The 57,671-nt window shown below is 48.5% G+C and carries 56 protein-coding genes (2 of these 56 cut by a window edge); 40 read left to right on the top strand and 16 right to left on the bottom strand.

What is annotated here, in order from left to right:
- The 7 genes from K6K13_RS16455 to K6K13_RS16425 all read right to left on the bottom strand — a co-directional run.
- Positions 1-163: the 5' portion of an acyl carrier protein gene (locus K6K13_RS16455; protein ID WP_222161142.1), read on the bottom strand. The gene continues 59 nt to the left of window position 1, outside the view; only the first 163 of its 222 coding nucleotides appear in the window; its start codon is at positions 161-163; its stop codon lies off the left edge, out of view.
- An 18-nt stretch (positions 164-181) separates the two neighbouring features.
- The gene (locus K6K13_RS16450; RefSeq protein WP_222157951.1) at positions 182-1,621 is read right to left on the bottom strand and encodes an AMP-binding protein; all 1,440 of its coding nucleotides are present in this window, start codon (positions 1,619-1,621) and stop codon (positions 182-184) included.
- The gene (locus K6K13_RS16445; protein WP_222161141.1) at positions 1,618-2,736 is read right to left on the bottom strand and encodes an MBOAT family O-acyltransferase; all 1,119 of its coding nucleotides are present in this window, start codon (positions 2,734-2,736) and stop codon (positions 1,618-1,620) included. Before K6K13_RS16445 ends, K6K13_RS16450 begins: the two co-directional genes overlap by 4 nt.
- A 126-nt stretch (positions 2,737-2,862) precedes the next feature.
- Entirely contained in the window at positions 2,863-4,002 is a 1,140-nt protein-coding gene (locus K6K13_RS16440) for a D-alanyl-lipoteichoic acid biosynthesis protein DltD (RefSeq protein WP_222157950.1), read from the bottom strand.
- Between the two features lie 278 nt (positions 4,003-4,280).
- Positions 4,281-4,991 carry an SAM-dependent methyltransferase gene (locus K6K13_RS16435; RefSeq protein ID WP_222157949.1) on the bottom strand — a complete coding sequence of 237 codons (711 nt, stop codon included), beginning with the start codon at positions 4,989-4,991 and terminating at the stop codon, positions 4,281-4,283.
- Between the two features lie 10 nt (positions 4,992-5,001).
- On the bottom strand, positions 5,002-5,259 hold the full coding sequence (locus tag K6K13_RS16430; protein WP_222157948.1) for a YjhX family toxin: 258 nt from the start codon (positions 5,257-5,259) through the stop codon (positions 5,002-5,004).
- A 288-nt stretch (positions 5,260-5,547) separates the two neighbouring features.
- A complete protein-coding gene (locus K6K13_RS16425; protein WP_222157947.1) occupies positions 5,548-6,456 on the bottom strand; it encodes a LysR family transcriptional regulator in 909 nt (302 codons plus the stop codon).
- A 102-nt stretch (positions 6,457-6,558) separates the two neighbouring features.
- On the opposite strand from K6K13_RS16425, the gene K6K13_RS16420 reads away from it, so the two are divergent.
- On the top strand, positions 6,559-7,158 hold the full coding sequence (locus tag K6K13_RS16420) for an NAD(P)H oxidoreductase (RefSeq protein ID WP_222157946.1): 600 nt from the start codon (positions 6,559-6,561) through the stop codon (positions 7,156-7,158).
- A gap of 85 nt (positions 7,159-7,243) precedes the next feature.
- Entirely contained in the window at positions 7,244-7,732 is a 489-nt protein-coding gene (locus K6K13_RS16415) for an NUDIX hydrolase (RefSeq protein ID WP_222157945.1), read from the top strand.
- Between the two features lie 28 nt (positions 7,733-7,760).
- Here K6K13_RS16415 and K6K13_RS23820 read toward each other — a convergent pair whose 3' ends face one another.
- The 3 genes from K6K13_RS23820 to K6K13_RS23810 are packed head-to-tail and all read right to left on the bottom strand — an operon-like array spanning position 7,761 to position 10,499.
- Positions 7,761-8,570 carry a LuxR C-terminal-related transcriptional regulator gene (locus tag K6K13_RS23820; RefSeq protein ID WP_252120328.1) on the bottom strand — a complete coding sequence of 270 codons (810 nt, stop codon included), beginning with the start codon at positions 8,568-8,570 and terminating at the stop codon, positions 7,761-7,763.
- The gene (locus K6K13_RS23815; protein WP_252120327.1) at positions 8,546-9,637 is read right to left on the bottom strand and encodes a tetratricopeptide repeat protein; all 1,092 of its coding nucleotides are present in this window, start codon (positions 9,635-9,637) and stop codon (positions 8,546-8,548) included. Before K6K13_RS23815 ends, K6K13_RS23820 begins: the two co-directional genes overlap by 25 nt.
- Complete coding sequence (locus K6K13_RS23810; protein WP_252120326.1) at positions 9,618-10,499, bottom strand: AAA family ATPase; 882 nt, start codon at positions 10,497-10,499, stop codon at positions 9,618-9,620. The genes K6K13_RS23815 and K6K13_RS23810 overlap by 20 nt, the downstream gene beginning before the upstream one ends.
- A 204-nt stretch (positions 10,500-10,703) precedes the next feature.
- Between K6K13_RS23810 and K6K13_RS16405 the strand changes: the two genes are divergently transcribed.
- From K6K13_RS16405 to K6K13_RS16395, 3 genes are all read left to right on the top strand, one after another.
- Positions 10,704-11,483 (top strand): acetoin reductase, encoded by a 780-nt coding sequence (locus K6K13_RS16405; protein WP_222157944.1) that lies wholly within the window; start codon positions 10,704-10,706, stop codon positions 11,481-11,483.
- A gap of 188 nt (positions 11,484-11,671) precedes the next feature.
- Complete coding sequence (locus K6K13_RS16400) at positions 11,672-12,436, top strand: PDDEXK-like family protein (RefSeq protein ID WP_222157943.1); 765 nt, start codon at positions 11,672-11,674, stop codon at positions 12,434-12,436.
- A gap of 15 nt (positions 12,437-12,451) precedes the next feature.
- On the top strand, positions 12,452-13,093 hold the full coding sequence (locus K6K13_RS16395; RefSeq protein WP_222157942.1) for a hypothetical protein: 642 nt from the start codon (positions 12,452-12,454) through the stop codon (positions 13,091-13,093).
- A gap of 65 nt (positions 13,094-13,158) precedes the next feature.
- Here K6K13_RS16395 and K6K13_RS16390 read toward each other — a convergent pair whose 3' ends face one another.
- From K6K13_RS16390 to K6K13_RS16380, 3 genes are read right to left on the bottom strand one after another with little or no spacing between them, the layout of a single operon-like run.
- Entirely contained in the window at positions 13,159-13,845 is a 687-nt protein-coding gene (locus tag K6K13_RS16390; protein WP_222157941.1) for an ABC transporter ATP-binding protein, read from the bottom strand.
- Positions 13,838-15,589, bottom strand: coding sequence for an ABC transporter permease (locus tag K6K13_RS16385; RefSeq protein ID WP_434064582.1), 1,752 nt, complete (start codon positions 15,587-15,589; stop codon positions 13,838-13,840). The genes K6K13_RS16390 and K6K13_RS16385 overlap by 8 nt, the downstream gene beginning before the upstream one ends.
- Positions 15,573-16,619 carry a Fe(3+) ABC transporter substrate-binding protein gene (locus K6K13_RS16380; RefSeq protein WP_222157940.1) on the bottom strand — a complete coding sequence of 349 codons (1,047 nt, stop codon included), beginning with the start codon at positions 16,617-16,619 and terminating at the stop codon, positions 15,573-15,575. Before K6K13_RS16380 ends, K6K13_RS16385 begins: the two co-directional genes overlap by 17 nt.
- A 223-nt stretch (positions 16,620-16,842) precedes the next feature.
- On the opposite strand from K6K13_RS16380, the gene K6K13_RS16375 reads away from it, so the two are divergent.
- The 10 genes from K6K13_RS16375 (at position 16,843) to K6K13_RS16330 (ending at position 26,791) form a co-directional block, all read left to right on the top strand.
- Positions 16,843-17,964 (top strand): ribosomal protein uL16 3-hydroxylase, encoded by a 1,122-nt coding sequence (locus K6K13_RS16375; RefSeq protein ID WP_222157939.1) that lies wholly within the window; start codon positions 16,843-16,845, stop codon positions 17,962-17,964.
- A gap of 150 nt (positions 17,965-18,114) precedes the next feature.
- On the top strand, positions 18,115-18,813 hold the full coding sequence (locus K6K13_RS16370) for a glutamine amidotransferase (RefSeq protein WP_222157938.1): 699 nt from the start codon (positions 18,115-18,117) through the stop codon (positions 18,811-18,813).
- 266 nt (positions 18,814-19,079) lie between these two features.
- A complete protein-coding gene (gene nifH, locus K6K13_RS16365) occupies positions 19,080-19,907 on the top strand; it encodes a nitrogenase iron protein (RefSeq protein ID WP_222157937.1) in 828 nt (275 codons plus the stop codon).
- Positions 19,908-19,974: 67 nt separating this feature from the next.
- On the top strand, positions 19,975-21,546 hold the full coding sequence (gene anfD / locus K6K13_RS16360) for a nitrogenase iron-iron protein, alpha chain (RefSeq protein ID WP_222157936.1): 1,572 nt from the start codon (positions 19,975-19,977) through the stop codon (positions 21,544-21,546).
- Entirely contained in the window at positions 21,543-21,887 is a 345-nt protein-coding gene (gene anfG, locus K6K13_RS16355) for a Fe-only nitrogenase subunit delta (protein ID WP_222157935.1), read from the top strand. The genes anfD and anfG overlap by 4 nt, the downstream gene beginning before the upstream one ends.
- Positions 21,888-21,898: 11 nt before the next feature.
- The gene (anfK, locus tag K6K13_RS16350) at positions 21,899-23,287 is read left to right on the top strand and encodes a Fe-only nitrogenase subunit beta (RefSeq protein WP_222157934.1); all 1,389 of its coding nucleotides are present in this window, start codon (positions 21,899-21,901) and stop codon (positions 23,285-23,287) included.
- Positions 23,288-23,353: 66 nt separating this feature from the next.
- Positions 23,354-23,797, top strand: a complete 444-nt coding sequence (locus tag K6K13_RS16345) for a hypothetical protein (protein WP_252120325.1) — start codon at positions 23,354-23,356, stop codon at positions 23,795-23,797.
- The gene (locus K6K13_RS16340; RefSeq protein ID WP_252120324.1) at positions 23,794-24,300 is read left to right on the top strand and encodes a pyridoxamine 5'-phosphate oxidase family protein; all 507 of its coding nucleotides are present in this window, start codon (positions 23,794-23,796) and stop codon (positions 24,298-24,300) included. The genes K6K13_RS16345 and K6K13_RS16340 overlap by 4 nt, the downstream gene beginning before the upstream one ends.
- Positions 24,290-24,931 (top strand): Fe-only nitrogenase accessory AnfO family protein, encoded by a 642-nt coding sequence (locus K6K13_RS16335; RefSeq protein ID WP_222157933.1) that lies wholly within the window; start codon positions 24,290-24,292, stop codon positions 24,929-24,931. The genes K6K13_RS16340 and K6K13_RS16335 overlap by 11 nt, the downstream gene beginning before the upstream one ends.
- 255 nt (positions 24,932-25,186) lie before the next feature.
- Positions 25,187-26,791: a sigma-54 interaction domain-containing protein gene (locus K6K13_RS16330; RefSeq protein WP_252120323.1), complete on the top strand. Its 1,605-nt coding sequence runs from the start codon at positions 25,187-25,189 to the stop codon at positions 26,789-26,791.
- A 112-nt stretch (positions 26,792-26,903) separates the two neighbouring features.
- Here the strand turns inward: K6K13_RS16330 and K6K13_RS16325 are convergent, their stop codons facing one another.
- The 3 genes from K6K13_RS16325 to K6K13_RS16315 form a co-directional block, all read right to left on the bottom strand.
- The gene (locus K6K13_RS16325) at positions 26,904-29,735 is read right to left on the bottom strand and encodes an OspG family effector kinase (RefSeq protein WP_222157932.1); all 2,832 of its coding nucleotides are present in this window, start codon (positions 29,733-29,735) and stop codon (positions 26,904-26,906) included.
- A 304-nt stretch (positions 29,736-30,039) separates the two neighbouring features.
- Positions 30,040-30,369, bottom strand: a complete 330-nt coding sequence (locus K6K13_RS16320; protein ID WP_222157931.1) for a DHCW motif cupin fold protein — start codon at positions 30,367-30,369, stop codon at positions 30,040-30,042.
- Between the two features lie 106 nt (positions 30,370-30,475).
- Positions 30,476-31,828 carry a sensor domain-containing diguanylate cyclase gene (locus K6K13_RS16315; RefSeq protein ID WP_222157930.1) on the bottom strand — a complete coding sequence of 451 codons (1,353 nt, stop codon included), beginning with the start codon at positions 31,826-31,828 and terminating at the stop codon, positions 30,476-30,478.
- Positions 31,829-32,102: 274 nt separating this feature from the next.
- Between K6K13_RS16315 and K6K13_RS16310 the strand changes: the two genes are divergently transcribed.
- The 25 genes from K6K13_RS16310 to K6K13_RS16190 all read left to right on the top strand — a co-directional run.
- The gene (locus K6K13_RS16310) at positions 32,103-32,438 is read left to right on the top strand and encodes a gamma-glutamylcyclotransferase family protein (protein WP_222157929.1); all 336 of its coding nucleotides are present in this window, start codon (positions 32,103-32,105) and stop codon (positions 32,436-32,438) included.
- A 293-nt stretch (positions 32,439-32,731) separates the two neighbouring features.
- Positions 32,732-33,487, top strand: coding sequence for a helix-turn-helix domain-containing protein (locus K6K13_RS16305; protein ID WP_222157928.1), 756 nt, complete (start codon positions 32,732-32,734; stop codon positions 33,485-33,487).
- 135 nt (positions 33,488-33,622) lie between these two features.
- Entirely contained in the window at positions 33,623-35,176 is a 1,554-nt protein-coding gene (gene sctC, locus K6K13_RS16300; protein WP_252120322.1) for a type III secretion system outer membrane ring subunit SctC, read from the top strand.
- On the top strand, positions 35,167-36,297 hold the full coding sequence (gene sctW, locus K6K13_RS16295) for a type III secretion system gatekeeper subunit SctW (RefSeq protein WP_222157927.1): 1,131 nt from the start codon (positions 35,167-35,169) through the stop codon (positions 36,295-36,297). The genes sctC and sctW overlap by 10 nt, the downstream gene beginning before the upstream one ends.
- A gap of 36 nt (positions 36,298-36,333) precedes the next feature.
- Positions 36,334-38,382 carry an EscV/YscV/HrcV family type III secretion system export apparatus protein gene (locus K6K13_RS16290; RefSeq protein WP_222157926.1) on the top strand — a complete coding sequence of 683 codons (2,049 nt, stop codon included), beginning with the start codon at positions 36,334-36,336 and terminating at the stop codon, positions 38,380-38,382.
- Between the two features lie 16 nt (positions 38,383-38,398).
- Complete coding sequence (locus K6K13_RS16285; RefSeq protein WP_222157925.1) at positions 38,399-38,800, top strand: InvB/SpaK family type III secretion system chaperone; 402 nt, start codon at positions 38,399-38,401, stop codon at positions 38,798-38,800.
- The gene (gene sctN, locus K6K13_RS16280) at positions 38,800-40,092 is read left to right on the top strand and encodes a type III secretion system ATPase SctN (RefSeq protein ID WP_222157924.1); all 1,293 of its coding nucleotides are present in this window, start codon (positions 38,800-38,802) and stop codon (positions 40,090-40,092) included. Before K6K13_RS16285 ends, sctN begins: the two co-directional genes overlap by 1 nt.
- Positions 40,082-40,528, top strand: coding sequence for a SpaM family type III secretion system protein (locus K6K13_RS16275; protein WP_222157923.1), 447 nt, complete (start codon positions 40,082-40,084; stop codon positions 40,526-40,528). Before sctN ends, K6K13_RS16275 begins: the two co-directional genes overlap by 11 nt.
- On the top strand, positions 40,516-41,481 hold the full coding sequence (locus K6K13_RS16270; RefSeq protein WP_222157922.1) for a SpaN/EivJ family type III secretion system needle length determinant: 966 nt from the start codon (positions 40,516-40,518) through the stop codon (positions 41,479-41,481). Before K6K13_RS16275 ends, K6K13_RS16270 begins: the two co-directional genes overlap by 13 nt.
- Positions 41,478-42,425 (top strand): FliM/FliN family flagellar motor switch protein, encoded by a 948-nt coding sequence (locus tag K6K13_RS16265; protein ID WP_222157921.1) that lies wholly within the window; start codon positions 41,478-41,480, stop codon positions 42,423-42,425. Before K6K13_RS16270 ends, K6K13_RS16265 begins: the two co-directional genes overlap by 4 nt.
- Positions 42,409-43,074 carry an EscR/YscR/HrcR family type III secretion system export apparatus protein gene (locus K6K13_RS16260; RefSeq protein ID WP_222157920.1) on the top strand — a complete coding sequence of 222 codons (666 nt, stop codon included), beginning with the start codon at positions 42,409-42,411 and terminating at the stop codon, positions 43,072-43,074. The genes K6K13_RS16265 and K6K13_RS16260 overlap by 17 nt, the downstream gene beginning before the upstream one ends.
- A 15-nt stretch (positions 43,075-43,089) precedes the next feature.
- Positions 43,090-43,344: an EscS/YscS/HrcS family type III secretion system export apparatus protein gene (locus tag K6K13_RS16255; protein WP_222157919.1), complete on the top strand. Its 255-nt coding sequence runs from the start codon at positions 43,090-43,092 to the stop codon at positions 43,342-43,344.
- An 8-nt stretch (positions 43,345-43,352) separates the two neighbouring features.
- A complete protein-coding gene (sctT, locus tag K6K13_RS16250; protein ID WP_222157918.1) occupies positions 43,353-44,111 on the top strand; it encodes a type III secretion system export apparatus subunit SctT in 759 nt (252 codons plus the stop codon).
- A gap of 43 nt (positions 44,112-44,154) precedes the next feature.
- Positions 44,155-45,210 (top strand): EscU/YscU/HrcU family type III secretion system export apparatus switch protein, encoded by a 1,056-nt coding sequence (locus K6K13_RS16245; protein ID WP_222157917.1) that lies wholly within the window; start codon positions 44,155-44,157, stop codon positions 45,208-45,210.
- A 100-nt stretch (positions 45,211-45,310) separates the two neighbouring features.
- Positions 45,311-45,829, top strand: a complete 519-nt coding sequence (locus tag K6K13_RS16240; RefSeq protein ID WP_222157916.1) for a SycD/LcrH family type III secretion system chaperone — start codon at positions 45,311-45,313, stop codon at positions 45,827-45,829.
- A gap of 19 nt (positions 45,830-45,848) precedes the next feature.
- Positions 45,849-47,813, top strand: coding sequence for a type III secretion system translocon subunit SseC family protein (sctE, locus tag K6K13_RS16235; protein WP_222157915.1), 1,965 nt, complete (start codon positions 45,849-45,851; stop codon positions 47,811-47,813).
- An 11-nt stretch (positions 47,814-47,824) separates the two neighbouring features.
- Positions 47,825-48,943, top strand: coding sequence for an IpaC/SipC family type III secretion system effector (locus K6K13_RS16230; RefSeq protein ID WP_222157914.1), 1,119 nt, complete (start codon positions 47,825-47,827; stop codon positions 48,941-48,943).
- 64 nt (positions 48,944-49,007) lie between these two features.
- Complete coding sequence (locus K6K13_RS16225) at positions 49,008-50,078, top strand: IpaD/SipD/SspD family type III secretion system needle tip protein (protein WP_222157913.1); 1,071 nt, start codon at positions 49,008-49,010, stop codon at positions 50,076-50,078.
- 9 nt (positions 50,079-50,087) lie between these two features.
- Positions 50,088-54,161: a hypothetical protein gene (locus K6K13_RS16220; RefSeq protein WP_222157912.1), complete on the top strand. Its 4,074-nt coding sequence runs from the start codon at positions 50,088-50,090 to the stop codon at positions 54,159-54,161.
- Between the two features lie 103 nt (positions 54,162-54,264).
- Entirely contained in the window at positions 54,265-54,504 is a 240-nt protein-coding gene (locus K6K13_RS16215; RefSeq protein WP_222157911.1) for an acyl carrier protein, read from the top strand.
- Between the two features lie 293 nt (positions 54,505-54,797).
- Positions 54,798-56,000, top strand: coding sequence for a PrgH/EprH family type III secretion apparatus protein (locus K6K13_RS16210; protein ID WP_222157910.1), 1,203 nt, complete (start codon positions 54,798-54,800; stop codon positions 55,998-56,000).
- Between the two features lie 13 nt (positions 56,001-56,013).
- Entirely contained in the window at positions 56,014-56,271 is a 258-nt protein-coding gene (locus K6K13_RS16205; RefSeq protein ID WP_222157909.1) for a type III secretion system needle complex protein, read from the top strand.
- Positions 56,272-56,292: 21 nt separating this feature from the next.
- A complete protein-coding gene (sctI, locus tag K6K13_RS16200) occupies positions 56,293-56,595 on the top strand; it encodes a type III secretion system inner rod subunit SctI (RefSeq protein WP_222157908.1) in 303 nt (100 codons plus the stop codon).
- Positions 56,596-56,597: 2 nt separating this feature from the next.
- Positions 56,598-57,407 carry a type III secretion system inner membrane ring lipoprotein SctJ gene (gene sctJ / locus K6K13_RS16195; RefSeq protein ID WP_222157907.1) on the top strand — a complete coding sequence of 270 codons (810 nt, stop codon included), beginning with the start codon at positions 56,598-56,600 and terminating at the stop codon, positions 57,405-57,407.
- Between the two features lie 28 nt (positions 57,408-57,435).
- Positions 57,436-57,671 carry the 5' end (the start) of an OrgA/MxiK family T3SS sorting platform protein gene (locus K6K13_RS16190; protein ID WP_222157906.1) on the top strand. 322 nt of this gene lie beyond the right edge of the window, so only the first 236 of its 558 coding nucleotides appear in the window; the start codon lies at positions 57,436-57,438; the stop codon falls past the right edge of the window.

The raw sequence follows: 57,671 nt of genomic DNA, 5'->3' as shown, positions 1-57,671 counted from the left end.
CGACTTCTGTCGGGGGAATCATGCACCCGTAAACGTCCTGCACTTCCAGCACCAGATCTACCGCCAGAATCGAGTCGAGAATATCTGACTCAATCAGCTCATCATGAAAGCCCACTTTGCGGGATAAGACCTTTTCAAACAGCGCGAGAATTTCTTGTTCCATCATTTTTTCCTGGTGTAATTAGTTGGTGCGGGCGTGAGAGTCCAGCAACTTACGATCAATTTTGCCGTTAGGGTTAAGCGGCAATGCATCTTTAATGATAATTTGCGAAGGCACCATGTAATGCGGGATTACCTTCGACAGCGAGGTTTTAATCGCTTCCGGGGCTAAATGCGTCACGCAGAATGCGGCAATGCGTAAAACGCCACCCCATGATTTCATCAACGGCAGAACCACCGCTTCGCTGATATCGGACATCGCCAGCAGTCGATTTTCGATTTCGTTGATTTCAATGCGATAGCCATTGAGTTTAATCTGGCTGTCATTGCGGCCCTGACAGTAAAGCAGCCCATCCACATTTTCGTAGCCCAGATCGCCGGTTCTGTAGCCGCGGAACATTTCGCTTTCCCGATGCAGCAATTTCTCGGCATTCTCTTTTGCCAGCCCGAGGTAGCCGCGCATTACGTTTTTGCCCCAAATAATCAACTCACCATCAGCGGTAATTTCCATTCTGGAATCCGGCATCATTACGCCAATCGGCAGCAAATCGTTTTCGTTGTGCAGGATGTCATCGGTGATTTCGATAACCGTGGTCGCTATGGTGGCTTCCGTTGGGCCGTAAGAGTTAAGGATTTTGGCGTGCGGGAAGCGGCGGCGCAGTTGTTTTACCAGCGCTTTGTTCAACACTTCGCCGATAAACACAAAGACGCTCAGGTCGGGCAAGTAGTCACTGCTAAACTGCGGTGAAAGCAGCCGTTGATAGGCAAAGGAGGGGGTGGAAACCCACACGGAAACGCCGTTGCTTTTCAGGCGGTCAAGCCAGTTTTCTGCGGCAATATCCTCTTTCGCATTCAGCACGATATGCCCACCGGTGGCCAGGTTTGCCAGCAGTGGAATCAGCGAGAGATCGAAGCTGAACACCGCATGGTTCATCAGCACCGGCACTTCCGGCAGCGCAAAATCCTGACGCACCCACTTCATGAAATGCCACAGGCTTTCACGCCCGATTTGCACACCTTTTGGCTTTCCTGTGCTGCCAGAGGTGAACATGATATAGGCGAGATCCTGCTCAACGAGCGCCTGCTCGGGCACGCCCGTGGCAACAAATTGCCGGGTTGCCACGTCATAATAGTAAGGGGCGCTTGCCAGTTGGCAAATCTCCTTGAGCCGTTCTTGTGGGTAGATGCAGTCCACCGGGATATACGGAATGTTGTGCAGCAGGCAACTGTAGATTGCAACGGCAAACTCAGCCTGCTGATGTCCGTAGATCACTATCGGTGGGCCAGCAGACCGCTGGCAGTGGTGGTAGCGTTTTGCCCAGTCTGTGACGGCAACAGAGAGTTGCTGCCAGGTCAGGGCTTCATCACTGCCACTAATCGCCGGTTGCTGTGGGTTGGCCGGGTCGAGTAAGGCCGCACGCAGAAAATCTTGCAGTTCCAGACGCTCGCTGTGTTGGTTCATAGAGGTGACATTCCGCTAAAAATATAGAGGGAGGCCGCGGCGCTTGCTAGCGTCAAAATTCGACCCGTAAACTCACTAACCGGATGGTCTAACCAATTGCTCAGCACCGGGCTGCGTTTCGCCGACCATTGCAGCATATTGTGAGCAACAGAGATGGCGCCAAATAATGCGCCGCTGATGACATAGTGTCGTTCCAGCCCGTTCCACGCCCCCATACAAAACAGGGTGCAGAAAATACCAATATTCTGCGCCAGCGTTTTGTTCTGACGGAAAAAGTCGAGCTTCATCAGATTCATATAAATCGGCATAAAGACCACATCCCTCAGCCATTCAGACAGGCTGATGTGGAAGCGTCGCCAAAAATCCTGCGGGTTCTTTGCCAGAAAAGGCATATTGAAGTTTGCCGGGATATTCAGGCCAAATAAGCGTCCGGCCCCGATAGCCATATTGCTGTAGCCAGCGAAGTCAAAATAGAGGTAAGCGCTGTAGGCCAGAGACATCACCACACCCACGCTTAACGTAAACGGCTGATGGCTCCACGGTTGAACCACCAGCGTATCAATGAGCGTGGCGAATAAGTATTTCTGGATAATACCCGTAAAAATTTGTTCCATGGACAGTAAAAACTGTTCACGGGTAAGTGTAAACACCGGTTTATTAATGTCATTAATCCATGTACGCCAGCGATACATCGGACCTGCCAGGATAATAAATGGCATAAACAGGTAGCAGAAATAATGCAGAAAACGGTGGCCGTCTTTTTTGCTGCGGTAAAGCAGTACGTCAACAGCACGGAAGGTCATGAATGACAAGCCAATCATGTTCCAGTGGTTGTTGAGATCTAATTTCACCAGGAATATAGGAAGCAATGTCAAACTGACGGCCTGCCAGGTTTTTAACCAGCCTTTATCTTTTAATGTGACCAGCAGATAAAACCCAAGAAAAACCGCTACCGGAATGAGGTAATCACCCTGGAAAATATACGCCCAGCCAAAGGCTGCCAGCACAGAAAACGCAGACAAATAGGTCAGCCGATAATGCAATACGCGGTTAACCAGCGCAAACAGTAGTGCTGATGAAAACAGAAGGAAAAAAAACGTTCCGGAGCTATACATCATTTCCCCTTCAGAATTTTTGGTATTCGAAATGCACTTTCAAATCCATGCTGTCATCAACAGAGGTCCACGCAACAACAGTGACCGCCAGAAAGAAATAAAGGAAAAAAAGGCGAAGGGCAGTTTTCATCGTTTAAAACTCTCAGCAATAAAGCGGTCTATGGCAACCCACGCCAGTTCAGTGGGATGCAGACGATCCCAGTTCCAGCCGTTCTGATAGGGCTGGGCATACATATCAAAATAGGGAACCCGATGTTGCTCCAACATCGTTCGGATCTGTTGATCGACGACCTGGAATTTCTCTGAGTTTTTGATCGCCCAAGGGTTAATCGGGTCAACCACCACCACAAACTGGGCGTTGCGCGCTTTCAGCAGTTTGACCGTCGCCCGCAGCGCTTCCAGTTGTGAGGGGATTGCTGGCGCGTTGTCCCACTCATCCGGCGTGTTATCGTCAGCAAAAATTGACTTATCCATCCACATCGTATCAGCGCTTTGCTGGCGTGATTTGTTGAGCTCGCGCGCGTGGGCCAACGCCATATCCCAATCTGGAGTGACGAGGTTGACGGGCTGTTCCGGCCAGGGTTTTTCCGGTTGTGGGGTAATGTTGAGCATTGCCAGCCACTCGTTTTTTACCATCTCGCAGAAATTAGCAAAGAGGTAACTCACTTCCTGCCAAATAATTTCCGGATACCAGCCATAGATTTCCATCTGGCTGAAGGTTAAGTGGCTGATATCTTCTTTATCAATATTGCGTAAGTATTTGACCAGCAAAGGACGCGCCAACATATCTTTCATCAAGGGATTAAACACAGATGAGGGAAAGTTGTTGGCAAAAATGGCTGGAGGAATACCTTCAGAATAAAAAGTATCCGGTGCTAAGATCAGCACAATTTTACTATTGGCGTTAATGTCATTTTTAAAACGCGAGAGCAGTAAAAAATGCGTGATGCTATCGATGTAGCTATCACCGTAAGCCACTAAAGGGCGATGCAACTGGTTATTGAAGTAATTATAAACCGCGTAATGTTCATCTTCGGAAGTAGAAACCTCAGATGCACCGATAAAGAAAATCGCATTGCCCTGTAAAGCATGGGAAATAGTCGCCATGTTTTGCTTGCGTTCCTTTGGCGTTCCTTCCATTGATTTAATCAGCGGTTGGAATGTCAGATCTGGATCAGCGGTTCTCACCAGCGGGGGAACGCTGAGGAACAGGATAGCCAGGATCGCCATCAGGATATGTAGGCAGAAAGTATTTTTGATTTTCATTATATAATTACATGATATTCATTTGTTTAAAGTTTGTTGCTTTATATCTTTATAGGGTGTCGGTTCCTGCGTTTTTTGCATTATATACCAGGCTTATCGGCGATGATGAGCGTTGCTGTGTAACGGTATGTACAGTGTTTGTCCTGCTCACATAATTTGATTAAATGGGCCAAATAATGGGCCTTCACCACGGTTGTTTGTTGGACAACATGCCGTGCGTCGTTGTGATGTTTGAAAATCCTTCTCAAGTATTCCCTCTCCGAAGAGGGAGGATTGTGTTATTTACGGATAACGCCCGTCATTTTAGTGAAGTTAAACCAGTGCCCCGCTTCGGCGGCCATCATGTCGCGATCGCGTATGGCATAGGGGTGGGAGCACGCCAGCCATGCTTGCCAGGCCTGTTCGCAACGGGCGCTCTCGGTGCATTCCGCTATCTGCAAATAGGCGCTTTGCTGCCAGAGTTGCCGCCACCAGTCGACGGTAAAGAAGTTCATACTAGACTGCCAAAAGGGGACCAGTTCAGGAGGAACACCGCGAACGAAAGGCCTTTGTAAACCCGGAACAACGATCGCGACGCGGCCACCGGGTTTGATCCACGGCGCAAGGTGGCTGTCGAAAAAGGCTGAGCTGGCGCCAAAGTAGTGGTAGGCATCAATATTGAGCAGCGCATCGAAGTGGTTTTCGGGAAACGGCTTTACCGTGGGAAGGTCGGCAACATCCATATGTAATGGGGTTATCCGGTTGGACAATCCATATTCACTGAAACGGCGTGCGTTATCTTCGGCAGCAATCCATAAATCCATTGCGACCACTTCAACACCATAATGGCTTGCCAGATAGAGGGAGGTCAGGCCAGTGCCGCAGGCTAAATCGAGCACCCGCATTCCGGGTTTTAACGCCAGAGCGTCGCTGACTTCTTCTGCCAGCAGTAGCGCGCTTGGCCCCATCAAATTGGCATTGATAAATTCAGGCGAAAACAGTGGGTTCATGATCCACTCCTTAGCGATTGTCTGATTGGGCGCGGACGTTTCTCAGCCCGGAGGTATTTATGCGATACGGCTGACCCTGCACAGACTTGATCAGCTTTTTGGTTTTGAGTTTTTTGAAAACGGCGAGCGTGCAATCACTCAGCAGCAAACCTTCGCGGCTGTAGCATTCGACGGCGGTGATACGACCAGACGTGTCGCGGACGTGAGCAATGCGTCCTCCTTTGGCGAGAACGTGCAGCGTCCGTTGTTCCTGACGGGATAAATTCATGCTGGAAACCTGTTAATCATCATAGGCAAAACGTGCAAACACCTTGCGGTGTCCGCATTCGATTTCAGCGCAGTGATAATCAGCCCGGCCTGAATAGGGTCGGCAAACTGATTATCGGATGATTACATTCTCCAGCATCAAAGCCTCGGTGAGCGTCGATAGGACATTACCGTTAAAGCATAGCACGCACGCTTTGTAAGGAAATAAACAAGCCTGAAAAGTGTGATTCGGAAAAGCATTATCGCTACTTTCCCGGTTGTCAGCGCAGAGAAACCAGGCACATCGCCATTATTTCTTGGGTGTTTCGGCAACCCGATGCGCTTTTACGTAGTCGAGAAAAGCCCGTAGCGGGCCCGGCATATATTGTCGATTCGGGTAGTAAAGTTGCAGGCGGGGGAATTCGGGTAGCCATTTCTCCAGCACCGGCACCAGTGCGCCGTTTGCCAGATGTGTTTTCACCTGGTCATAATACAGGTAACCCACACCAGCGCCGCACAATACGGCTTCGAGCGTCGAGTCCATATCATCCAGTATGATGCTACCGACCGGCGCAATCTCCACCTTTCCCTCCGGGCCTTCAAATTCCCAGTGATAGATACGACCGCTCTGTAAACGAAAAATAATGCTTTGGTGATTCACCAGATCGTGTGGATGCATCGGGGCAGGGTGGTGCTCAAAGTAGTCGGGCGTGGCGACCACAACCCGTTTGATTTTTGGGCCAATCGGGAGAGTGATCATGTCCTTTTCAACGGTAGTATCCAGGCGGATCCCGGCATCAAACGATTGTTGAACGATATCGACGAGTTTGTCGTCAGTGGTGATCTCTACTTTGATATCGGGATACTGACGGCTAAACCCAGCGATCATCGGCATCAGCACCAGACGTGAGGCTAATCGTGAGGCGTTGATTCTCAGCGTACCCATCGGCGTGTCGCGAAAGCAATTCATCTCATCGAGCAGGGTATCGAACTCGTCAAACACCGGACGCAGACGCTCAAAGAGATTAACCCCTGCCTCCGTTAACGCCACGCTGCGCGTGGTGCGGTTAAACAGACGAACTTTTAACCGCTGCTCCAGTTGCTTAACGGCATGACTAATGGCTGAAGGGGAAAGCCCTAACTCGTTGCCCGCTCCCCGAAAACTTTTGTGACGCGCGACGCTAATGAACGCGGTGAAGTCGGAAAAGTTAAGCTGCATTAGTGAAAATCCTTCATCAACCCATCTCAAATACTACGTTTTACAGAATTATCTCCCTTCCGTAAAGTAGTCGTCACTCCTTCATAAGATAGGGTTAACAGCATGAAAAAAAACAATATGTATATTATCTGGTCCCATCCGCGCCGTGATTCTTTAACCGCGCAGGTGGTGCAGGAAATTCAGGGGGAAGCGGTGCGTCAGGGGATTAATGTTTCCACGCTTGATCTCTACCGCAGTGGGTTCGACCCGGTGCTCAGGGAGGACGATGAGCCGGACTGGAACAATCCGCAGAAAAGCTATTCGCCAGAAGTGCATCGCCTGTTTGGTGAACTGGAAGATAAAGACACGTTGGTATTGGTGTTTCCGGTGTGGTGGTATGGTTTTCCCGCCATGCTTAAAGGCTATCTGGAACGCGTTTGGAATTACGGTTTGGCCTACGGAGAAGACAGTGTGCTGAAGCACAAAAAAATTCGCTGGCTGGCACTGGTTGGCGGTTCTCAAGCTGGGTTTATCAAATTTGGCTGGGAAAAGAATATGACCGACTACATCAAGGGCAGTATGGGGTATTTGGGCGTTGAGGACGCAAACATCGATTTTCTCTATAACACTATCGGTGTTGAAGAGGGGATTGACGATCGTGAAGGCCATTATCAGCAACTTTTCACTCAGGCGCGTAGCCTTGTTGGTTCTGTGCTGGAGTGAGGTGTGCAGGCACGAAAGTGCCTGACGTGCTGACAAATGTTTTGGCAATCACCTAAAATGACGAAGATGCTATTAAGGGAAGAATATGAAGATTCGTCATTCAGCACGCGCGTTACTCATTGATAACGATAATAATGTCTTACTTTTTAAGTTCAGATTCAACACTATCAAAGACAATATCAATGCCAGTATCAAGGCGTTTTGGATCACGCCCGGTGGCGGATTGGAAGGGAATGAAACCTTTGAGCAGGCGCTTGCCAGAGAGTTGATGGAAGAAACCGGCTTAATCATAAAAGAGAAGCCAGCGTGGGTGTGGTCAAGAGAGGTGGTTTTTGAGCGCAACGGCAGCCCGTTTATCAGCCATGAACGCTATTACCTGGTTAATGCCAGCTGTTGCGAGAGTGGCGAGCCGAATCTGAGTGAGAATGAAAAAAGCGATCTGCTGCAAAAACGCTGGTGGAGCATCGATGAGATGCTGGCCTCAGAAGCCGCGTTTCGGCCTGTTTGCTTAGCTCAGGAACTACACCGCATTCTGTTGAACGGTATTCCGTCGTCGCCCAGGGTTATCCCTTGAGGTTGTGTGGGGCGCCTTATCCGCCCCGTCACGTCAACCATTGCCATTTTCGCGCCTGATTCACCGCCTGAATGCGGCCATTTACCTGAAGTTTTTCATAGAGCTGTTTCAGGTGCCATTTTACCGTTTCCGCTGAAATGCCCAGTGTGCGGGCGATCTCTTTGTTTGAAAAGCCATCTGCGATCAGTTGCAATGTCTGGTGCTCGCGCTCGGTTAGCCGTGACGCCATCGGCGAGGTGTTTTCAGGCAGAGAAGGGGCAAGCGTGGCCCATAATGCGGCTATTGCGCGGTTGAACATCGCATCCGACGTCTGCTGTTGATGAATATGATGCAATAGTGCCAGCAATTCCGGTCCTGCATCCAGCAGGCTGCGATGCAGATGTTGTTTAACCGCGCACAGCATTGCCGGTTTGCACACCGTTATGGCTTGTTCAGTTTCTCCGGTACGCCATAGCACGACCGATAGCAACAGCCTTGAACGCGTGGCGGCAAGCGACTCGCCGCAGCGCTCTTGTTCGAGCATGATGGGGTGAAGCACCTCTGCTGCCATCACCAGATCGCCTGACGCAATCAGTAAGCGAGCCCGACTCTGTTCACTATACCAGCGCAGAGCGTCATTTTGTTCTCCGGCCATGTCTTCGATCAGTCGCTGTAACTGGCTCAGCAACTGAGCCGCTTCTGCGTTATCTCCAGACTGGAGCCGGAAAGTGATGCGCTGTGCTAACAGGGAAACCCGAGCGTGTCGCCATCCTCGCTGAAGCGTCAGGTTTTCAGCGTGCAACAACAGGGCGTTAGCCTCTTCCTCCCGACCGGTTAATTGAGCCTGTTGTGCCAGCACGAGGTAACAGCGGCTGAAACCATCGGGGGGCAAACGTCGTCAATCATTTGCAGACGCGGCGTCAGCAGGGCAGTGATACGTGCTACATCCCCTTGCTCCCAGGCGATCTCTGCCAAAAGCGGGGCCAGTGTGGCACTGCTGCTGGAGTAGGGACCGGTTAACGGTTCTGCGCGTTGCAATGCCTGTGACGCGTGGCGCTCTGCATCCCCGAGGTTGCCCTGTCGCAGAAGCCCTTGGGCGATGACATAGGCGCGATATACCTCAACAAAAAGATTGCGGTTTGCCGTTTTGGTGTGGGTTATCAGGGCTTGTACATCCAGTGCGCGCTGGGGGCGCGCGTTTGCCAGATGGCAATAGCTCAGGATGTTGCACACCAGACCATCCACCCAGATATCCCCGCAGGGAACCTCGCGCAGCAAGGGCGCAACCAGCGTCATGCTGTAGGCAATGTTTTCCGCGAAGGCTTTGCAGATGGCACGCACCACGCGTAATCTTAACCACGTGGTGTGGTCCAGCGCGTCTGGATGATTAGTCACAAACGTTTCAATGGCATCAAGCAGTTGGCGGGCATCGTTAAACTGAAAATGGTGAGATAAAGCCCATGCCAGATTGATTTGCAACGCGATACGTGACGGTTCGACATTAGCCGGTAAGTAGCGAATCCAGCGCACCAGCGTGTTAATGTCTCCCTCCTCAGCCAGCGATTGCGCGCCAGCTTCAGCATGCGGGGTGCCCGGTTTTCCCGCCGCCAGCGCATGGCGTATCGCTTCCGCCCAGAGCTGTTGAGCGGCAAACCAGTTACCGGCGCGTTCATGTAACCGGTGGACAGTATTACCCATGCGATGTTGCAGACGACGTTGTAGCGCATCACGCATCAGAGGATGGTAACGAAACCAGAATCCGGCTTCATCCAGGGTGGAGAGAAACAGGTTATGTTGCGCTATCCAGGTCAGCATCGCCTCGCCGTTATGGTATCCGGTGACCGCATCGCACAGATCGGGATGGAGACGGTTAAGCATCGAGGTTTGCAGTAGAAAATCCAGTACATCAGGGGGGGAGGGGGGCAAAAATCACTTCCTCCATATACCGGCTTATCGACCGTGAATTGGCATTCAGATATCTCAACCCATAGTGCGCGGGGGGAGTGTCACCCAGCGACAATGCGGCCATTTTCATGCCGGCAATCCAGCCTTCGGTCACAGCGATCGCCTGCTGTATCTCTTGTTGTTTTAGCAACGTAGTGGCTGATTGCGCAAAGTAGCTGCTGGCTTCGTCGAGGTTGAAACGCAGTTCATCGTGGTAAATTTCAACCAGCTGGTCTTGCACCTGAAGTCGGCCCAGTGCTACCGGCAGTTGGCTGCGGCTACCAATGATCACATGAAGGGATGCCGGAGCATGAGTAAGAAGATAACTCAGTCCATCGTGAATATCCGGGTGACTGATGCTCTGGTAATCGTCAAGGATGAGGTAGAGCGGATGTGGGCAACCGTGTAATTGATTGACCAACTCCGCGACAAACAGCGAAAAATCGACGGGGACATCGCCCTGAAAATAGCGTTGAAACGCCGTGCTCCAGCCGTGATACAGCGGCCGCAGCGCCTCCAGCAGATAGCGGGAAAACATCAGCGGAGTATTGTCATCGTCTTCAAGACTGAGCCATGCCAGCGCATCCCCCTGCCGCTGTCGATGCTGATACCACTGGGTTAACAGCGTTGTTTTGCCAAACCCCGCAGCGGCACACACTAGCGTTAGGTTGCTGGAAAGTGCACGATCAAGGCGTTGCAGCAAACGCTCGCGCTGTAATAACGCGCCAGGCGATCGCGGAGGCGTAAACTTGGTGAGAATGAGCGGTAGCTTGCGTGTGAAGTGAAAAGGTTCTTGGGTAACCAATGTTGCAGAGGATGTCTGCACCGGGGGCAAAAACGCCATACTGCCGCTACCTCATTATATCGTCAGTGATCTGAGTGTACCGAAGGACAGCCGGTAGAACCACGTTTACTGATTGATAATCGTGGCACTCTTCCCTTTTTCTCTCTCATTGCCCCCCCAACAGTGGGGGTAGGCCATGCTTATGCGTGCCTATAAAGTAAATCATCTTGTGCATTGTTAATCACGACGAGGTGAATACAGAGTATGGCTATCGAAAATAAAGTCGCGTTAGTAACCGGTGCTGGACAGGGTATCGGTCGAGGTATTGCTCTGCGTCTGGCTAAAGATGGCGCATCTGTGATGCTGGTGGATGTCAGTGCTACCGGTATTGAGGCCGTAGCCGCCGAGGTGGCCGCATTAAGGCGTAAGGCGGCGACGTTTGTCGCTGATATTTCCGATCGCGATCAGGTGTATGCCGCTATCGATCAGGCTGAACGCCAACTGGGTGGTTTCGATATTATCGTCAACAATGCAGGCATTGCTCAGGTGCAGCCATTGTCCGATGTAACACCGGAAGAAGTCGATCGCATTATGCGCATCAACGTTCAGGGCACGCTGTGGGGGATTCAGGCTGCGGCGAAAAAATTCATTGAACGCCAGCAGAAAGGCAAAATCATTAATGCCTGCTCCATTGCCGGGCACGATGGTTTTGCGATGTTAGGTATCTATTCTGCGACAAAATTCGCTGTGCGCGCGTTGACTCAGGCTGCTGCAAAGGAATATGCCAGCCGCGGCATTACGGTAAACGCCTATTGCCCGGGCATTGTCGGGACGGGAATGTGGACAGAAATCGATAAGCGGTTCTCTGAAATTACCGGTGCCCCTGTCGGTGAAACCTATAAAAAATATGTTGAAGGTATTGCGCTCGGTCGTGCTGAGACGCCGGATGATGTCGCCAGTCTGGTCTCCTATCTGGCAGGGCCCGATTCAGACTATGTCACCGGCCAGGCCATTCTGATTGATGGCGGGATTGTTTACCGTTAAGCCATGTTACCCGAGTCGCCGTGTGCTCAATGCGGCTCGGGACATTCCCTTCCTTGTTTGCCTTCTCTCACGCCACAAACCCTCGCTTTTTACTGATTGGTATTTATGATGATGCTTTTGCGGTTGATGCAAACGGCCAGCCATACGCGTTGCTTTCGGCGCAGGGCTATCCGTAAAAGGAAAGGAATATGGAGACACATCATCAGTCTCTGGTGGAATGGTTGCCGGGCTTTTTTCAACAATGGTCAGAAAATGCGTTAGCGCTCAATGCGCCCACAACCACTGAAAAAATAGACATCGATATAGGTCAGCTCATGACCTTTTTTAGTCGCTTATCAACGCCGCTTCAGGCCGTACAGCATCGTGTGTTGTCTTTTGATCCCTGGGCGATTGCGGGATTAAAGCGCAAGGAAGTGCGTAATTCAGCGGTGCTGGCCTGGCTGCTCAACCCGCAAGGGTCGCACGGTTTTGGTGCTGTTCCTTTATATGCCTTGCTGGCCTCAATACGCACAGCAGAAAATCAGGCGTTTCCTGCTGCGTTTACGCGCTTTTGCCGCGTGCGGGTTGAATCCAATCCGAACGGTGACAGTAAAAATCGGGTTGATATTGAGATTGATGCCGATAATTTCTTCGTTTTGATCGAAGTGAAGATCGACGCTTTCGAGCAGCAAGAACAAATCGAGCGCTACTGTCTGGAGGCTGAAAAGCGTGCGACAAAAAAGCGTCCTTGGGGCGTGGTGTTTTTAACGCCGCAGGGTAGACAACCTAAGAGCATGAGTGCGGATAATCCCCATTTTATTTCTTGTCTGTCGTGGCGCGATCTTGCGACACGTTTTGAAGAACCCATGTGGGCGGATTACCGCAAAGTGGGCACTCTGCATGAAAGCGCCTCTATGAGGCAAATGGCGGCGCATTCTGCTTTTTGTTTTCTTGAACGTATGCGTAATTTTTAATCAAAGGGAAGATCAATGACATCAACGACTAAGGAAAAACGGTTGGCAGGAACCCTCATTTTATCGCAGTTCAAGATGTTTAATGAGGCTGTTGTGGTTTTTGAAACGCAAATAGAACCTGCTTTTTGGCAAGGATTTGACCACTGTATTCAGCGTTTCATCAAGGATAATGGCTGGGAAGGCGAAGTCGGTATGGTGCAAAAGGGATTCAGCTGGTTGGGACCTAAAGCATGGAAATCAGAAGACGACGATTGGAAATATTGGTTTGAAACGCATACCGCTGGGGGCGATGGTGCTGATTATCGTTTGGCGACTATCGCTGGGGTGGGGACAGAACAGGCCGAGTTCGGTTTTTGTTTCGAAATAAGACCGCGCCGTTTTGGTGGTGCAAAAAAACTGGGTGCCTATATCAATGCTCTCGATCCCAAATGTCGCGAGCAACTGATTGGTATGGATTTTGAAGATTTAACCAAAGGAAATTACTATCTGCCCGTTACCGTGGATATCAATCTGGTGACCGAATGTTGGCAAGAATACGGTGAGTTTCCCGAAGATCATGAAGTTTTTAATAATCTCAGTGCCGCTTTGGAAACATTGGGGGAAGCCATTTTCATTTTTGATGAGATGTTTTCCGCTTTTGCTGAATCTGATGAGTAATGCCTGTATTCGGGTAATGATGCCTTCTCGTGCCGGTATCACGTTGGTATGTTTCACTTTTCAGTTCATGAGGCACTCGCCGGCGCTTCCCTGTAGGCTCCGGCCTGCATATAACCGATACGATCGCTCATCATCATCGCTTCTTGCTCGCTGTGCGTGACCATCAGGGCCGTTTGTCCTGATGCCTTGAGGATGTCACGCACGTCCTGCCCCAGCCGTTGACGCGTCTCGGCATCCAGGCTGGAAAATGGCTCATCCAGCAGCAGAATGCTGGGCTCTGGCGCCAGCGCGCGAGCCAGGGCGATACGCTGCTGCTGGCCACCGGACAGCTCATGAGGATAACGCTCTGACAACGCGCTTAACCCAACGAGCTCCAGCAGTTCACGCACACGGGACTGTATGACGGCGCTTGGCTGTTTGCGCAGCCCAAAAGCGATGTTCTTTGCCGCCGTCAGATGAGGAAACAGGGCATATTCCTGAAACACCATGCCGACGTGGCGTTTTTCCGGCGGCAGATGAATGCCCGGCCCGGCAACGCAGGTGCCCGATACCTGAATACGGCCTGCGCTCAGTGGTTCAAATCCGGCAATCGCACGTAATACGGTGGTTTTTCCACTGCCGGATGCCCCCAACAAACACGTGAGTTCACCCGCCTGCACCGTGAGCGAAAAACCGCTGAGGACATGATGTTGCTGTTGTCCATGTCCGTAGGCAACATGGATGGCTTCCAGAACCAGTGTGGCGTCAGACATGTCGCGACGATTCTCCTTGATAAGCGGTGTTGTTCTGTTGCGGTTCGTGAGGTTTGCGCGCGGTGCTGAACTGGCTGTGCGCCAGCAAAATCACCGGTAGCGTGCCTGCCAGCACAATGAGCAACGCGGCAATCGCCCCTTCTTCGTAAGTGCCGCGTGCCGCTTCGGCGTACAGCACGGTTGCCAAGGTTTCGAAATTGACCGGTCGCAGCAGTAACGTTGCGGGTAACTCTTTCATCGCATCCGCAAACACCAACAAGGCGCTGGTGACCAACGCCGGGCGTAATAACGGCAGATGCACACGAAAAAAGGTTCCGGTGGTGTTCTCACCTAACAGGCGTGACGCTTGTTCCAGCGCGGGAGACAGGCGCGTCAGGCCAGCATCCGTGGCGCCGATGGCGATAGTCTGGAAACGAATCGCGCAGCAGACAACCAGCAGCATGCCACTCGATAGCAAGGGCAACCCCTGATACGCCAGCAGGCTTGCCAGCCATTTATCCACGGCCAGCCCGGGTGTCAGTAACCCTATTGCCAGTACGGTGCCCGGCACCGCGTACCCAAGAGAGGCAACGCGCAGCGCTGCGCGGCGAAAGCCACCGCCTTGTGAACGGATGGCGGAATGGCGAGCAAACCAGGCGACAATCATGCCGGTGATCAACACCGTGAGCGTGACGCCGAGCGCCAGCAGCAGCGAGTTTTGCAGGGACAGCCACAGCCCGTGGGAAAGGGGCGTCTCTTGATGCAGTCGTTTAGCACTCTCCCACGCGAGAAACAGTGCCGGGGCGATAAAACCGAGTAGCACGGGTAAGGCCGTTAGACTAAAGACCAGCATCCCCTTTACGCCCGATAAGCGTATTGGCGTTACCGTGCGCTGCGAGCGGCTGCTGCCGTAGCGCTGGCGGCGGCGACCATAATATTCCAGCGTCAGCAGTAGCATCACGCCCATCAGCATTAACACGGCAATTTGTGCCGCGGCCGGTAAATCAGAGCGCGTCACCCAGGTGGTATAGATGGCGACCGTTAGCGTATTGACGCCAAGAAATTCGGATGCACCGATATCATTGAGCGTTTCCAACAGGGCCAGGCTGACGCCCACGGCAAGGGCTGGCCGCGCCATCGGCAGCGCGACGTGCAAAAATGCCCCAGTCGCACTCCTGCCCAATGTGCGCGCCGCTTCCAGCAAATGGGCTGGCTGACTGATAAACATGGCGCGCATGGTGAGGTAAACGTAAGGATAGAGCACGATGCCCAACAGGATAATGGCGCCGGTCATGGAGCGAATATCTGGCAAACGAAACTGGCGTGGGCTGTCGTAGCCGAGCAGGGCACGCAGTGCGGTCTGAACCGGGCCGATAGGGTGCAGCAGATCCAGCCAGGCGAAGGCCACGATATAGGTTGGCATAGCCAGTGGCAACAACAGTGCCCAACTGAGGATGCGCCGCCCCGGGAAATCATACAGGGTGACCAGCCAGGCACAGCCAGCGCCGATGACGGTCACCAGCACGGCAACACCGACTAACAGAATAGCCGTGTTACGCGCCGCGACAGGCAGCACATACTCAAACAGGTGTGCCCAGTGGCTGAAATCCGTGTCGGCCGCTAGCCAGAGCAGCGACAGGATAGGCATCAGCACACCGAGCGCAATGGCACAGGTGATGATGCCGAGCGGTGAAAACGGTGCGCGCAGCGTATCGAACAGGCTGCGCGTCACCGCTGCATCGTGGTGCTTATTGATCAAAGCCAACTTTATCGACCAACTGGCTGGCTTGTTTACGGTATTTCACGATATCGGTTAATGGCAGGGGATCGACGTTCAGTTCACCAATGGTGTCACGAATAATCGGGTCCAGCTCAACGCCCTTGCGAACCGGGTACTCATAGTTGGCCTTGGCATAGAGTTGCTGGGCCGGTGCTGACACCAGATATTCCAGCAGTTTCACTGCCTGCGCCTTATTTGGTGCATAACGGCTGACCGCTGCGCCGCTGATATTGACATGGGTACCGCCTTGCTCGAAGGTCGGTTTCACGACTTTGATCGCATCGCCCCATTGGCGCGCATCCGTACCCTCTTTGGCGTTCTTCATGTGGCCGACATAGTAGGTGTTGGCCAGACCGATATCACAGATGCCGCCAAGAATATCGCGTGCCACATCACGATCGCCGCCGGTGGCTTTGCGTGCCAGATTGGCTTTGACGCCGCGCAGCCATGCTTCCGTTTTGGCTTCACCGTGGTGCGCGATCATGGCCGCAATCAAGGCCGTATTGTACGGATGCTGTCCGGCGCGGATACACACTTTGCCTTTCCACTGTGGATCGGCCAGCGATTCATAGGTGAAGCTGTTGAGCGGCAGCGATTTTTCCGCATACAGCACGCGACCGCGCATAGATAAGCTGAACCATTGATCGTCGGCACCGCGCAAGTTGGCCGGAATGGCGGCTTCCAGCGCTGCCGATTTCACGGGCTGCGTCACGCCGGCTTCGACCAGATCCACCAGATTACCAATATCGACGGTCATCAGCAGGTCCGCCGGGGAGTTTTGCCCCTCGGCTTTGACTCTCTCGAGCATGCCATCTTTGATAAAAACCGTATTGACCTTCACGCCACTGTCTTTGGTAAAGGTATCCAGCAACGGCTGAATAAGGCCCGGCTCGCGCGTGGTGTACAGCGTTAATGACTCTTCAGCCAGAGCGGGAGCGGCGTAAGCGGCCAGCAGCGCGGAAGCCAGCACCAGACGACGTAGACCGCGACGGGCAGAGGAAAGCAGGATAGCCATATTATTATCTTCTCCAGAGTAAAAACCTTAGTATTTATAGGGAATTATCACGTGGTGAAACATTTTCTAATGGGAATCAAAATATAGATGATAATCAGTCTCGTTTTCAACTCATTAATGCGCAATGCGCGGGAGGATGCGTAGAGTCTTGATGCATGACAAGGCGGAGTCGGTATCACTCTTTTTATAATCTCGCCCGTTTCTCCTCTCACTGGTGCGAATTATGTCTTTCCAACTCAATCTGAACTGGCCCGAATTTTTAGCCAATTACTGGCAAAAAAAGCCGGTTGTATTAAAACGCGCGTTCCCTGATTTCGTCGACCCGATCACTCCCGACGAGCTGGCTGGCCTGGCGATGGAACCTGAGGTGGATAGCCGACTGGTGAGCCATAAAAATGGCCAGTGGCAAGCCAGCAATGGGCCGTTTGAGCATTTTGATGACCTGGGGGAAACCGATTGGTCGTTGCTGGCGCAGGCGGTCAACCATTGGCATGCACCGTCAGCGGAACTTGTTCGCCCGTTTCGGGTGCTGCCGGACTGGCGGCTGGACGATCTGATGATCTCTTTCTCCGTGCCGGGCGGCGGCGTTGGGCCGCATATCGATCAGTACGACGTGTTTATCATTCAGGGCATGGGCCGTCGTCGCTGGCGCGTAGGCGATAAGCTCCCTTTGAAACAGCATTGCCCGCACCCGGCGCTGCTGCACTGTGAGCCGTTTACGCCGATCATCGATGTCGAAATGGAGATTGGCGACATCCTGTATATTCCGCCGGGCTTCCCTCATGACGGCTTTACCTTTGAGACCACACTCAATTATTCCGTGGGTTTCCGTGGACCGAATAGCCGGGATTTGATCAGCAGTTTTGCCGACTATGCGCTGGAAAACGATCTTGGCAGTGAGCACTACAGCGATCCGGATTTAACGCTGCGTGAACATCCTGAGTGCGTTGAAGCGCACGAGTTGGAACGTTTACGCACCATGATGATCGAAATGATCAACCAACCGGACGATTTTAATCACTGGTTCGGCCGTTTTATCTCCACACCGCGCCATGAACTGGATGTTGCACCGGTGGAGCCGCCTTTCGAACAAAGCGAAGTGGTCAACGCTCTGCTCGACGGTGAAGTGTTAACGCGTCTCAGCGGTTTGCGGGTGTTGCGCGTGGGCGATAGCGTGTTTATCAACAGCGAAAAGCTGGAAATGCCCGATGCGCAGGTGGCGGACGCGTTGTGCCATTACACTGAAATCACCCGTGAAACCTTGGGTGATGGACTTCAGAATCCAGCGGTAGTTGCTGAACTGACGGCGCTGATTAATCAGGGGTACTGGTACTTCGACGAGTAATGATGACGTTAGCGCCCTCGCACGGTCTTGCCCGGTGAGGGCGCTACCCATCGCCGAAAGCGGACCCGGCGTGCCAAAGACCGGAAGAACAGGCCAGTATTTTGCATGACAGATAACGGCTGTTTTTCATTCGCGACAAAGGAGCTTTCGATGAAAACTGTGGTTGTTTTTCGACATGTGCCTTTTGAAGACCTGGGCACACTGGGCGATACGCTTCATGAATGTGGTTATCAGTATCACTATATCGATACGCCCATCACCGCTTTGGCGACGTTCGATCCTCTGCACGCCGATGTGTTGATTGTGCTGGGGGGGCCGATCAGCGCCAATGATGAAACGGGTTACCCCTTTTTGAGCCAGGAACTGGCGATTATTCGGCAACGGCTGGCGCAGCAGCGCCCGGTGCTGGGTATTTGCCTGGGGGCTCAATTGATGGCACGAGCGCTTGGCGCCCGCGTGGCACCGATGGGGGTGAAAGAGATTGGTTATGGCCCCATCCAATTGTCGTCAGCGCCGCAAGCCGCTGTGTTGGCTCCGCTATCGGATATTCCTGTGTTGCACTGGCACGGCGATCGCTTTGAGATTCCGGATTCAGCGATACGGCTGGCGGGCAGCCAGGTATGTGATAATCAAGCCTTTAGTTTGGGTAAACATGCACTTGGCCTTCAGTTCCATCCTGAGGTGAGCCAAACCGGACTGGAAGGGTGGTTGGTTGGGCACGCCTGTGAGCTGGAATTAGCCGGACTTTCATTGGGCGAGCTGCGCCAGCAGGCGGCGCACGCTTCCGCGTCGTTGGCGCTGGCGGCACAACAGGTGATGACGCGCTGGCTGGATCAGCTGCACACCTAAAATTTCCATTGCCGAACATCTCGCTGGTAAAAAGTTCATTAATGAACAGCCAGCGGGAATATCATCTTTCTCTGTCTCTCATTGTTATCGCATTATTCCTTCTGCCAATAAAAAATAACTGCAATAAATTCAGCCGATAGGCTCAAATCGGTCGCCGATTTTAGTGCTTTTTCTCCTTTATTTCTCTGAGTGGCCCCGGTTTTGCAATTTCTTCCTGGCATACCCAGTGATACTTACTCAATGTTTTTATTTATGGGAGAGAAAGAATGACGCGTAAATTGGCTATTTATGGTAAAGGGGGGATCGGTAAATCGACCACCACACAAAATACGGCAGCTGCTTTGGCCTATTTCCATGGCAAAAAAGTCTTTATTCACGGCTGCGATCCTAAAGCGGATTCAACGCGGCTTATTTTAGGGGGGAAACCGCAAGAAACATTAATGGATATGTTACGCGATCAGGGTGCTGAAAAAATTACCAATGAGATGGTGGTAAAAACCGGCGTGTTTGATATTCGCTGCGTGGAATCAGGTGGTCCAGAGCCTGGCGTTGGCTGTGCCGGACGCGGCGTTATTACCGCTATCGATCTGATGGAAGATAATAAGGCCTATACAGACGATCTGGACTTTATCTTCTTTGATGTCCTGGGGGATGTGGTGTGCGGCGGGTTTGCCATGCCTATCCGCGATGGGAAGGCACAGGAAGTGTATATCGTCGCTTCCGGTGAAATGATGGCCATTTATGCTGCCAATAATATTTGTAAAGGGTTGGTGAAGTACGCCAAACAGAGTGGCGTTCGGCTGGGAGGTATTATTTGTAATAGCAGGAATGTGGACGGTGAAAAAGAGTTCATCGAGGAATTTACCGCCGCCATTGGTACCAAAATGATCCATTTTGTTCCGCGTGACAATATTGTTCAGAAGGCTGAGTTTAATAAGAAAACGGTCACGGAATTTGATTCAGCGGCGAATCAGGCACAGGAATACCGAGAGTTGGGACGCAAGATTATTGAGAATGATGATTTTGTCATACCGACACCGTTGTCCATGGATCAATTGGAAAAAATGGTTGTGAAATACGGAATGATGGATTAATTCCGCGCACTGCCATATTCCCTTATTCGCTGCCGTTATTCTGCCTTGCCCTTATGGGAGAAAAATTATGCCGTACCATGAGTTTGAATGCAGTAAATGCATTCCTGAACGTAAACAGCATGCCGTGTTGAAAGGTGAGGGTGAAGATATCACCTCTGCGTTGCCGCAGGGATATCTCAACACCATCCCGGGCACCATTTCAGAACGAGGTTGCGCATACTGTGGGGCCAAGCATGTGATTGGCACACCGATGAAGGATGTTATTCACATCAGTCACGGCCCTGTCGGGTGCACCTATGATACCTGGCAGACCAAGCGCTATATCAGTGATAACGACAACTTCCAGCTGAAATATACCTTCGCGACCGACATGAAAGAAAAACACATCGTGTTTGGCGCGGAGAAGGTGCTGAAAAAGAACATCATTGAAGCCTTTGATGCGCATCCTGCGATCAAACGCATGACGATCTATCAAACCTGCGCTTCGGCGCTGATCGGTGATGATATTGCTGCGATCGCGCAGGAAGTGATGGATGAGCGCCCCGATGTCGATATTTTTGTCTGCAACTCACCCGGGTTTGCCGGGCCAAGTCAGTCTGGTGGTCATCACAAGATTAATATCGCCTGGATCAATCAAAAAGTGGGCACGGTTGAACCGACCATTACCAGCGATTACGTCATCAACTATGTGGGTGAATATAACATTCAAGGCGATCAAGAGGTGATGGCGGATTATTTCAAACGCATGGGGATTCAGGTGCTCTCTACCTTTACCGGTAATGGTTCCTATGATGACCTGCGGGCGATGCACAAAGCGCACCTGAATGTGCTGGAGTGCGCCCGTTCAGCGGAATACATCTGTAATGAGTTACGGGTGCGTTACGGCATACCGCGTTTGGATATTGATGGTTTTGGTTTTGGCCCACTCTCTGATTCGCTGCGCAAGATTGGTTTGTTTTTTGGCATTGAAGACCGGGCACAAGCCATTATCGACGAAGAGGTGGCCCGCTGGAAACCCGAACTGGAGTGGTATAAGGCGCGTTTGCACGGGAAGAAAGTCTGTCTGTGGCCTGGAGGTTCCAAGCTGTGGCACTGGGCGCACGTTATCCATGAAGAGATGGGCGTGGAAGTGGTCTCGGTATACACCAAATTTGGTCATCAGGGCGATATGGAAAAAGGGATTGCACGCTGTGAAGCCGGGGCGTTGGCGATTGATGATCCCAATGAACTGGAGTCACTGGAGGCCATGTATACCCTGAAGCCGGATGTGATCTTTACCGGAAAACGGCCCGGTGAAGTGGCGAAGAAAATTCGGGTGCCCTACCTCAATGCCCACGCTTATCACAACGGCCCTTACAAAGGGTTTGAAGGCTGGGTGCGTTTTGCGCGGGATATTTACAACGCCATTTATTCGCCGATTCATCAGCTCTCGATGCTGGATATCAGTGAACATGCGATCCCAGCCGATCGCGGTTTTGCTACGGCACGGATGATTTCGGATACCGCGTTGAGTGAAGACATCCGTCAGGATCCCAACTTACGGGAGTATACCGGCGGCTTTGACAGCGTGACCAAATTACGTCAGCGCGAATACCCCGATTTTTCCCAAGACAAGCCGCAGCGACAGGAGGCGGTATGACCCAGGAACAACAGGTTGAAGCGCTGGTGGATTACATCATGAAGCACTGTCTGTGGCAGTTTCATTCCCGCAATTGGGATCGGGAAAAGCAGAACGCTGGTGTGTTAGGTAAAACCCGACAATTGCTGTGTGGTGAAGCGGTAGATCTGTCAACGCCTGCCGATCGCTGCTACTGGGCGGATGCGGTGGTGCTGGCCGATACCTGGCGTAAGCGTTTCAAGTGGCTGGCGGAGATGCCCACTGACGCTATTGCCACGCTCATGCACGCTTTACATCAGCGTCTTGATTATTTAACCATTACCGGTTCGTTGAATGCCGAACTGACCGACCAGCGCTATTAATGAGGTTAGCCATGTCCTGTGAACTGAAAGCGAAAGATCGCACGGGGGTCATCAACCCCATTTTTACCTGCCAACCGGCAGGGGCACAGTATGTGAGTATCGGCATCAAGGATTGTATCGGTATTGTGCATGGCGGTCAGGGATGCGTGATGTTTGTCCGTTTGCTGATTTCTCAGCATCTGAAAGAGAGCTTTGAAATCGCTTCATCCTCGGTACATGAAGACGGAGCGGTGTTTGGTGCGCTGGATCGCGTAGAACAAGCGGTCGACGTTTTACTGATGCGTTACCCTCACGTCAAGGTTATCCCAATTATTACCACCTGTTCCACAGAGGTGATTGGCGATGATGTGGACGGCGTGGTGCGCAAGCTCAACGATGGGTTGCTTAAAGAGAAATACGCCGGTCGCGAAGTGCATCTGATTCCTATCCACACGCCAAGTTTTGTGGGCAGCATGATCAGCGGGTACGATCTGGCGGTACGCGATATCGTTAAGTATTTTGCCCGAAAAGGGGAGCCTAACGGCAAACTCAATCTGATTACCGGTTGGGCGAACCCCGGTGATGTGACGGCGTTGAAACATCTGCTCTCGGAGATGGCGATTGATGCCACTGTACTGTTCGAGATTGAAGATTTCGACTCACCGTTGATGCCATCCGGTAATACCGTGTCACACGGCAATACGACCATCGCTGATTTGACCGACACGGCCAATGCCAGCGCGACGCTGGCACTCAATCGCTATGAAGGGGGCAAGGCGGCGAATTATCTGGCAGATAAGTTCCAGATCCCGACCCTTATTGGCCCGACGCCGATAGGTATTCGTAACACGGACACGTTGTTGCATAACCTGAAAACCCTGACGGGAAAACCCATTCCGCCTTCACTGGTGCGGGAGCGTGGGATCGCCCTGGATGCCCTGACAGACCTGGTGCATATGTTTCTTGCCGACAAACGGGTAGCGATTTACGGCAACCCCGATTTGGTGATCGGGCTGGCGGAATTTTGTCTCGATCTGGAAATGAAGCCTGTGCTGTTGCTGCTGGGCGATGACAATGCCGGGTATGTCAACGATCCCCGCATTCACGCGCTGCGCGATGGGGTGTCCCATGATATGGAGATCATTACCAATGCGGATCTGTGGGAGATGGAGCAGCGTATTACCCAAAACGATCTGCAATTGGATCTGATCCTCGGGCACTCTAAAGGCCGTTTCACCGCGATTGATAACCAGATACCCATGGTCAGAGTCGGTTTCCCTACCTATGACCGGGCGGGACATTACCGCCATCCGGTTGTCGGGTACGCCGGGGCTATCTGGTTGGCGGAGCAAATGGCAAACAGCCTGTTTACCGACATGGAATACAAAAAGAACAAGGAGTGGTTGCTTAACGTCTGGTAAGTCGGCGGTTTCCGTTCTTGCGACATGTCATCAGGCACCGGGAATCGGTGCCCTGTTCGGGAGGAAATGATGTCAGGATTGCTGTTTGAAAGCGATGAACAACGGTTCATGCGGTGTTATGAACATGCGCGTGGCTATCACCGCCGCGCCCTGTTGTTGGCACCACAATCATCGTCTGTCAGTCTGGTGTTTAACGTGGCATCGCTGGCGGTGGAGTGCTACCTGATTGCCCTGTGTGCGCTGCATAACATCATGCCGATGAATCACAACTACCGTAGCCTGCTGACCAGTGCCTCGGAGAAAGTGAAGTTTACCTTGGCGTTAAGCGAGGATATTGCCGCGCTGGATGCACTTTTCGGCATTTGCTCCATTGATGATTACTACCATGGCACGCCGGACGAGCAGGATAAAGCGCGGATTCTTTCCGTGTGTGAGGCATTGGATGCGCTGATTGTGGCGGAACAAAAACGCTCACCGGCGCTTGACCACTTGCGGGAGAACAGAGGATGAATACGCCTGTTAACCCGGCGCTGGCCGATTTCCCCCATCACGACATGCGGCGAGATGAACGTGAGATCACCGATCCCACCGTACTGGATGCCATTTTGCGCGAAGAGCGCGTGATGTACATTGCGCTGGCTAATAATGATGTGCCCTTTCTGGTGCCGGTTTTCTATGTCTGGGATGGCACCGCTCTCTACTTTCACTCCGCGCGCAGTGGCAGCAAGATTGAATGGCTTAAACGTAACAATACCCTGTGTTTTGCCATTTCTCATTATGGTGGCGTGGTAGAGGATGCGCTGGCCTGTAACTTTGAGGCGCGGCATCGAACGGTGATTGGGTTGGGGAAAGCACAGTTCATCAACGATAATCAGGAGAAAATCCCCATTTTGCAGCGATTGATGGCGGGGTTTACCGATCGCCACTACGCGTTCCCTGACGCCAATCTGCAAGCCACGCTGGTGATACGCATCAACATCGACGCCATGAGGGGGAAACAGCATGGCTTTTGATAAGGGCCGGTTCCCCCCGCTTTATATCGCCGCGTATCTCGACCCTCAGGGAATGATAACGGCGCTCGGGCAGCCCGGCGTGGCGACACTGTTTGTCCCGTTACGTTCTGGCTGGCAATGCTGCCGTGAAGTCCCTTGCCCATCAACCGCATCAATGTCATTGGCGGCTTTGCGTCAGCAAACCGTGACGATGCTGGAGGCGTTACCCGAGTGTCGTCACATTGTCGCGCGGGAGATTCAGGGCGTGTTGCTGGCCTGGCTTGATGGCAGAGGGATTACCATGTGGCGAGGCAGCGGCAAACCGGCTCCGCTTCTCGATGGTATCGCGGAGCGTATCCACGCCTCCTCGCCCGTGACGCCACTCCACCCTGAGACCTATTTTCAGCCGGGCAAACAGAGCGGGGATTTTCACTTCAATCTGATAGAGGCACTGGCAAACAGCCATGAGGGGCACACCTCACGGCGGTTATTACAACCCTTCCTGCAACAAAAGCAATTTCGACGTCTGGATGTGATTTGCGATCATTTACCGAAGTGGTTTGCCACGCTTGATGCGCGTGAATTCAGCATTGTGAGTGAGCCGCGTGCAGATGGAACATTTTGTGTCGTGGTGATGCCACGGCATGTCTGAAAACGTTCGTTGACGTCCCAAATAGAACAGGAATGTTCTTAACAGAACATATTGCCGGTGCGTTGGGGGGGAGGTGGTTTTTATCTCATTAATTATCAATTAATTATAAAAAAGTTGATTTTGCCTGCATTGGCGCTGATTTTGCAGGTTTTTACCGGGACTGTGCATAAGAGCCTGCGACTAGGATACCAATGCTTCTGACCTGATGTGATTCACTCTGCTACGTAAGAATGGGGATTTGTCGGGAGAGATAAAATGCGCCTGGAAAGAAAACGTGGTGTGACGGATATGCTGTCACCCTTGGAGACACCGCTGTCTTTCAGTTGTAAATTGGGTGAATGCCGCTCAGAACTGATGCCGCTGCTGTCTGAAGTCAGCAAAGTGGTGAGCACCGAGGGCGATCTTTCCAAAACCCTCAAACTGGTCCTGCAATTGATGCAAAAACACATGCAGGTGATCCGCGCGATGATCACGCTGTACGACACCAGCAGCGATCGCATTTATATCCATGAAAGTTACGGACTCTCACCGCAAGAAGTGGAGAAGGGGGTCTACCTGCCGGGGGAAGGGATCACCGGACAGGTGATCGAAACGCGCCAACCGGTGATTGTGCCGCATGTGGCCGACGATCCTTTATTTCTCAATAAAACCGGCAGTCTCGACAAAACCCGCGACGGGGCGTTTTCCTTTATTTGTGTGCCGATCATTCGCAGTTCCAAAGTGATGGGAACCATCGGCATCGAACGGGTCTATCACAATCATCAACTGCGCTACCTGGATTTGGAAGTGTTGAAAGTGATTGCGGCAATTATCGCGCAGGCCGTTGAATTGCACTTGCTTGAACAAGCGCATCAGAAAGTGCTGCTCGCGGCATCCTTGCAGCACCACACCACAGATACACTGCGCCCTGCCAATATTATTGGCAATTCGCGGGCCATGCAGTCGGTTTATCGGCTGATTCGCAAGGTTAGCCCGGCGCGTACTACGGTACTGATTTTGGGGGAGAGTGGCGTTGGCAAAGAGCGGGTATCCGCGGCGATTCACCACAGCAGCCTGTGTGCAACTGGCCCTTTTATCACCTTCAACTGTGCATCCTTGCCGGAAAGCGTGCTGGAAAGTGAGCTGTTTGGGCATGAAAAAGGTGCCTTTACCGGTGCGATATCGCGCCGTGCTGGGCGTTTTGAAGAAGCGAATGGCGGAACCCTTTTTCTTGATGAGGTAGGAGAGTTGTCGTTATCGGCACAGGCCAAGCTGTTACGTGTGATTCAGGAACGCAGTTTTGAGCGGGTGGGCAGCAATGACACGCTTCATGTCAATGTGCGTATTCTGGCCGCCACACATCGCGATTTGAGTGAAATGGTGAGTAAGGGGTTGTTTCGTGAAGACCTTTACTACCGTCTTAACGTGTTTCCCATCACCATTCCGCCATTGCGTGAACGGGGCAATGATATTCTGATTCTGGCTGATTACTTCAATGCCCGTTTTGCCCGAGATCAGGGCGTGGAAGTCCCGACCATCGCCACGCCTGCACTGAATATGTTGCTCAATTACGATTGGCCGGGAAACGTAAGGGAGTTGGAAAATGTAATGGAGCGGGCGGTATTATTATCCGACGACGGTGTTATTCATAGCTACCACCTTCCGTTGTCGCTACAGCCGATTTTGGAACACCTTGTGGTGGAAGAGGGGTTGGAGGCTCGGGTCTCCCAGATTGAGTACAATGCCATAGTTGAAGCGCTCTCAATGTTTCAGGGAAATATCTCCCGAGCGGCGGAACATCTTAATATCACGCGTCGTGCATTAGGACTGCGGCTGAATAAGTATCGCCTCAACTATAAGCATTATCGTAACAGGGCATGAGTACCGCGGTAGTGGCACTCACGCCCTGCTAGGTTCTGCTGTTCCACCGCGGCACGGTACTGATTGCATCCCGTATTAAGGCAGCATTGCTGATACATTCAATATATTGTTTTTATTCTATATTTTCTATTGATGTCTTCTTTTTCTTCCAGGCTATATCGCTCAAAACGTTATCAAAATCTGATATGCCTTTCGCATTCATTTTTTGTTTTCCACTGACATCAGCATTGAAGTATTTTTCTTTTACATTACTAATATCTATAGGAAAAAATGACTCTGATGCCGAGTCCCATAGAATATTTTGAGAATGAAGATCTTGATGTATGATGCCGAGGCTGCTCAACCTCTCGATCATATCCACAAATTTCACATCGGCATCATGTGGTAATGTACCTCGCGGTACAGAAAGCAGTGTTTGACCAGGAATTTTATACATTCTGACGCAGGAGTTTCCTTTGTCATTGACAAAGTGCATGGCAGCTTCTTCACCATAATATCGTTGAAACATCTCGGTTTCATGTTTGGATATTTTCTCTGCCACAAGATGACTCGGTGATTTATATACTTTTATAAGATATCTACTGTCATCCGCATCAACAAAAACCTCGCCAAACACACCTTCGCCCATCTTATCTCCTAAATTAAAGCCAGCTTTATTGTCGGGTAAATCTAACTTCGCCTTCTCCGAAAGCCGGGACGATGAAGAAACATACTCCAATGGTGTATCTTTCTTGAACATTCTTGACCACAAAGGCGGCTTTCCCGTGTTCTTAATCTCCAATGCAAATGAATAATCACTGAAGAGTCCACTTTTAGTGAGGTTGTACTGAGAAAGCAATTTTTGTGCAGACGCTTCGGTGTAACCATCAACGTCCTTGAGTAAATCGAGTGCTGTTTTTCTTTCTTTACCACTTAGCCCAACTTTTAATATATTATCTAACCTCTCGTTAATATTTTCCTTGTAAAACTTATTTTTCTTAAACCGAAGTGTCATCTTCGGGATTTCCACTGCATTAAGCAGCAAAAAACGGTTACTATCCACCTTTTTTACATGAATAAATTGGTTGTTGATATTCAGATAGCTATTATTATATTTGTCCCATCGTAACCCATTTTTATCCGGAGAAGAGAGATGCGTCACATCAATATTATGGGTGAACATCTCTGACGTAATCTGCTTTTCAAGCGAGCTTGATACATGAACAGATGTTGGGCGCTCGAATACCCAGCGACCGCCGTCCCATGAAACTAAATAGTGTTCTTTCTCAGGGTGATTAATATTATGAACCTCATAATGAACGCCTCGACCGGGAGAAACAACTTCTCTCACTGGCACAATTTCTCCATTCATTTCAATATACCGTCCCCAGGTATAATGTGAGGTGTCGTCAATTTTCTCTGCGCGATAAATTTTCCCCGAACCATAATACTGCGCGTTATTATTGGTATAGGGAATGTAGTTGAAGTCTCTGTCTGGTTCAATGCGGATCGTGTTAATGATATTTTCCTGTTCGCGGGTAAATACCGGATGCCGGTTATGCGTACGCATGTGCCAGGTTTTCGATAACGGTTCAAAATATACCGGAATATACTCGTGAGAGCCTGACGCTTTTCGCAGCACGACCTCAAACTTACCCTCTCCATTTTTTTTCAGGTCGTAGTATTCGCCGTACAGCGATATCTGCTTTTTCCCTTCCCTCACTTCAACATTAAGATGGGTGGCATCGAAGGTGTCCGCATATCGCCACGTGAGTGCGTCCTCATCGACAATCACCTTTCTCTGTAATAACTCAGGCTTTGTGGCATAAGGATGGTATGTCATAAATTCATTGGGTTTATCCGTCGGTTTCAGAAAAATCGTTTGGCCTTCGGTATGGATAGCGCTATTACCCGGTTGAAGCTCAAGTAAAATTTCTTTCTTTATCCCATTTTTCGGATCCCGAACATAATATGCCGCTCTGTTCTGGCTCGGCGTAATATGCCGCAATTCAGTCGGTTTCATTTTACGGGCAACACCACGGGATTTGAACGCGATACTATCAACATCGAGAGATGTCGCGATCTCAGCAATACTTAGTCGGAAAAAGCGCTCAGCACAAATTTTATCGCCTTGATTTTTATAGTACTCACGGCGTTTTGCATTCGCAATGAGGTTACCAACTAATGGTTTTATTCCCAGCGTCAGCAGATCCGCCACAATATTTAATCCATCGGCTGCACCCCGTGCTTCGGGCGTCGGACCGCCTTCTGTATCATCATAAATCATCCGAAAGGGGTTCTCTGCTCTCTGGGCTTGAAATAAAAGCAGTTTTCCTTCATTCTCGCCTTTAGTATTCAGTATTTCTTCTTCAACGGCGCAGTGTTCTTTTATATGGTCTGCGGTTCGAGGATCGAACTCAGGCATCAATGCTCGCTTCATTCGCGCTGTGCTATCAACCTGTGGGGTAATAAAGAGAGGACCGATTTTTGCCCACTGTTTCAATGACAGCTCAACATCCTGACCTTCTTCGGCGGTTAATGGTCCATCAGACACCAGATAGTGCTTAATGGCCGCAATCAGCGCATTCTTTTTTCGATCATCAGAGAGAATGTGGCTATTTTTAATAGAAAAATTAGGTTTAGCAAGCGATGCGTCATTACTCATAATGGAAAGTGGATTCTCTTTATAAGCAAAAGGGGGGATGTCAGAACGGTGTAAAACATTAAACAACAGCATGAGTTGAAGGGGTGTTGCCATGTCACCTATTCGGCCGAAAAACGGCGTTGACAATGGGTTCAATATTCGCGATGAATTTTCAATGTGGCTAATTTCGTAAATAAAATAATGAACATTTACAGAGGGGTTTGAATTAATTGATTCTAAAGCTTTCTCATGCTTATTCTGGCACGCGTTATCGTAATAACCTGCGGTGGATAGATGATGCTGTATAGCTGCAATAGACATTCTTTGACTCCATTCGAAAAGAATGGACTATAGGCGTCGTATTTATATCATCGTTATTAAAAAATAATCTCAATTAAGAATTAACGTAATTTTCGGCCTTCTTTTGAACCTGTGTTTATTATTCAAACACGTTATAGATATGAACAATTCTATTCTCTTCATTCATTAAAAAGCCAGCGCGCTCGCGCAGGCTTCTTCTTGGTTAGCGTAGATTAATCGTTAATTTGCGCGTGCATTTCCTGCTCCGAGATTACCTTCTCGGTCGGGTCTGCATTGCGCGCCACATAACATACTGTCTGCGTTTTCAGTCAACAATAAACAGTTTTGCCCCTTTGGGGGAGGTAGAGCGATGTGCTTCTGCCTGATCTGCAACTTGATAGCTAACACCGGGCGTTAAGGTAAAGGTTCTGCCGTCATCCAGTTCGCTGAACAGCTCACCCTCGAGGCAAAGAAGAATGTGTCCTTTTTTGCACCAGTGATCCGCGATGTATCCCGCGGAGTACTCCACCATTCTTACGCGAATATCGCCGAAATGTTGTGTGCGCCATAATGCATGGCCGACGTCTCCGCTGTGCGTTGTCGGTTCAATCAGTGACCAATCGGTGATACCAAACGGAATATTTGCCATGTGCATCTGGAGGTTACCTTATTATGATTTGCGTGCAGGACCCTCATTGTTAGCAGATATCGTTACCCCACTTCAAGTGAAGTCATCATTACCTTTTATTTTCGCCTGCGCATCACTGCGTGGGGGGATGCGCAGGCGCGTCTCGTTGATCGTCATCCGGGGCGGCGACCACCCGGTTTCTCCCTTGGTTTTTGGCCGCGTAAAGTGCGGTATCCGCATGGTGAATCAGTCCGCTGGCAATCATATGCAGTGGCCGGTCTTCCGGGCAGGTCTGATCGCTGTTCAGGGTTGCAACGCCGATGCTGATAGTGAGATAGCCCGTTGCGCTGGCGCTGTGGGGTAATCGCAGTGCATGAATATTTTCTCTCAGACGCTCGGCAACCGTTACCGCTCCTGCTTTGTCGGTATGCGGCAAAATCACCAGAAACTCTTCGCCGCCGTAGCGGCTAACGTTATCGTCGCTGCGCAGCCGGGAAGAAAGCAGCGTTTTTGCTACCGTGCGCAGGCAGTCATCCCCGGCCTGATGGCCAAACGTATCATTGTAGTGTTTAAAAAAGTCGATATCGGCGAGGCACACCGAGAGTGGGATGCGTTTCTGTAGGGTGTGAGTTATTTCTTCAATCAGGCATTCGTCCATCTTGCGGCGGTTAAACAGCCCGGTAAGGTGGTCATGTTGCGCATATTGTTGCAGTACTTTATTGGCGTCGGCGAGCTTTTGCTCTGCCTGACTGCGCCGGGTGATATCGACCCAGGTGACGGAAAGTCCCACTACGTTCTCACTGGCATCCCGCACCGGCACGGGCTGGGTGTAATAGCAGCGATCGAGCCAGGTGACCTCACTGCTGGGGATATCCCACCCTTTGTCGGCCAGTGTGAAATCGGTTTCAAACTGGGACCAACAATCAGGCATCACGGTGGATACCTGGAGCTCCGAGGCAGGTTCATCGGTATGATTTAATAAACGCATCATGGCCTTGTTGGACATCACAAGGCGACCTGCGCGATCGATCATGCAGAGGGCAACGGGCGTGGTGTCATAGATGGTTTCCAACTGCAAAACCCGTTCACCGAGCGTTGATATATTGCGATCAACGCCGCGATAACCGCGCAACTCACCGTCGGGACCAAACAGCGGAATGCCGCTGGTTTCCAGCACCACAATACGGCCATCAGCCCGCCGATTGCGATTCACCAACCCAGAGAAAGATCTTTTGGCCGCAACAATTTCACCGAAGGTTTGCCCAACCCGTTCTGCTTCGCCGGGAGGCATAAAATCAAACGGTGTTTTGCCTATCACTTCTTGCGGTGTAAATCCCAGCAGTTCGGTGACCACCTCAGAAACCCAGGTATAACGGCCCTGAGCGTTGACTTCCCATACCCAATCAGAGTTGTGATGGAGCAATTCAAAAAGATGGTTTACATCGACCTCATCGAAGCCCAATGGTTTTTCTTCATCATTTTTCATTATTATCTGTACGTCCAAAATGTATGCAGGCAATTGGCGCAATAGAATAAGAATACACGTTACGGAGAGGAGAAAGTATCTGGTATTGATGAAATGGATTTAGAAATATTACAGAGGCAGCCTTGCCTCAAGGTCCTATGGACTGCTTTGAGGGGAAGTGGGTTCGCTCATGAGTAATATTGATCATGACCCCCTTGCTGCGGTACGTTAAACATCGTGCGACGCTCCTCGCCATGGGAGCAGGACACCTCATTCTTAGCAGGGCAGGAGCAGTATGGACAGTCTTTTTGTATACGGTACGCTGATGCCAGGGTGTGAAAATGCGCATCTGTTGGAATCGATAGGTGGCTCCTGGGTGCAGGGCTCCGTATCTGGTTCACTGCTTGACGCAGGGTGGGGGGCCGGCATGGGGTATCCGGGGATTGTTCTCGATAACACCGGAAACCGCGTTGAGGGGTATCTGTTTTACTCAGCGCGTCTGACCGAACATTGGGATGCGCTGGATGAATTTGAAGGTGAGGAGTATGCCAGAGTGGCGGTAGACGTCACCACCACAGACGGAGATATTGTCACTTCTTTCATCTACACGGTCGTACCTGAAGCACGCTAGTGCGGCGGGATTATTGCTGTCTTTCCACATGTGACGGTGGGTTTGCTATAAAAAAAGCGTTTTTTACCTAGCTCGGGGCCCCTGTCACGCGTCTTAGTCCTGTCAATGTTGATTCGGATTAAGTTCATTTAACTTTAATTATCTTTATGAAATAAAATATAAAAAAAGCTATTACCTCTTATAATTTGATGGCGGTGCCGGAAGCAAGAAGGCCAACCATTATTATCTCATCAGGAATGACATTGGCGAGACTTTATACTGCATCGAACGTTTGGATGCAAAAGAGCTAATCAATGGAAGATATGGGGCAATACCGTCAGCTTAATGTTGGCGAGGAATATCAGTTCTCTCAGTACGCTTTATTACTGGCACAGAACAGCGGGCAAGAATGTTACCTTCGCTTTCGCGACAAAGCAAATACGGTGGAATGCATAATTCCTGCTAACCAGCGCCGTTTGCTTGCCATCGCACCGGCTTCAGTGACCGTTGAGCACGGTGAATTACATTGTTTATTTCTTGATTTTACGTTGCTGGCAAAGCTGCAAGTGTTTATCGATAAATCAATGAATAAAGAAAGTACTCACTGTCCAAGAACGCTGATGGCCAGCATGCCAACGACACTCGGCAATGAACCTGAGCAAAAGGAGATGGAATATTGGCTTTTGCATCAGACGTTGTTGGGAGCTGAAGATATGGCGTGTTTTTCCAATGTATTGAGACAATCTGAATGGTATGCCCTGGTTGAGTTTCTTTTTGATTCATATCGAAGTAATTCGACCCAACGTTTGCAGACGCTCTGTGCGCGTTATGGACTCTCAGTTTCTCATTTTCGACGTTTATCGCGGCGCGCATTGGGCAATACGGCAAAATCTGAGCTACGTGATTGGCGTTTGGGGCAGGCACTGTTTGAATTGATTAATGGCGATAATAATTTAACGACTATCGCAATGAATCATGGATATGCATCACTTTCTCATTTCTCCAATGAGGTGAAAGAGGTGATTGGTGTTTCGCCAAGGAATTTGAAGAAATTATTGCAAGCGAGTTAACGTAATATGAGTACAGATTTTTCGACAAAAATACGGGCATCAATAGCCATATTACTGTTTGCCTTAATGCCAATACAGGCATTCGCAGAAACAGTAAATGAAAATAATCAATCCTCTCGCCAGGGAAGCGGATATATGGCTCGGCAAGAGAGTGTGAATGGCATTTTTGATGCTATCTCTGCTGCTATGAGAAAACCCGTCATTTTAAGTAAGCTGGCTGCACGCAAGAAGGTCACCGGTGAGTTTGATCTGAGCCTTCCGAAGGATGTACTGGTATCGGTATCCGAACAGCTTGGGTTGATTTGGTACAGTGATGGCCAGGCCATCTATGTCTATGACGCAACGGAAATGCGTAATGCAGTTATCGTATTGCGTAATACGTCATTCAGCACGGTTGAAAGCTTTTTGAAGAATTCAGGTCTGCACGATCCTCGTTTTCCTCTGCGTTCGGATAATCGTAATGACACGTTTTATGTGTCTGGACCGCCAATCTATGTCGATCTGATCACCAGTACGGCGAAATATCTCGATCAAAAAAACGATACCTTCGACGGGCGAGAGAGCATCGCCGTGATTCAGCTACACAACACCTTTGTCGAGGACCGTTCCTTTAAATACCGCGATGAGAAAATCGTCATTCCAGGCATTTCGACGGTAATAAATAAAATTATCAGCAGCGGGCCGACAGCGGGAAGGAGCATGCAGGTGGTGCCGCGTAAACCGGTTAAAAGCGAGCTGGATACCTCCGATCTGCCACAGGATTTGCTTGACAGCTATGCCCATGAAGATGCGATGGCTGCGGTGAATATTGCACATACTGCCAGTGAAGTGAGTGTTATTGCTGAACCGGGAACCAATAGCATTCTGGTGCGAGGAAGCCCTCAGCAGGTTGAATATATTCGTAGTCTGGCGAAAACCCTGGATGTTGCCAAGCGACATATTGAACTTTCCGTTTGGATTGTGGATTTACAAAAAGAAGCATTCGACAACCTTGGCGTTCAGTGGAGCGGAAATCTGAATGTCGGAGGCAATCTGGGTATTTCGCTTAACGGTGGCACGAGCACCATTGATGGCGCCAGCTTTATGGTTACGGCATTGGCGTTGAGTGAGAAGAAAAAGGCCAACATTGTTTCCCGCCCCATGTTGCTAACCCAGGAAAATATTCCGGCCATTTTTGACAACAGCCGAACCTTCTATGCCAGCCTGGTGGGTGAACGCACCGCCCAGTTAGAAAACGTTACTTACGGTACCTTGGTCAGCGTGCTTCCTCGTTTTACCGCGAACGGCGAAATAGAAATGATGCTGAACGTTGAAGACGGTAGCCAGTTTGATACAACCAAAACCAACGATTCCACATTGCCTGAAGTTGGCAGAACCAATATCAGCACCATCGCCCGCGTGCCGAAAGGAAAGAGCTTGCTGATTGGTGGGTATACCCATGATGAAAGAAACACGGTGGAAGGAAAGATTCCGTTGTTAGGTGACATTCCCCTGCTTGGTAAACTGTTCCAATATTCTCGTGACCGAGAATCAAGCATGGTTCGGGTATTCCTGATTCAGCCAAGAGAGATTGATGCGCCGTTATCACCGGATGCACATACGATGATTAACAATATACGCAAAGATCTGGGTAACGATCAATTGCAAAACTGGATGACCAATTATTTGGACAGCCAAAAATGGCGATAAGCGTAGGTCCCGGCAGTTCTACTCTCCAGCTTCAGATGGCTCGGCGAGAGAAACAGAATGCAGAAAAAAATATTTCTGCTGAACAGAATAATGTTTCTTCTGGCGATGAAATGCAGTATATGGAAGATCTTTCTCCCGCAGCCAGAGCGCAGAAGTTGTATAACGCTGCGGATGATATGTCTGCGGTTGCGGGACGTTTTCGCCAGCGCAGGGAATATGAAAAGAAATCAAGCGCAATGGAAGAAAGCAGCTTTGATCGTGTGTTGGATGATGATGCTCAGCCGAAGGTGAGCAAGCTGATTCAAGCCCTGAATGGGAAAGAAGGGGCGGCTATTATGCGTTTTTTACAACAGGCGCGCGCATTATTTCCAGATGAGAGCGATCTGGTGATGGTTCTACGCGAGCTGTTGTATCGACGCAATCTGGATGAAATACGCCGGAAACGCCTTAAAGCGCTGCTGTCTCAGGTTGAAAAAGAAGCGGATCCCAAGCGCTTAAAAGCCGGAATTAATGTTGCGTTAAAGGCTCGGTTATTAGGTTCGACGCTCAAGATGACGCCTACATTACTGCGTGAGAGCTATCGCAGCTTTTTAGCCAATGATGATACCGATCTAATGCAGTACCAAACGTGGATATCGACCTACGGCGTTGAAAATCGCGGGATACTGACTACGTTTATGGAAGATGCGCTGTTGGCAGATATTGACGCGGCCGATCCCAGTTGTAGTCATTCGGAGTTTTTCTTTCTTCAGGAAAGAATAAAGCAAATTAAGCGTATCCGATCGAGTGATATTTTGTTTGTGCAAGGGTTACTCAAAAATCCTCTCATTCGCGATATTGATGAGAAAGAAGCGACCTGGCTGCTATTGCTCTTTGGCATGATCGAACACACTGATGATGTGGATATGTTGCTCTCGCAAACGGTAGGTCACCATTTACGTTTTGCTGAACATAAGAATCGAGCGATAGTTTTACAAATGATCTACTACTATTGCAAAAAATTACCTCATGAAGTTTTTTTTTCAGAGGAAGAAAGAATAAAATTATTGATGTGTTTTGAAGACAGACTCAATGCTGCGTTATACCACGAACGAATTGAACAGCGGAAAACCGCACAGTGATTTCTTTACATAAGTTGAATAAAATAGGTTGATGGGATGATTGACTTTTTAAATCGGGTAAGGAACCATCCGGAACTCTTTATTCTTATATTGATTGTTGTGATCATTTCTATGTTGGTTATTCCTCTGCCAACCTATTTGGTCGATTTCTTTATTGGGTTGAACATTGTTTTATCCATCCTGGTTTTTTTAGCGTCATTTTATATTGATAAAATACTGAGCTTTTCAACATTCCCCGCGGTGTTGTTGATTACGACGCTGTTTCGATTAGCGCTATCCGTGAGTACTAGCCGTCTGATATTAAACGATGCTGATGCGGGGGACATCATTTCCACATTCGGTGAGTTTGTTATTGGGGGAAGCCTGGTTGTTGGTTTTGTGATTTTTTCGATAGTCACCATCGTGCAGTTTATGGTGATAACCAAAGGTGCCGAACGCGTCGCCGAAGTGGCAGCACGTTTCTCTCTGGATGGCATGCCAGGCAAGCAAATGAGCATTGATGCAGATTTGCGCGCGGGTTCCATCGATGCGGAAGATGCCATGTCACGACGCAGTGTGGTCGAGCGCGAAAGCCAGCTCTATGGCTCTTTTGATGGCGCGATGAAGTTTATCAAGGGCGATGCGATTGCTGGAATTATCATCATCTTCATCAACTTCATTGGTGGCATCAGTGTCGGTGTGTCAATTAATGGCATGGACATGTCAACCGCGCTTTCTACCTATACGATGTTGACGATCGGTGACGGCCTGGTTGCCCAAATCCCAGCACTATTGATCGCCATCGGTTCGGGTTTCATTGTGACGCGTGTTAATGGCGATGGCGACAACATGGGGCGCACCATTGTTGATCAGTTGTTCACCAACTCATCGGTACTGGTGATTGCGGCGATTATTGCCTTGGGCATCGGCAGCCTGCCGGGATTCCCTTTTTCTGTCTTTATGATTTTGGCATTGCTGCTCGCCGGACTTTATGGCTATCAACGTTGGAAAAATAACAAGGCACAGGTCGATCTTGAGGGGACAACGTCACACCAACCTTATGAAGGGGATGTGTTAGCCGAAGGGGAAAGCTCACTGGGTATCATTAATAATCTGAATAATGTTTCAGCAGAAACGGTGCCCTTGATTCTTGTCGTTAACAAAAGTGATGAACAAATACTGGGAAAGGCGAATATTACAGAACGCTTTCGCAGTCAATTCTTCATTGATTATGGGATAAACCTGCCGGAAATAACGGTGAGAGCGTCCGAGCACATAGAGCCTGAAACTGTGTCTGTGTTAATCAATGAAATCAGCGCAGAGCGTTTTCAAATAAAATTCAATCAGTACCGCGTTGTGAACGGTTCTGACGAGCTGCTACAGCTTGGAATACCGGTGTCTACCATTGAGAACATGCAATGGATTGCCGAAGAACAGCGGGAATCTGTTGCGGCATTAGGGTATCAACTGCGTAGTGGCATTGATGAAATGTATTACACCTTGGCGGCCGTGTTGATTCGTCATGTTAACGAGTATTTCGGTGTTCAGGAAACAAAGCATATTCTCGATAAAATGGAAGAGAAATACCCTGACTTGATGAAAGAAGTGATGCGTCATGCCACTATTCAGCGCATTTCTGAAGTATTACAGCGCCTTTTGAGTGAACGTATTTCAGTGCGTAATATGCGGTTAATTATGGAAGCCCTTGCCCAATGGGCGCCGCGTGAGAAAGAGGTTATTTCGCTGGTCGAGCATGTTCGCGGTGCTCTCTCACGTTATATTTGCCATAAATTCTCTGTGGGAAATTCGCTTCGCGTGATTATGTTATCCGCGGAATTTGAAGACCAGATTCGCCAGAGTATTAGAAATACCTCAACGGGTGTGTTCCTTCATCTTGAACCTGCTGTAGCGGATGAGCTGATTGATCGGTTTGCACTGGCCATGGAGAGTGTCGCGATGTCTTGTAAAGATTTAGTCGTGCTCTCCTCGGTGGATATACGCCGTTTCTTAAAGCGTTTTCTCGAGTCACGCTTTAAAGATCTTGAAGTTATGTCGTTCGGTGAAATAACCGATACGGTGTCAATCAATGTGGTGAAAACCATTTAATTAAGGAAGATCTGAAATGTATATTGATATTGTAAAGTTGGTTCGTGATGCGCTACTGCACAGTGGGGTGGATGAATCCATTCTGAGTGATTTTGATGGTCATTCAACCATTGTGCTCGATTTTGAAAATTATCCCAGTTTGTTAATCAGCAATGTGGATGGGCAGATATGGATTTGGTCACAGCTCAGTGAAAACACACCTGGGTTATTGCAGCATAAAGCAGCCCAAATCCAGGAAAAAATTATGGAAGGGTGCCACTTTGCGATGACCGGGCAATTACAGATTGCCATTAACAATGATGCCATTGAATTAAAAGGGCTGGTACATCCTGACTATCTGACTGACGGTGCTCGCTTTGCGGATGCCATGGACGAATTCTTCCAATTGCAAGAAGCCTTTTTGGGAGTGATTCGCTAATGGCGAACCGACAGCTCTTACGTCAACAAGCACATCCTTTGCGCCTGTCTGGCTCCATCATTGAAGCGCGGCTGCCCGGTGTGACTGTCGGGGAAGTTTGCGAAGTTCGCCAAGGCTGGAATCAGCCAGATATTCTGGCTCGCGCTCAGGTATTGGGGTTTCATGGCGATACGACACTGCTGAGTTTGATAGGCAATGCGCAAGGTTTGTCGCGAGAGGCGGTAATTTGTCCTACAGGGACAGGGCTGTCGGTTGTACTGAGTCATGACCTGCTGGGTTGTGTACTGAACCCATTTGGTGAAGTTGTCGAGCGATTAGCAGGTGAGGAGCGAGGGTTTACCTGGCAGCGTCGTACCATTGATGCACCACCTCCGATTTATCAGGACCGGGTGGGCATTCAGCAGCCGTTTTGGACCGGGATCCGGGCCATTGACGGGCTGATTACCTGCGGCGTAGGTCAGCGCATGGGCATTTTTGCATCGGCGGGGTGTGGGAAAACGACCTTGATGCACATGCTTATTGAGCAATCACAAGCGGATGTTTTTGTGATTGCGCTTGTCGGTGAGCGTGGGCGTGAAGTGACGGAATTCATTGAAGCATTGCGCGAATCCGATCGTCAGAGCCAGTGTGTTTTGGTTTACGCGACTTCAGATTATTCATCGTTGAATCGTTGCAATGCTGCGCAGGTTGCAACCACGGTTGCTGAATATTTTCGCGACGCAGGCATGAATGTTGTGCTCTTCCTGGATTCGATTACGCGTTATGCCAGGGCCCTACGCGATGTGGCGCTGGCTACGGGAGAATCACCCGCACGGCGTGGTTATCCTGCCTCGGTCTTTGATGCCCTGCCCAAGCTATTGGAACGCCCGGGCGTCACCCAAACAGGAAGTATTACGGCCTATTACACCATTCTTTTGGAAAGCGATGACGAGCCCGATCCTATTGCAGAAGAAATTCGCTCAATTCTTGACGGACATATCTACCTGAGCCGTAAGTTGGCGGCCAAAAATCACTATCCAGCGATTGATGTTCTGAATAGTGTCAGTCGCGTCGCTAATCGGGTTTGTGACAGTGAACATCTTCATTACGCGGGCGAACTGCGTCGCATTTTGGCAAAAATTGATGAGCTGCAACTCTTTGTCGATCTAGGCGAATATCAACCGGGCGAAAATGAAGAGAATGACCGCGCCATGAATAAACGAGATCGCTTGTTTGCCTGGTTAAAACAGCGTGTCGATGAGCGTGCTGATTTCAATACGATAACCGATGAGATGAAACGTCATGCTTCGTGAGATGAAAACGTTGGTGGGGCATGTTGCCCTAAAAATTCAACGTAATGATGTTCTGCTCAATAGAAAAAAAAGTGAGCACAACACATTAATCACCCAGATAGACAGCTTCGAAAAAGAGATTTCGGCCATTGAGATGCTCAGCCGAAGTTTGTATCCCGGAGGCGAAACCAATAAAGCGAAAATCTTCGCGATACAGCGGCGACAGGGCGCACTCAAGAGGAAATTGGCGGACATTAAAGTCCAAAAATCTCAAAAAATGCTTGAACAGGAAAAATGTGAGCAAGAGCGCCTGGCGATATTCGAAAAAAGGAAACTGCTTGATAGAAAGATAAAGAAGTATGAATCGCTGCAACAGCAGGCGCGAAAAAATAAGCGTATCAGCGATGCCAAAATTGAAGATAACGAGATAGAGGAAAGAATATCATGGCGACGTTAAATGGAGTGAAAGCCATTTTTTCTGGCAGTAACCCCGGCAGGGAAGAAAATGCGACGCAAAGTTTAGAACACATTGTTTTAAATGCCATAAAGCAAAAAGCAAAGCAGGTGAAGAAAGGGCACGAGGACAATGCTTTCCCTCCTGTCGCGCTTTCTCACGCCTCGCTATCCGCAACACTGCCGGAACTGCATGCTAGTTTGGGCAAATGGCGGGAAAGCGGACGAGGAAAAATCAATCTGCCGGTGCAGTCAGAGACGCGCGCTGAGGTAAGCAAGACAGTAAACACGCGCGCGACAGAGGCCCCACTCGATAAAGGGGTACCCACGCGCAAAACAACCGTACACCATGATTTATCCGCCCTTTCTGCCAGCGTGGGGGAAAAGACAGGCGTAGCCAGTGGGGTGCACGGTCTGTCAGCTGCCGTTGCACTTCAGGAACGTCGTGATACGCCACTTTCCCACGCGATAGTCAGTCAGGTAACTGATACGGCGGTTTTTCCTTCTACGAGCATACCTTCAGAAGCGCCAGGCCACAGGACGGAAAGAGAGCAGACGCCCTCTGGTATTCCGCTAACCAGCGATGCACAACACCGTATGTTCACGGGTGATACCGCTGCACGTAGTGCTGATAACGCGTTCGCCGGGGCGAGCCGACAGCCACTTCCCTCTGAGGCGATACTGAGAAACATCGGCAACACCGCGCTAAATGAGGCTGCGTCAGAGAGTCAATTATTGTACCGCTTTTCGGATTGGGGATATGGTCATCAGGTCAATGTGCTGCTCGGCGGACATGCCAAAGCACCGCATGTATTGCAGGTTTCTGATCCGTTAGTGCACCAGCGATTAGCGGATTATGAGGGCCAGGGACAAAGCGACCCGGAATGGGTGTTTTCTGAGGACGATGAGCAGCCAAAGAAAGAGCACAACACCTTTGCCGATGAGGAAAATGCGTGATTGGCCAACACCTACGCAGCTATTCAAAGCGCGAACTGTCCGAGCGTCGCAGAGTGAAAACGTGGCAAGACCAAGGCTTTGACGTGTGTCAGCATCTGGTACCCGGCAATCACCTGCTGCATTTTATCGCTGATACGGGGTGGGAGGGCATTATCGATCTGGAGAGATGGTTTTGCCACCGAGTGCCTCAGAGTGCGGCATTGTCGAGCGCATCGTGGTCGCCCGCGCAGTTAGAGACGTTGTTCATTACTTGCATACAGCCTATTAATGGGTTGCCGCAAGACCTCGCATATCAACGTTTGGAAAGCAAAGGTCGGGTGGCGGCATCGTCTGTTCCAGCGCAGGCTTACGCCTGTATGGCATCGCAAGGGCGCGTATGGTTGCATACCTTTCCTCCCCACGCCCCGTTGGAAGAGGGGCGTCGCTATTTGAAGGCGGACTCTCTGCCTTTATCTATCCAGTTTCAAATTGGCTACAGCCATATCTCCATGGCGTTGCTGAAACGCATTCAGCGTGGCGATGTGATATTGGTTAATCATGAAGAATGCACAGTTGCCTCGTCAAACCATGTGTTGGGGCGATTTATCAAAATTGAAGAGGGATTTATGTTTGATGAAACGGACGTTACTGCAATGTCAGAAAATGAAAGCGAATTATCGTTGCCAGAACACATAAATGAGGTCGCTGTTGCCCCGGTACGATCGCGTGACGAGATTAAAATAAAGCTCGATGTGGTATTGCAACAAAGCACGCTCAGCGTTGCGGAATTAGAATCCTTTTATCACGGTCAGGTTATTCCATGTCATCCTGATGCAGAGCAGAATATATCCATTATGGCTAATGGTGTACCCGTTGCCAAAGGTGAGTTGGTGTGGATTGAGGATAGTTTGGGTATCGAAATAAAAGATATTTATCAAGAGGCTGGTGATGTCTCACGGCAATGATATTTCTCTGATTGCGATACTGGCATTTTCAACGCTGCTTCCTTTTTTGATTGCATGCGGGACTTGTTATATAAAGTTTTCCATTGTTTTTGTCATGGTTCGTAATGCATTGGGACTTCAGCAAGTCCCTTCCAATATGACATTGAATGGCGTAGCGTTGATCTTATCTTTTTTTGTCATGTTACCCGTGGTGAAAAGTGGCTATGAGCAATTTCAGCAAGCCAATGTCGATACGAGAGACAGTCAATCAGTTTTACATTTTATTGAGAATGGACTGGATAGTTATCGGGATTATCTTGAGAAGTATTCTGATGCTGAATTGGTTCAGTTTTTTGAGCGGGCCCACCTTCAACGCGGAGATAACCCCGATAGTGAAGTGCATGAAGAGGAACGTACTTCTATCCTGGCATTATTACCCGCTTATGCCTTAAGCGAGATAAAGAGTGCATTCAAGATAGGTTTTTATCTTTATCTGCCCTTCGTTGTTATCGATTTACTGGTCTCCAGTATTTTGCTGGCGCTCGGCATGATGATGATGAGTCCCGTAACCATTTCAGTACCCATTAAATTGGTACTCTTTGTTGTGTTAGATGGATGGACGCTATTATCCAAAGGATTGGTAACACAATACCTGGAACTGGCGTTATAGCCGTGGAGAATCATCATGGATGAAATAACGTTCGCAGGCAATAAAGCGCTTTACCTGATTTTGACAATGTCGGCATTACCCATTGCTGTGGCCACCATAGTGGGGCTGTTGGTGGGTTTATTCCAGACAGTAACTCAGCTTCAAGAACAGACATTGCCTTTTGGCGTCAAGTTATTGAGCGTGGTGTTGTGTCTATTTCTTATTTCCGGGTGGTATGGCGATATTATGCTTAATTATGCTCGTGAAGTAATAAGAATAGCACTTTCGTGATAAGCAATATGTTTACTGGAATGTTTTTTGACCTTCACACCTGGCTTTATGAAATGGCTATGGTATCAGCTCGTCTGATGCCTGCGTTTATATTGCTGCCCTTTTTCAACAATAATACGTTGACTGGTGCTATCAGGTTACCCGTTGCCATGCTCACGGGCAGTGTGTTGTGGCCGCATACGGGAGAAGCGATGGCTGGGTACGATAACATCTGGTTTTTAATTTTAATCGGTAAGGAGTTGGCTGTTGGTCTGATCATCGCTGGTTTTCTGTGTTTGCCGTGTTGGGTTATGCACGCGACGGGCAGTTTTATTGACAATCAGCGTGGTGCAACCCTGAGTAGCATCATTGATCCACTTTCAGGCGTGGATACTTCCGAACTGGCTAACTTTTTCAACCTCTTTGCTGCGGTTATTGTGCTGCAAAGCGGTGGTCTGTTGTTAATGCTGGAGGTTTTCGAGAAAAGTTATCAATTATGGCAACCTTATCAGTTGGATATGCCTGCATATCGTACCGTTATCGGGTTCCTGACTTTGGTCGTGAAGAATGGCGTTATCCTTGCCAGCCCTTTGATTATTATTTTTTTGTTGTCTGAACTTTTTTTGGGGTTACTGGCACGGTTTGCCCCACAGTTGAATGCCTTTTCGCTGGCATTGACGGTTAAGAGCCTTATTGGATTCTTGTTATTACTGCTCTATTTCCCCCCCATATTGCCCGACCGCATTATGGATTTGCGCCTATATCCCGTTGATCTACTTGGCTGGTGATGCAGTGGTTAGCAAGTGGGAACCTGAAGTATAAAGGGAATTTATGTCTGGAAGTAAAACGGAAAAACCGACTGACAAAAAGAAAAAAGACGCGGCGAAAAAAGGTCAGTCATTTAAGAGTAAAGATTTGGTCATTGCTTGTCTGATATTGCTGGGCGTGCAATACCTGGTTAATTTTTCTGGTGTCTTCGAGTTGATGTCCATGTGGCGACTCGTCATCGAAAATGGTTTTACTCATGATACGCTTGGCTATGCTGAAGCGGTGTTTTGGACGGGGCTAAAGCTATTCTTACCGTTCTTATTACTTTGTATCGCTGCCTCGGTGTTTCCAACGTTATTACAAACCGGTTTTATGCTTGCCAGTAAAGCACTAAAACTGAATTTTAATGCGTTAAACCCGGTTAACGGTTTCAAGAAATTATTTAGTTTACGCACATTAAAAGATGTCGTGAAAACCTTACTTTTCCTGACGAGTTTTATTGTCGCCGCTATGGTATTTTGGAATAAAAATAAACATATGGTTTTCTCTCAGCTTAATGCTGAGCCTGTACATATATTCCTGGTGTGGGGGAAGCTTTTTGGTGCATTAATCTATCTGTGTTTATCCTGCGCGCTATTGGTGTTTGTATTGGATGCGCTTGCTGAGTATTTTCTTCATATAAGAGATCTCAAAATGGATAAGCAGGAGGTTAAGCGAGAATACAAAGAGCAAGACGGTGATCCAGAAATCAAATCTAAGCGTAAAGAGTTGCATGCTGAACTGTTGTCGGAACAAATAAAAACTGACATTGAAAAATCAGCGGTGATTATTGCTAACCCAACGCATGTTGCGGTTGGGATCTATCTCAATATGGAAGTGGTGGGTATTCCCTTTATCTCTGTACTGGAGAGAAATCAGAGAGCGCTTGCCGTCAGAGCTTATGCCGAGAAGGTGGGGGTTCCTGTTGTTGAAGATATTAAGCTGGCACGACGAATCTTTAAAACACACCAGCGATACTCTTTTGTCAGCATTGAAGAATTGGATAACGTCATTGGTATCCTTGTGTGGTTGCAACAAGTTGAAAATGCTTGGAAAAGTGAGAATGACTCACCCGCGTAAACACACGGTGAATGAGCGTTCTTTATGTGAATATCAAATAAACGCATGGTTTAATAATGGTCATCAGCAGTAAGCGGTGACCCTACTGAGGAGAGTGAAAATGGAACAAAATACTGGTGCTATCACCGAGCAGGAAGCAACGCTATTAATGACGGCAACATTGGAACATGGGGCTACATTAAAAGAGATTCATGGCATTACTGATGACATGATGGAAAATGTCTATGCGTATGCTTATCAGGCATACAAAAATGGCCAGTTAGATGAAGCGGAAAATTTGTTCCATTTTCTTTGCCTCTACGATCTTAAAAATCCAGATTACTTTATTGGTTTGGGTGCCGTGAATCAGGTAAAGAAAAATTACAGCAAGGCGTGTGATTTTTACTCATTAGCCTATGTCATGGCGGATAGTGATTTCAACCCTGTCTTTTATTCTGGGCAGTGTCAACTGCTTATGGGGAATGTTGTTAAGGCATTACAGTGCTTTGATATTATTTGCTCACGGTGTGAGGATTCGTCTTTAGTTGCTAAAGCTAAAGCGTACATGAGTACTATTCGTCAAAATATGGGAGAGAGTGAGGCGTTAAATGACGCTGAGCCCTCTGAGGAAACCGTTTAATTTCATAGGTCTTAAATAAATGGATGTCTCCAAAACAGGTAAAGCGATAAATCTTGCGAATTTGCCATCCAATACTGGAAAAGTAAGTGAAGCAATTTCAACGAAGACTCATATTTCTCAGGTAAAGGGAAAGGCTATTGACCAATTAGCCCAACAGCGTGCCAGGGAAATGATTGCTGACGATGTCTCGGCACAAACAGCATCTGCAACCTCGGAGAACGTTGAGTTACCCGCAATCCGCCAATCGACACCGTTAACCAGCAAAGCGAAAATGTTGTTTTTTATGGCGCAGTATCAGGATATTACCAATGGGATGGACGCGACGCAGCGTGCCAATGACTTGGCCGTATTTTTGACCCAGTCAGAAGCGCGCATGGATAAAGCACGTGAGCTGTCCGCGCATCTGGATGCGTTGCACCAAACCTACGATGGTCTTGAGGCGGAGTTTAACGAGGCGCAAAAAGGCGTTGATGGTGCAACAGATGATGTGACGCAAGCGCAGCGTAAGCTTGATGAGGCGCAGAAGTCCCTGGATGAATTGTTAGAACAATTAGGGGTTACAGACCCTGATGATCCGTCGCTGGCAGATAACCCTGATGTAACGCAAGCGAAGAAGGAGATTACTGATGCGCAAAAAGCGCTAGGCCACGCTCAATCAACGTTGTCCGATGCGCGCGCGGTTGCGGAGCAAAAGCTTTCTGCGATGCAGAGCGTCCTGAATGACATTAATGCCAATACGGCAGAAATGAATAAAAAGTACAACGATGTGGACCTGACATCAAAAGGTAGCGTCGTATCCAGCAATTCAGTGGTGCAATCAGAGAAAGCGCTGACTAAAACGGCGGTCATGATTATGCTGATCACCGAATTTATTATGCAAATTGAAGATGCATCTGCTGAAAAATTAAAAAATGATCTTGAACTGAACCGCATTCAAACCAAAGCGCGTCAGGCTGAAATGCAGCGTAAATCTGATGAATACGAAGAGCAGGTTCGTAAAGCAGAAGAAGCGCAAAAAATGGCCAGCTGTGTTGGTAAAATATTAGGCGGCCTGGCGATTGCGCTGGGGGCAATTACTACCGTATTTGGCGGTGGTGGTCTGGCACTAATGGCTGTCGGCATTTCCTTGATGGTCGCTGACCCCATTGTTGCGGCTATTACCGGAAAATCATTAACTGAAATGGTAATGGATCCCCTCATGGAGCATGTCTTTATGCCTCTTATGAATATTCTGGGCGATATTATCACGCAGATTTTTGATAAAACACCACTCGGCTTGCTGCTAAATGCTATCGATAAAGCGACGGGGGCTAACATGATGGATACTATCCATATGGTGGTCACTGCCGCTGTGGCTATTGCTGCCATTGTTGCTATTTCTTTAGTGGCTAAAACAGCAGCCAAATTCATGATAGAAAAAATGTCCCAGGCAATGACCTCTGCCATTATGCAGTCAATCAAGCAGGCAATAACGAAGGTCATTAATAAAATTATGCCGCAAATGGTTAATAACTCTATGAGACAAGGGAGTGCGGCATTAAGTCGAAGCATGCAATCTGTCACAAAACAGGTTGGGAAAGTTACAAAAGAGATCAATAAAAAGCTGGATAAGATTTCAGATAAAGTAAATGCCAATGTCATGAAGATTTTGAGAACAAACGATCCTGAAGATGCAAAGCGCTTGGGCAACATTGCGTTGAAACGATTGGAAATGTTGGAAAATGGCGTTCACACGGCGATGCCTGTTGTACAAAGTGGAATGAACATTAATATTTCAAATATCAGGCTCCAGGCAACAAAAGCCATTGCCGATTTTAATTTGGCCGCAATGGATGTCAGCATTTTGCGCGATCTTATTAGTAAAATTCTTACTAATCATGAAGAGGACTCCAAAGCATCTCAATCGGTAAATATGACGTTGTCTGACATGTTAAGTAATAAAGCCAACACTGGGAAGAGTGTTGTAAGAAATATCAGAGCCTAATAGGAGGCGTTATGACAGTATCTATTGCAAATCCCAATAATACCGTGTTTCAACCGCGAGCGACTGCTCTTCCTGATGAGATGCATCGCAAAGGTATGGATAATACCAGTTTCATCGAGAAATCAAGTTCCAAACCTTTGGATACCGCTGACTTAAATCAGAACAGAACGGTGTTAGTACAGCATGCATCCAGCCATCTTGTCGGCATTGATATTCGAATTCCTGATATCACTAAGCCCGTTTCTGACACGGATGTGAATTTGTTGAGCAAACAAATTTCTCTGTATTCTCAAAGTGGTTCTCTGATGCCTGCTCAGAATGAAAAAGTGTCTGCGCTACCGGAGAAAGAAATCGCTAGCCGGTCAGAGAAAATCATGTCTACGACAAGCTTTCTCGGTGGCTATAACAGCATGCGTCTTGCCCCGCTAATTGAGTTGGCGAAAACCGCATTATTGAGCAAACATGCTGAACAGGTCATGAAAACCAAGATGCTGGAAACAAGCCAGAAAAGCCTTGAAAGCTCTGTCGAGCACAGTATGCAGGCTGCTCAGGAGCAGTTCAAAAAGGATCTTACCAGTGGCATTGTGACAATTGGTATGTCGGTGGCCGGTGGAATCAAGTCCCATAGAGGGCATAGCCAGGCTATTAAAGGCTATGAGACTCAGGGAGCCAAAATTACGGACCATAAAAACCTGGGTAACGATCTCAATGCGCACGCAACGCTTTCACGCGGGAAGGATATGAACGATCCGATGTGGGCGAATGATATGACTCGCATGAAGCAATCTCCCAATAGTCAACACGTGAAAGCGGAGAGCGAGAATTTTCAACTCCAAACCACCCTAAGCGCCTCAAATCAACAAATTGATGTGGGGAAAGCGTTACAGAGTGGCGCTTTAGCAATGGGAACCATTTCTTCCGCTCAGATGATAGTGAGTCAGGCTGAGCAGAATGGCCTACAGCAATTGCGGCAATTTGATAAAGAAGTCTTTATGCAGGAGAGCCAACGAAACGATGAAAGAGCTCAGGATGCTGAAAAACTCAAGTCTGCATTGTTGGAAACGCTCGAAAATATCGCGAAAGGTATCAGCGATACTGCCAGTGTGGTTGCCAATAATACCAAAATGTAATTGCTAAACATTGATAATGATATAAAGCCGCCTGTTGATACAGGCGGTTTCTTCAGAGGAAAATATGGAAATATTATCTACTACCAGGCCCTCATTTCGGGTTGATAGTTATTCACAGGATCAATCTGCTAATCATTGTTTTTTGCAGGAGCCGGTCGCTGATGAGATGAATATATCCCCCCGCAGTGATGGTACGCATCGCATTCTTCTCGGTCCTTTCTCGTTTATCATGGCTGAGGGGGCAAAGCTGGAAGATTTTTTAAAAAATTTAAATTTCAGTGGCTTTCTTGATGAAATGAAGACTATCCAGGCACGGAGAGAGCTTCTCAGTCATGATGTACAAAAAAGAATGTGTGTTCTCGATGATCTGTATTTGCAGAATCCTGAATTGAGAAATAAGGCGCTGTCGTCTGATACAAAAGAGCTGGTCTATTCGACGCTGACAAAACAGGGGAGTACTTCCTACGCAGCGCTCATGTCCAGCGTCTCGAATTCTGACGTGTTTAGTACCTTATCAAGTAAAGAGATTAATGACCTGATCGCTAGTGCAATTGGGGAAATGTCTGAAAGCTATTTGGATGTTTTTCAACAAGCTGTTGAGAAGAATTCGCAGTTTTATAAGGACTTTTCTGATTTTATATCCACGCTGCCACAATTCATTTCCGCCGATGGTGATAAAACCATTCTGCATGGCACAGAATTCAGAAAAAGTCTCAAAGAATTGATGGACAAATATCCTGTTCCAGGTATGTCAACGACCTTATTTCCTGTTCAAACGGGGTCTACAGTTCAAGGCGCTAGCCGTGAGGAGTGTGAAGCCTGGGCAAGAGAGTTTGGACTCAGCACTGATGACTGTATTTTTCAGTTACCCGATGGCACTTATATTGTTCATATTGATATTAGTCCCTTGGAGAATATTTATAACTCAGTGGAAAATAAAGATATGTCGTTCAACGCAGCACAGTGGTCTGCATGGCAGACTGGCGTTGATATGCAAAAAGATCATATCCAAAACAGCATGCAAACATTAACCCAGAAATTTGCAAACGCACATTCGACGTTTGATAATTTAGTTAAAGTATTGAGTAGCACAATTGCAAGCCTTTTGGATTGTGATAAGCAATTCTTTGTCTAGGGAGGTAGCATGATGAATAATAAAGTTATACATATACACACAGTACGTAATTCTTATCCTGCTGTTAGAGGAGTAAAGGAAAATGTTAAATTTAAATCACTAAAAAACGTGCGTCAATCCAATAAAACATACCGAGCCTCTGGCGGGAAGTTCAAAGGCAAAATAGGCTTGATAAAGCAAATGGCTCAAGACCCCGCTCTGTGTATTAAGAAAGATTTTATGGGGGTTAGGAACAACGCGAATCGCAGTGAAGTGTTAAACCAAAATGTGGAGGTTCCGAAGTCTTGTGCTGAAGATGCGGTAGGAATCAATAATTTCCTTAACTCACTTCCTAACAGTATAGATTTTTCAAAAAAAATGGAACAGGATGCGATTGAGTTTTGGAAAAGTAAAAAAGATATCAAGGGATTTGGTGATTTTTTATCAGTACTCACTGCGCCTGGTAGTAATAATCAAGCTATACAGAAAGTTAAGCTAGCATTGGTTATGACTCAAAAGTTACATGATTCATATGCCGAAAACGATACGTCGAATATTGATGCTGTAAAAAAGAATGTTAAGTTTCTTGTCGATAATGTAAATAAGTATAAGTTGGGTTTTAATTCACCAATTGCGGGTTCTTCGAGAAAAGGCTTTAAAGCACTCAAGTCATTTGATAAATTTATGGATGGAATTTCCGATGCGGCAAAATTAAAAGGTTTGGATTATAATAAAGAAATTCATATCATGGTTATGAATGAAATTAAGTCTTTGCCGGATAGTCATTTGCGTGATGTACTCCATAAGGAGTGGGAGAATGGCCCTTTCCGTGAGTCAATCCGAGTTTTTGAAAAGATGGAAAATGTTATTAATTCAACGAGTGGGTTCCTGCGTGCGGATGCTCTTTTCTCTCATCACCCCATCAAGTTAGATCTCTTTAAGGACTACTTGAAGCGTACCCCTCAGGCCAAGGCAGGCGAAAATCCTGCTAGCGATCGGGGAGCGAATCAAGCGCTTCATGCAGCATCATTCACTCGGCCACGGGAGCAGTTTGCTACAACGTTAAGCAAAGCCAAAAGTAACGCAGCGCTTGTGCAATCTTCTGAACCTCGGTCGCAAGAGGGGGTTCGTCCTTCGATTGAACCTTATATCGGGCCAAACCGAACAGGACGCACCGGCGCCGCAGAGTTTAAGCGTTATTGGCAATCAGCAAAACTAACTAATCCGAATTCTCACGTTAGGGCAGGCGAAAATCCTGCTAGCGATCGGGGAGCGAATCAAGCGCTTCATGCAGCATCATTCACTCGGCCACGGGAGCAGTTTGCTACAACGTTAAGCAAAGCCAAAAGTAACGCAGCGCTTGTGCAATCTTCTGAACCTCGGTCGCAAGAGGGGGTTCGTCCTTCGATTGAACCTTATATCGGGCCAAACCGAACAGGACGCACCGGCGCCGCAGAGTTTAAGCGTTATTGGCAATCAGCAAAACTAACTAATCCGAATTCTCACGTTAGGGCAGGCGAAAATCCTGCTAGCGATCGGGGAGCGAATCAAGCGCTTCATGCAGCATCATTCACTCGGCCACGGGAGCAGTTTGCTACAACGTTAAGCAAAGCCAAAAGTAACGCAGCGCTTGTGCAATCTTCTGAACCTCGGTCGCAAGAGGGGGTTCGTCCTTCGATTGAACCTTATATCGGGCCAAACCGAACAGGACGCACCGGCGCCGCAGAGTTTAAGCGTTATTGGCAATCAGCAAAACTAACTAATCCGAATTCTCACGTTAGGGCAGGCGAAAATCCTGCTAGCGATCGGGGAGCGAATCAAGCGCTTCATGCAGCATCATTCACTCGGCCACGGGAGCAGTTTGCTACAACGTTAAGCAAAGCCAAAAGTAACGCAGCGCTTGTGCAATCTTCTGAACCTCGGTCGCAAGAGGGGGTTCGTCCTTCGATTGAACCTTATATCGGGCCAAACCGAACAGGACGCACCGGCGCCGCAGAGTTTAAGCGTTATTGGCAATCAGCAAAACTAACTAATCCGAATTCTCACGTTAGGGCAGGCGAAAATCCTGCTAGCGATCGGGGAGCGAATCAAGCGCTTCATGCAGCATCATTCACTCGGCCACGGGAGCAGTTTGCTACAACGTTAAGCAAAGCCAAAAGTAACGCAGCGCTTGTGCAATCTTCTGAACCTCGGTCGCAAGAGGGGGTTCGTCCTTCGATTGAACCTTATATCGGGCCAAACCGAACAGGACGCACCGGCGCCGCAGAGTTTAAGCGTTATTGGCAATCAGCAAAACTAACTAATCCGAATTCTCACGTTAGGGCAGGCGAAAATCCTGCTAGCGATCGGGGAGCGAATCAAGCGCTTCATGCAGCATCATTCACTCGGCCACGGGAGCAGTTTGCTACAACGTTAAGCAAAGCCAAAAGTAACGCAGCGCTTGTGCAATCTTCTGAACCTCGGTCGCAAGAGGGGGTTCGTCCTTCGATTGAACCTTATATCGGGCCAAACCGAACAGGACGCACCGGCGCCGCAGAGTTTAAGCGTTATTGGCAATCAGCAAAACTAACTAATCCGAATTCTCACGTTAGGGCAGGCGAAAATCCTGCTAGCGATCGGGGAGCGAATCAAGCGCTTCATGCAGCATCATTCACTCGGCCACGGGAGCAGTTTGCTACAACGTTAAGCAAAGCCAAAAGTAACGCAGCGCTTGTGCAATCTTCTGAACCTCGGTCGCAAGAGGGGGTTCGTCCTTCGATTGAACCTTATATCGGGCCAAACCGAACAGGACGCACCGGCGCCGCAGAGTTTAAGCGTTATTGGCAATCAGCAAAACTAACTAATCCGAATTCTCACGTTAGGGCAGGCGAAAATCCTGCTAGCGATCGGGGAGCGAATCAAGCGCTTCATGCAGCATCATTCACTCGGCCACGGGAGCAGTTTGCTACAACGTTAAGCAAAGCCAAAAGTAACGCAGCGCTTGTGCAATCTTCTGAACCTCGGTCGCAAGAGGGGGTTCGTCCTTCGATTGAACCTTATATCGGGCCAAACCGAACAGGACGCACCGGCGCCGCAGAGTTTAAGCGTTATTGGCAATCAGCAAAACTAACTAATCCGAATTCTCACGTTAGGGCAGGCGAAAATCCTGCTAGCGATCGGGGAGCGAATCAAGCGCTTCATGCAGCATCATTCACTCGGCCACGGGAGCAGTTTGCTACAACGTTAAGCAAAGCCAAAAGTAACGCAGCGCTTGTGCAATCTTCTGAACCTCGGTCGCAAGAGGGGGTTCGTCCTTCGATTGAACCTTATATCGGGCCAAACCGAACAGGACGCACCGGCGCCGCAGAGTTTAAGCGTTATTGGCAATCAGCAAACAAAACGATTGCTGAAACCGATACCCAGGCAGGACGCTATGAAAAGGCGCTGCAGACAAGATCGAACCCCGCAGGGGGCGAAAACCCTGGTGAGCGTGATGGCAGCAGAGGCAACATGAAAGCGCACAATGTGTTTGATACACAGCCTCAAAAAACCACTGCTGCACCTGCACAGGCAATGCGTCAACAACCGTCGTCGATGGATGCTGCTGTTATCAGCACGCAAAAGTCTAATACCTATATGGGACCACACAGAACGGGTAGGACCGGCGCAGCAGATTTCAAAAAATATGCATCGAATTCAGATGCATCTACAGTAGGCCATGCGCTAAACGGGCCAGGCAGTATCGGGCGTGATGCTGAACCTTTAGCCAAAGCGGCCTCGAGCAGCACCATTGAAAAGCGGGCTGTAGACAAAACGGATGCAGCTACCCCAGTGGCCAGTGGCGTTGAACACGCTGCGCGTGTTTCTCAACACAAAGCGCGCGTTGAACCTGAAACCATGAAGGTTGAAACTACAGATGATGTGTTAGCGGCGGATTCTGCGTCCGACATCAGCGCTGCCAGAGAGCCCTCTTTGGCCAATCGTCACCAGGTGGCATCTTCGGGAGAAAATAAGACGGTTACTGCTGCGGGCAATGCCCCCTACAAAGGTCCTTTTTGGACAGGAAGGCAAGGTGCTACGGCAAAGCAATCTTATATCAATACTGACGGGGTTACTAAAAAGTAAACCGTTAACATCCTTTAGGGATGAGAAGTGGTCGTCCTGTCGGGTACAAGCGACCTGACGTCATTTTAATTGGCTTATTCTGTGAGATTTAGAAGGAATAGTAATGAATCAAAACGTTGAGGAACGCATCAATAATGTGGTTTCTTCTATTATAAATTGTTCTTCTGCGGATGTATTACCAGAGAAACATCTATATTACGATCTATTGGCTGATTCACTGATGATGATGGATCTGATGTTAGTGCTAGAACAGGAGTTTGCACTTAACATTAAAGATGATGGGCTGGACGATGTAAACTATGTTAAGGATCTCTATCGACTGATTCATGAACAATGCCATTAATATAAATGTGGGTCGGGGTGTTACTCGGCCCATTACTCATTCCTTGTCCCCCCCTCTTTACTTTCTCAGTCGCTTGTCCTTTCTAAAAATAACCAATTATATTGACGATATGTACTCTTTTCTATGTGGGAATATACACTCTCATTATTTTTCTTGACAATCATTAGGTTACTGGCTGCCAAATCTGATGTGAAATCAATTTTCCATTATTATTGAATCAAGATGTTGGTAGCTAGCTGGTATATCTTGTCAAAAATGAATGTAATGGTATCGATTTCCTTGAGAATTTAGCAATGTTATTGGATGAAGATAGAAATATCGATAAAGAAAAAAGGATAGTCGTTAGGCTGCTTAACGGCGTTTTACGTGGATGTGAGTTTGCTTTGCTTGAAGGGAACACACTTTTTCTTTCAACTGATGAAAAAACGATTAGCAAGCAATATAATGGCACGCAGATGCCTGATAATACTATTTATATTCCGGCTGAACAGACGGATGTAAGTTTCGAGATAATCGTTAAACTGAGTGATTCATGCCATGTTTATATGCGTGAGATCTCAGACGATGGCTCACCAATGACTGCATTGTCAGAAAATGAAGTTATCACCGTCGGGATGCAAAAATTTGCCTGGCGAAATCAGTATTCTGAATTCTCGGACGACATCTTATCCGGGGAATATCCGGACAGCGCCAAGGCACAAGCCTCAGCGACGGCTGAGGTTGTTAAGAATACTAAAAGTGTATGGTATGCGTCGTTGGCAGCGGTTGCCTTATTGAGTGCTGTATTCGCTGCGGGTTATGGTTACCTGACGGGAACGCAGCGCCAGCTTGATAATGTCTCAACATTATTGAATTTTGCATCCGATGATTATCAGATAGTTTATGCTCGTGATAATTGGATTTATGTTTTTGCTGGTAGTGAGAAAGCGAGTGATTGGGCTATTCAAACCATGGTCAGAAATCCGCTGCGTCAACAGGTTATTGTTGTCAATATTGCCAGTGAAGAGGAGCGAATTTCGCGTTGGGTGGAAACCTATTGGCCTGCACTGAAGTTCTATCAGGTACGGTTGAGTGATCCTCAACACCCAATGCTTAGAATTAGTAAAGAAAGAAATGAATTAAGTGAAAAGGTACGCGGCGATTTTATTGCTGCACTTAAAGAAAAATTTCCCTATATGGATTCAGTAAGATTCGACAATCTGGAGGATAAAACAATCAGGAGCATTGCCAATCAAGGATTGAAAAAAATGGCGCTCTCTTTTCGTGAAATAGACAATGGCGATACTGTCACCTTTGTTATATTGGGCGTCATTGAGGATGGTATGCTCGAAAGTATCAAAAACTTTGTCAATCAATACTATCAACAGTGGGGAGTGAGATATGTTCACTTTTCTGTTGAGCTGGAAACAGATTGGTTCAAAGATAAATCATTTAAATTTGGCGAACAAAGCTACATAAAGCTTGGCGCTGGACATTGGTATTTTCCAAAAACATAAGTAAGGATTTTATATGAGCGACATAAGTGCAGAAAGTACATGGAATGGGTTTTTGTCAAATAAATCGTCAACCTTTGACAATGGTGTAGTAGAGCTTAATTCTGAATTGGAGTTGGCGCTGAAAGAACTGGCAGCAGACCCTTCTAACCCAGAGCTGCTGGCGACTTATCAGTCTCGTTTGTCAGAGTATACGCTGTACCGTAACGCGCAATCTAACGTTGTGAAGGTATACAAAGATGTGGGCTCTGCGATTATTACCAACTTCCGTTAATGCTGTTACCAGGATTAGGCTATGAATCATAACACCAGTATGGTGACACAGTTATCTGGCAATTGGCATGATATTACCATGCCAGAATCTGCCCATGTGTCGCTGGAAGATCGTTTGCTTCGCGCTTATGCGCGGGAATCGGTAAATATGTCTGCGGAACAGCGTAACGTGATTTCGTTGTTGGAAAACACCAATGCTTCCACAGATCCTGAAATGTTGGCAGAACTTCAACAGCGAACTTCTGACTATAACTTACATGTATCACTCATCAGTACATTGACGCGTAAAGGGGTCAGTACTGTTGAAACATTACTACGTTCATAATCATGAATAAATACCTGTTATTTCCCATACTGGCAGTTTTTCTTGTAGGTTGTAAGCAAGATGTTTTGCTGAAAGGGTTAGATCAACAACAGGCTAATGAAGTTATTGCGCTTTTACAGCGCAATAACATCAAGGTTGATAAAAATGAGATCAAAAAAGAGGGATATAGTCTCTCTGTCAGCTCTCAAGATTTTTCGGCTTCTGTTGATTTAATGAATACTTATGGGCTGCCACGTCCACCAGCGATCGATATTGCACAGATGTTTCCTGCTGATGCGCTTGTTTCTTCTCCGCGCGCTGAGAAGGCTCGCCTCTATTCCGGCATCGAGCAACGACTTGAGCATTCGTTGCTGTCAATTTCTGGGGTCGTTTCTGCTCACGTACATGTGAGCTACGATATGAGCTCCAGCGATGGCGATAGGAGAAGATCGGCCGTTCATATTTCAACGTTGCTCAATCATGATAACAGCATTACAGATACCACCTTGTTAATCAGTGACGTAAAGCGCTTTCTTAAAAATAGTTTTGAGGATGTTAATTACGACAATATTTCTGTTGTGTTATCTAAAATTAATGACGTTCAGCGGCATGCACCGGTATCCATTCAAGCTGCAAAGTCTAACACACCGACATGGTTAATAAGCCTTGGTGTGGTAACCGTTGCCTTGTTAGCCGCGATGCTGTTGTTCATTAGTCAACGTCAGCATGCATTTTTAGATAAGTTAAAGAAGCGTGTCCTGACGCAGACGAATAATAAAACTGCATCGGATGATCCTAAACTCAACGTAGATGTCCCAGAAGATAGAAAATAGCGGATATCTGAATGTCATGGAAAGAGTAATGGATAAAGAGCAAAGGGAATTCAGTAATAGCCTGAATATCATATATAATCCGTTATCCTGGATTCACCCAAAACGTTTTTCACTGCCCCCTGTGTTTTCGTCGCCAGGGTGTCATCGAATTATAAATGATATTTTAATCGAAAACTTTTCCCTTTCGGTTGAACCGCTCGATCTGAATAATGAAAGAGAGCGATATTTAGCTGCGCATTGGCATTTGCTAACCAAGGCGGCCTT

Origin of the sequence: Symbiopectobacterium purcellii (genome assembly GCF_019797845.1) — a bacterium.
Lineage (GTDB): Bacteria > Pseudomonadota > Gammaproteobacteria > Enterobacterales > Enterobacteriaceae > Symbiopectobacterium > Symbiopectobacterium purcellii.
Note: the sequence above shows the minus strand (reverse complement) of the source record. Positions and strands in the feature narration are given on the sequence as shown.

Coding starts and splice junctions, on each gene's coding strand:
- K6K13_RS16325 (WP_222157932.1), bottom strand. CDS start 29,735: ATGTCTATTGCAGCTATACAGCATCATCTATCCACCGCAGGTTATTAC.
- K6K13_RS16215 (WP_222157911.1), top strand. CDS start 54,265: ATGAATCAAAACGTTGAGGAACGCATCAATAATGTGGTTTCTTCTATT.
- sctI (WP_222157908.1), top strand. CDS start 56,293: ATGAATCATAACACCAGTATGGTGACACAGTTATCTGGCAATTGGCAT.
- K6K13_RS16405 (WP_222157944.1), top strand. CDS start 10,704: ATGGCTATCGAAAATAAAGTCGCGTTAGTAACCGGTGCTGGACAGGGT.
- K6K13_RS16445 (WP_222161141.1), bottom strand. CDS start 2,736: ATGTATAGCTCCGGAACGTTTTTTTTCCTTCTGTTTTCATCAGCACTA.
- sctC (WP_252120322.1), top strand. CDS start 33,623: ATGGCTCGGCAAGAGAGTGTGAATGGCATTTTTGATGCTATCTCTGCT.
- K6K13_RS16255 (WP_222157919.1), top strand. CDS start 43,090: ATGGATGAAATAACGTTCGCAGGCAATAAAGCGCTTTACCTGATTTTG.
- K6K13_RS16305 (WP_222157928.1), top strand. CDS start 32,732: ATGGAAGATATGGGGCAATACCGTCAGCTTAATGTTGGCGAGGAATAT.
- K6K13_RS16260 (WP_222157920.1), top strand. CDS start 42,409: ATGTCTCACGGCAATGATATTTCTCTGATTGCGATACTGGCATTTTCA.
- anfD (WP_222157936.1), top strand. CDS start 19,975: ATGCCGTACCATGAGTTTGAATGCAGTAAATGCATTCCTGAACGTAAA.
- K6K13_RS16310 (WP_222157929.1), top strand. CDS start 32,103: ATGGACAGTCTTTTTGTATACGGTACGCTGATGCCAGGGTGTGAAAAT.
- K6K13_RS16320 (WP_222157931.1), bottom strand. CDS start 30,369: ATGCACATGGCAAATATTCCGTTTGGTATCACCGATTGGTCACTGATT.
- K6K13_RS23810 (WP_252120326.1), bottom strand. CDS start 10,499: ATGGCGTTTTTGCCCCCGGTGCAGACATCCTCTGCAACATTGGTTACC.
- K6K13_RS16205 (WP_222157909.1), top strand. CDS start 56,014: ATGAGCGACATAAGTGCAGAAAGTACATGGAATGGGTTTTTGTCAAAT.
- K6K13_RS16400 (WP_222157943.1), top strand. CDS start 11,672: ATGGAGACACATCATCAGTCTCTGGTGGAATGGTTGCCGGGCTTTTTT.
- K6K13_RS16425 (WP_222157947.1), bottom strand. CDS start 6,456: ATGCAGCTTAACTTTTCCGACTTCACCGCGTTCATTAGCGTCGCGCGT.
- K6K13_RS16440 (WP_222157950.1), bottom strand. CDS start 4,002: ATGAAAATCAAAAATACTTTCTGCCTACATATCCTGATGGCGATCCTG.
- K6K13_RS16290 (WP_222157926.1), top strand. CDS start 36,334: ATGATTGACTTTTTAAATCGGGTAAGGAACCATCCGGAACTCTTTATT.
- K6K13_RS16335 (WP_222157933.1), top strand. CDS start 24,290: ATGGCTTTTGATAAGGGCCGGTTCCCCCCGCTTTATATCGCCGCGTAT.
- K6K13_RS16420 (WP_222157946.1), top strand. CDS start 6,559: ATGAAAAAAAACAATATGTATATTATCTGGTCCCATCCGCGCCGTGAT.
- K6K13_RS16270 (WP_222157922.1), top strand. CDS start 40,516: ATGGCGACGTTAAATGGAGTGAAAGCCATTTTTTCTGGCAGTAACCCC.
- K6K13_RS16395 (WP_222157942.1), top strand. CDS start 12,452: ATGACATCAACGACTAAGGAAAAACGGTTGGCAGGAACCCTCATTTTA.
- K6K13_RS16330 (WP_252120323.1), top strand. CDS start 25,187: ATGCGCCTGGAAAGAAAACGTGGTGTGACGGATATGCTGTCACCCTTG.
- K6K13_RS16245 (WP_222157917.1), top strand. CDS start 44,155: ATGTCTGGAAGTAAAACGGAAAAACCGACTGACAAAAAGAAAAAAGAC.
- anfK (WP_222157934.1), top strand. CDS start 21,899: ATGTCCTGTGAACTGAAAGCGAAAGATCGCACGGGGGTCATCAACCCC.
- K6K13_RS16340 (WP_252120324.1), top strand. CDS start 23,794: ATGAATACGCCTGTTAACCCGGCGCTGGCCGATTTCCCCCATCACGAC.
- K6K13_RS16375 (WP_222157939.1), top strand. CDS start 16,843: ATGTCTTTCCAACTCAATCTGAACTGGCCCGAATTTTTAGCCAATTAC.
- K6K13_RS16275 (WP_222157923.1), top strand. CDS start 40,082: ATGCTTCGTGAGATGAAAACGTTGGTGGGGCATGTTGCCCTAAAAATT.
- sctN (WP_222157924.1), top strand. CDS start 38,800: ATGGCGAACCGACAGCTCTTACGTCAACAAGCACATCCTTTGCGCCTG.
- K6K13_RS16315 (WP_222157930.1), bottom strand. CDS start 31,828: ATGAAAAATGATGAAGAAAAACCATTGGGCTTCGATGAGGTCGATGTA.
- K6K13_RS16230 (WP_222157914.1), top strand. CDS start 47,825: ATGACAGTATCTATTGCAAATCCCAATAATACCGTGTTTCAACCGCGA.
- K6K13_RS16390 (WP_222157941.1), bottom strand. CDS start 13,845: ATGTCTGACGCCACACTGGTTCTGGAAGCCATCCATGTTGCCTACGGA.
- K6K13_RS16370 (WP_222157938.1), top strand. CDS start 18,115: ATGAAAACTGTGGTTGTTTTTCGACATGTGCCTTTTGAAGACCTGGGC.
- sctW (WP_222157927.1), top strand. CDS start 35,167: ATGGCGATAAGCGTAGGTCCCGGCAGTTCTACTCTCCAGCTTCAGATG.
- K6K13_RS16240 (WP_222157916.1), top strand. CDS start 45,311: ATGGAACAAAATACTGGTGCTATCACCGAGCAGGAAGCAACGCTATTA.
- K6K13_RS16430 (WP_222157948.1), bottom strand. CDS start 5,259: ATGAATTTATCCCGTCAGGAACAACGGACGCTGCACGTTCTCGCCAAA.
- K6K13_RS16345 (WP_252120325.1), top strand. CDS start 23,354: ATGATGTCAGGATTGCTGTTTGAAAGCGATGAACAACGGTTCATGCGG.
- anfG (WP_222157935.1), top strand. CDS start 21,543: ATGACCCAGGAACAACAGGTTGAAGCGCTGGTGGATTACATCATGAAG.
- sctE (WP_222157915.1), top strand. CDS start 45,849: ATGGATGTCTCCAAAACAGGTAAAGCGATAAATCTTGCGAATTTGCCA.
- K6K13_RS16220 (WP_222157912.1), top strand. CDS start 50,088: ATGATGAATAATAAAGTTATACATATACACACAGTACGTAATTCTTAT.
- sctT (WP_222157918.1), top strand. CDS start 43,353: ATGTTTACTGGAATGTTTTTTGACCTTCACACCTGGCTTTATGAAATG.
- K6K13_RS16435 (WP_222157949.1), bottom strand. CDS start 4,991: ATGAACCCACTGTTTTCGCCTGAATTTATCAATGCCAATTTGATGGGG.
- sctJ (WP_222157907.1), top strand. CDS start 56,598: ATGAATAAATACCTGTTATTTCCCATACTGGCAGTTTTTCTTGTAGGT.
- K6K13_RS16225 (WP_222157913.1), top strand. CDS start 49,008: ATGGAAATATTATCTACTACCAGGCCCTCATTTCGGGTTGATAGTTAT.
- K6K13_RS16285 (WP_222157925.1), top strand. CDS start 38,399: ATGTATATTGATATTGTAAAGTTGGTTCGTGATGCGCTACTGCACAGT.
- K6K13_RS16380 (WP_222157940.1), bottom strand. CDS start 16,619: ATGGCTATCCTGCTTTCCTCTGCCCGTCGCGGTCTACGTCGTCTGGTG.
- K6K13_RS16415 (WP_222157945.1), top strand. CDS start 7,244: ATGAAGATTCGTCATTCAGCACGCGCGTTACTCATTGATAACGATAAT.
- K6K13_RS16450 (WP_222157951.1), bottom strand. CDS start 1,621: ATGAACCAACACAGCGAGCGTCTGGAACTGCAAGATTTTCTGCGTGCG.
- K6K13_RS16210 (WP_222157910.1), top strand. CDS start 54,798: ATGTTATTGGATGAAGATAGAAATATCGATAAAGAAAAAAGGATAGTC.
- nifH (WP_222157937.1), top strand. CDS start 19,080: ATGACGCGTAAATTGGCTATTTATGGTAAAGGGGGGATCGGTAAATCG.